Source organism: Sulfitobacter sp. SBS6 (genome assembly GCF_048285585.1).
GTDB lineage: Bacteria > Pseudomonadota > Alphaproteobacteria > Rhodobacterales > Rhodobacteraceae > Sulfitobacter > Sulfitobacter pontiacus.
The window spans coordinates 57,317-113,047 of sequence record NZ_JBLWBA010000005.1; the positions used below are offsets into that span (position 1 = coordinate 57,317).

Annotated in this window: 54 protein-coding genes, 1 tRNA gene and 1 other RNA gene (2 of these 56 only partly in view); 29 read left to right on the top strand and 27 right to left on the bottom strand. The window is 60.0% G+C overall.

The window, feature by feature from the left end; translation table 11 throughout:
* Both ACNQ62_RS03655 and ACNQ62_RS03660 read right to left on the bottom strand, forming a co-directional pair.
* On the bottom strand, window positions 1-588 hold the 5' portion of the coding sequence (locus tag ACNQ62_RS03655) for a PfkB family carbohydrate kinase (RefSeq protein WP_037944378.1). Its footprint begins 297 nt before the window's first position; 588 of the gene's 885 nt are visible here — the first part of the coding sequence; the start codon lies at window positions 586-588; the stop codon falls past the left edge of the window.
* 57 nt (window positions 589-645) lie between these two features.
* Window positions 646-1,461, bottom strand: coding sequence for a DUF4198 domain-containing protein (locus ACNQ62_RS03660; protein ID WP_418094236.1), 816 nt, complete (start codon window positions 1,459-1,461; stop codon window positions 646-648).
* Between ACNQ62_RS03660 and ACNQ62_RS03665 the strand changes: the two genes are divergently transcribed.
* Window positions 1,460-2,785: a HupE/UreJ family protein gene (locus ACNQ62_RS03665; RefSeq protein WP_418094237.1), complete on the top strand. Its 1,326-nt coding sequence runs from the start codon at window positions 1,460-1,462 to the stop codon at window positions 2,783-2,785. The two genes, ACNQ62_RS03660 and ACNQ62_RS03665, sit on opposite strands and share 2 nt — an antisense overlap.
* Window positions 2,786-2,801: 16 nt before the next feature.
* Here ACNQ62_RS03665 and ACNQ62_RS03670 read toward each other — a convergent pair whose 3' ends face one another.
* Complete coding sequence (locus ACNQ62_RS03670) at window positions 2,802-3,422, bottom strand: thiamine phosphate synthase (protein WP_009824730.1); 621 nt, start codon at window positions 3,420-3,422, stop codon at window positions 2,802-2,804.
* 156 nt (window positions 3,423-3,578) lie between these two features.
* Here ACNQ62_RS03670 and ACNQ62_RS03675 point away from each other — a divergent pair, with 156 nt between their 5' ends.
* The 4 genes from ACNQ62_RS03675 to ACNQ62_RS03690 all read left to right on the top strand — a co-directional run bounded on the left by ACNQ62_RS03675 (window position 3,579) and on the right by ACNQ62_RS03690 (window position 7,508).
* Window positions 3,579-4,331, top strand: a complete 753-nt coding sequence (locus tag ACNQ62_RS03675; RefSeq protein WP_005853757.1) for an RNA methyltransferase — start codon at window positions 3,579-3,581, stop codon at window positions 4,329-4,331.
* 55 nt (window positions 4,332-4,386) lie between these two features.
* Window positions 4,387-5,538: a heme A synthase gene (gene ctaA / locus ACNQ62_RS03680; RefSeq protein ID WP_037944373.1), complete on the top strand. Its 1,152-nt coding sequence runs from the start codon at window positions 4,387-4,389 to the stop codon at window positions 5,536-5,538.
* Complete coding sequence (locus ACNQ62_RS03685; protein WP_418094238.1) at window positions 5,538-7,013, top strand: carboxypeptidase M32; 1,476 nt, start codon at window positions 5,538-5,540, stop codon at window positions 7,011-7,013. The genes ctaA and ACNQ62_RS03685 overlap by 1 nt, the downstream gene beginning before the upstream one ends.
* 144 nt (window positions 7,014-7,157) lie before the next feature.
* Window positions 7,158-7,508 carry a hypothetical protein gene (locus ACNQ62_RS03690; protein ID WP_005853754.1) on the top strand — a complete coding sequence of 117 codons (351 nt, stop codon included), beginning with the start codon at window positions 7,158-7,160 and terminating at the stop codon, window positions 7,506-7,508.
* Between the two features lie 140 nt (window positions 7,509-7,648).
* Here ACNQ62_RS03690 and gyrA read toward each other — a convergent pair whose 3' ends face one another.
* Entirely contained in the window at window positions 7,649-10,405 is a 2,757-nt protein-coding gene (gene gyrA, locus ACNQ62_RS03695) for a DNA gyrase subunit A (RefSeq protein WP_037944370.1), read from the bottom strand.
* A 238-nt stretch (window positions 10,406-10,643) separates the two neighbouring features.
* Here gyrA and ACNQ62_RS03700 point away from each other — a divergent pair, with 238 nt between their 5' ends.
* Window positions 10,644-11,705: a DUF2855 family protein gene (locus tag ACNQ62_RS03700; RefSeq protein WP_418094239.1), complete on the top strand. Its 1,062-nt coding sequence runs from the start codon at window positions 10,644-10,646 to the stop codon at window positions 11,703-11,705.
* An 18-nt stretch (window positions 11,706-11,723) separates the two neighbouring features.
* Here the strand turns inward: ACNQ62_RS03700 and ACNQ62_RS03705 are convergent, their stop codons facing one another.
* The gene (locus tag ACNQ62_RS03705; RefSeq protein WP_418094240.1) at window positions 11,724-12,671 is read right to left on the bottom strand and encodes a radical SAM protein; all 948 of its coding nucleotides are present in this window, start codon (window positions 12,669-12,671) and stop codon (window positions 11,724-11,726) included.
* Window positions 12,672-12,848: 177 nt separating this feature from the next.
* On the opposite strand from ACNQ62_RS03705, the gene zwf reads away from it, so the two are divergent.
* From zwf to pgi, 3 genes are read left to right on the top strand one after another with little or no spacing between them, the layout of a single operon-like run.
* The gene (gene zwf, locus ACNQ62_RS03710) at window positions 12,849-14,318 is read left to right on the top strand and encodes a glucose-6-phosphate dehydrogenase (RefSeq protein WP_009824722.1); all 1,470 of its coding nucleotides are present in this window, start codon (window positions 12,849-12,851) and stop codon (window positions 14,316-14,318) included.
* Entirely contained in the window at window positions 14,315-14,986 is a 672-nt protein-coding gene (gene pgl, locus ACNQ62_RS03715) for a 6-phosphogluconolactonase (RefSeq protein ID WP_005853745.1), read from the top strand. Before zwf ends, pgl begins: the two co-directional genes overlap by 4 nt.
* Complete coding sequence (pgi, locus tag ACNQ62_RS03720) at window positions 14,983-16,572, top strand: glucose-6-phosphate isomerase (protein ID WP_418094241.1); 1,590 nt, start codon at window positions 14,983-14,985, stop codon at window positions 16,570-16,572. The genes pgl and pgi overlap by 4 nt, the downstream gene beginning before the upstream one ends.
* Window positions 16,573-16,658: 86 nt before the next feature.
* Here the strand turns inward: pgi and ACNQ62_RS03725 are convergent, their stop codons facing one another.
* Both ACNQ62_RS03725 and ACNQ62_RS03730 read right to left on the bottom strand, forming a co-directional pair.
* On the bottom strand, window positions 16,659-17,111 hold the full coding sequence (locus tag ACNQ62_RS03725) for a GNAT family N-acetyltransferase (RefSeq protein ID WP_418094242.1): 453 nt from the start codon (window positions 17,109-17,111) through the stop codon (window positions 16,659-16,661).
* Between the two features lie 36 nt (window positions 17,112-17,147).
* Entirely contained in the window at window positions 17,148-17,627 is a 480-nt protein-coding gene (locus ACNQ62_RS03730) for an acyl-CoA thioesterase (protein WP_289081061.1), read from the bottom strand.
* Between the two features lie 88 nt (window positions 17,628-17,715).
* Between ACNQ62_RS03730 and ACNQ62_RS03735 the strand changes: the two genes are divergently transcribed.
* The gene (locus tag ACNQ62_RS03735) at window positions 17,716-19,341 is read left to right on the top strand and encodes a long-chain fatty acid--CoA ligase (RefSeq protein ID WP_037944362.1); all 1,626 of its coding nucleotides are present in this window, start codon (window positions 17,716-17,718) and stop codon (window positions 19,339-19,341) included.
* A 584-nt stretch (window positions 19,342-19,925) separates the two neighbouring features.
* Here the strand turns inward: ACNQ62_RS03735 and queF are convergent.
* From queF to ACNQ62_RS03765, 6 genes are all read right to left on the bottom strand, one after another.
* Window positions 19,926-20,387: a preQ(1) synthase gene (queF, locus tag ACNQ62_RS03740; protein ID WP_005853736.1), complete on the bottom strand. Its 462-nt coding sequence runs from the start codon at window positions 20,385-20,387 to the stop codon at window positions 19,926-19,928.
* 18 nt (window positions 20,388-20,405) lie between these two features.
* Complete coding sequence (queE, locus tag ACNQ62_RS03745; RefSeq protein WP_418094243.1) at window positions 20,406-21,116, bottom strand: 7-carboxy-7-deazaguanine synthase QueE; 711 nt, start codon at window positions 21,114-21,116, stop codon at window positions 20,406-20,408.
* A complete protein-coding gene (gene queD, locus ACNQ62_RS03750; protein ID WP_009824714.1) occupies window positions 21,113-21,466 on the bottom strand; it encodes a 6-carboxytetrahydropterin synthase QueD in 354 nt (117 codons plus the stop codon). Before queD ends, queE begins: the two co-directional genes overlap by 4 nt.
* Window positions 21,466-22,167, bottom strand: coding sequence for a 7-cyano-7-deazaguanine synthase QueC (gene queC / locus ACNQ62_RS03755; RefSeq protein WP_341205293.1), 702 nt, complete (start codon window positions 22,165-22,167; stop codon window positions 21,466-21,468). Before queC ends, queD begins: the two co-directional genes overlap by 1 nt.
* Before the next feature lie 233 nt (window positions 22,168-22,400).
* Window positions 22,401-22,997 (bottom strand): SDR family oxidoreductase, encoded by a 597-nt coding sequence (locus ACNQ62_RS03760; RefSeq protein WP_348656196.1) that lies wholly within the window; start codon window positions 22,995-22,997, stop codon window positions 22,401-22,403.
* A gap of 71 nt (window positions 22,998-23,068) precedes the next feature.
* Window positions 23,069-23,743: a type 1 glutamine amidotransferase domain-containing protein gene (locus ACNQ62_RS03765; RefSeq protein WP_037944355.1), complete on the bottom strand. Its 675-nt coding sequence runs from the start codon at window positions 23,741-23,743 to the stop codon at window positions 23,069-23,071.
* A 230-nt stretch (window positions 23,744-23,973) separates the two neighbouring features.
* Here ACNQ62_RS03765 and ACNQ62_RS03770 point away from each other — a divergent pair, with 230 nt between their 5' ends.
* From ACNQ62_RS03770 to ACNQ62_RS03785, 4 genes are all read left to right on the top strand, one after another.
* Window positions 23,974-25,209 (top strand): glutathionylspermidine synthase family protein, encoded by a 1,236-nt coding sequence (locus ACNQ62_RS03770; protein WP_418094244.1) that lies wholly within the window; start codon window positions 23,974-23,976, stop codon window positions 25,207-25,209.
* A gap of 43 nt (window positions 25,210-25,252) precedes the next feature.
* Window positions 25,253-25,834, top strand: a complete 582-nt coding sequence (locus ACNQ62_RS03775) for a DUF1190 domain-containing protein (protein WP_005853722.1) — start codon at window positions 25,253-25,255, stop codon at window positions 25,832-25,834.
* Between the two features lie 111 nt (window positions 25,835-25,945).
* Complete coding sequence (locus ACNQ62_RS03780; protein ID WP_418094245.1) at window positions 25,946-27,322, top strand: NAD-dependent succinate-semialdehyde dehydrogenase; 1,377 nt, start codon at window positions 25,946-25,948, stop codon at window positions 27,320-27,322.
* 187 nt (window positions 27,323-27,509) lie between these two features.
* Window positions 27,510-29,654, top strand: coding sequence for an ATP-binding protein (locus ACNQ62_RS03785; protein WP_418094246.1), 2,145 nt, complete (start codon window positions 27,510-27,512; stop codon window positions 29,652-29,654).
* A gap of 107 nt (window positions 29,655-29,761) precedes the next feature.
* On the opposite strand, the gene ACNQ62_RS03790 is transcribed toward ACNQ62_RS03785, so the two are convergent.
* Window positions 29,762-29,838, bottom strand: a tRNA-Ile gene (locus ACNQ62_RS03790).
* Window positions 29,839-29,974: 136 nt separating this feature from the next.
* Here ACNQ62_RS03790 and purM point away from each other — a divergent pair.
* The 3 genes from purM (at window position 29,975) to rnd (ending at window position 32,845) form a co-directional block, all read left to right on the top strand.
* The gene (gene purM, locus ACNQ62_RS03795; protein ID WP_418094247.1) at window positions 29,975-31,021 is read left to right on the top strand and encodes a phosphoribosylformylglycinamidine cyclo-ligase; all 1,047 of its coding nucleotides are present in this window, start codon (window positions 29,975-29,977) and stop codon (window positions 31,019-31,021) included.
* Window positions 31,018-31,614 carry a phosphoribosylglycinamide formyltransferase gene (gene purN, locus ACNQ62_RS03800; protein WP_418094248.1) on the top strand — a complete coding sequence of 199 codons (597 nt, stop codon included), beginning with the start codon at window positions 31,018-31,020 and terminating at the stop codon, window positions 31,612-31,614. Before purM ends, purN begins: the two co-directional genes overlap by 4 nt.
* Window positions 31,615-31,687: 73 nt before the next feature.
* Window positions 31,688-32,845 (top strand): ribonuclease D, encoded by a 1,158-nt coding sequence (gene rnd / locus ACNQ62_RS03805; protein ID WP_418094249.1) that lies wholly within the window; start codon window positions 31,688-31,690, stop codon window positions 32,843-32,845.
* Between the two features lie 37 nt (window positions 32,846-32,882).
* On the opposite strand, the gene ACNQ62_RS03810 is transcribed toward rnd, so the two are convergent.
* Window positions 32,883-33,404, bottom strand: coding sequence for a hypothetical protein (locus ACNQ62_RS03810; protein WP_168592033.1), 522 nt, complete (start codon window positions 33,402-33,404; stop codon window positions 32,883-32,885).
* Window positions 33,405-33,524: 120 nt separating this feature from the next.
* On the opposite strand from ACNQ62_RS03810, the gene ACNQ62_RS03815 reads away from it, so the two are divergent.
* Window positions 33,525-33,935 carry a SufE family protein gene (locus tag ACNQ62_RS03815; RefSeq protein WP_037954435.1) on the top strand — a complete coding sequence of 137 codons (411 nt, stop codon included), beginning with the start codon at window positions 33,525-33,527 and terminating at the stop codon, window positions 33,933-33,935.
* A gap of 61 nt (window positions 33,936-33,996) precedes the next feature.
* Here the strand turns inward: ACNQ62_RS03815 and ACNQ62_RS03820 are convergent, their stop codons facing one another.
* Both ACNQ62_RS03820 and ACNQ62_RS03825 read right to left on the bottom strand, forming a co-directional pair.
* A complete protein-coding gene (locus ACNQ62_RS03820) occupies window positions 33,997-34,650 on the bottom strand; it encodes a DUF1638 domain-containing protein (RefSeq protein WP_418094250.1) in 654 nt (217 codons plus the stop codon).
* A gap of 50 nt (window positions 34,651-34,700) precedes the next feature.
* Window positions 34,701-35,399 (bottom strand): corrinoid protein, encoded by a 699-nt coding sequence (locus ACNQ62_RS03825; protein ID WP_005853706.1) that lies wholly within the window; start codon window positions 35,397-35,399, stop codon window positions 34,701-34,703.
* A 202-nt stretch (window positions 35,400-35,601) separates the two neighbouring features.
* Here ACNQ62_RS03825 and ACNQ62_RS03830 point away from each other — a divergent pair, with 202 nt between their 5' ends.
* The gene (locus tag ACNQ62_RS03830; protein ID WP_418094251.1) at window positions 35,602-36,687 is read left to right on the top strand and encodes a PA0069 family radical SAM protein; all 1,086 of its coding nucleotides are present in this window, start codon (window positions 35,602-35,604) and stop codon (window positions 36,685-36,687) included.
* On the opposite strand, the gene bmt is transcribed toward ACNQ62_RS03830, so the two are convergent.
* Window positions 36,684-37,697, bottom strand: coding sequence for a betaine--homocysteine S-methyltransferase (gene bmt, locus ACNQ62_RS03835; RefSeq protein WP_418094252.1), 1,014 nt, complete (start codon window positions 37,695-37,697; stop codon window positions 36,684-36,686). The genes ACNQ62_RS03830 and bmt overlap by 4 nt on opposite strands.
* A gap of 224 nt (window positions 37,698-37,921) precedes the next feature.
* Here bmt and purC point away from each other — a divergent pair, with 224 nt between their 5' ends.
* The 5 genes from purC to ACNQ62_RS03860 are packed head-to-tail and all read left to right on the top strand — an operon-like array spanning window position 37,922 to window position 42,769.
* On the top strand, window positions 37,922-38,683 hold the full coding sequence (gene purC / locus ACNQ62_RS03840) for a phosphoribosylaminoimidazolesuccinocarboxamide synthase (protein ID WP_005853701.1): 762 nt from the start codon (window positions 37,922-37,924) through the stop codon (window positions 38,681-38,683).
* Between the two features lie 51 nt (window positions 38,684-38,734).
* Window positions 38,735-38,965, top strand: coding sequence for a phosphoribosylformylglycinamidine synthase subunit PurS (purS, locus tag ACNQ62_RS03845; RefSeq protein ID WP_064216464.1), 231 nt, complete (start codon window positions 38,735-38,737; stop codon window positions 38,963-38,965).
* A complete protein-coding gene (gene purQ / locus ACNQ62_RS03850; protein ID WP_005853697.1) occupies window positions 38,965-39,633 on the top strand; it encodes a phosphoribosylformylglycinamidine synthase subunit PurQ in 669 nt (222 codons plus the stop codon). Before purS ends, purQ begins: the two co-directional genes overlap by 1 nt.
* A gap of 36 nt (window positions 39,634-39,669) precedes the next feature.
* Window positions 39,670-41,430 (top strand): sensor histidine kinase, encoded by a 1,761-nt coding sequence (locus ACNQ62_RS03855; protein WP_418094253.1) that lies wholly within the window; start codon window positions 39,670-39,672, stop codon window positions 41,428-41,430.
* 4 nt (window positions 41,431-41,434) lie between these two features.
* Window positions 41,435-42,769, top strand: coding sequence for a sigma-54-dependent transcriptional regulator (locus tag ACNQ62_RS03860; protein ID WP_009824697.1), 1,335 nt, complete (start codon window positions 41,435-41,437; stop codon window positions 42,767-42,769).
* Between the two features lie 22 nt (window positions 42,770-42,791).
* Here ACNQ62_RS03860 and ACNQ62_RS03865 read toward each other — a convergent pair whose 3' ends face one another.
* Window positions 42,792-43,076: a hypothetical protein gene (locus tag ACNQ62_RS03865; RefSeq protein WP_009824696.1), complete on the bottom strand. Its 285-nt coding sequence runs from the start codon at window positions 43,074-43,076 to the stop codon at window positions 42,792-42,794.
* 566 nt (window positions 43,077-43,642) lie between these two features.
* Between ACNQ62_RS03865 and ACNQ62_RS03870 the strand changes: the two genes are divergently transcribed.
* Complete coding sequence (locus ACNQ62_RS03870) at window positions 43,643-46,570, top strand: Rne/Rng family ribonuclease (protein ID WP_418094254.1); 2,928 nt, start codon at window positions 43,643-43,645, stop codon at window positions 46,568-46,570.
* A gap of 98 nt (window positions 46,571-46,668) precedes the next feature.
* On the opposite strand, the gene ACNQ62_RS03875 is transcribed toward ACNQ62_RS03870, so the two are convergent.
* A complete protein-coding gene (locus ACNQ62_RS03875) occupies window positions 46,669-46,896 on the bottom strand; it encodes a sulfurtransferase TusA family protein (RefSeq protein ID WP_037945031.1) in 228 nt (75 codons plus the stop codon).
* A gap of 104 nt (window positions 46,897-47,000) precedes the next feature.
* Between ACNQ62_RS03875 and ACNQ62_RS03880 the strand changes: the two genes are divergently transcribed.
* The 4 genes from ACNQ62_RS03880 (at window position 47,001) to ACNQ62_RS03895 (ending at window position 51,348) form a co-directional block, all read left to right on the top strand.
* On the top strand, window positions 47,001-47,753 hold the full coding sequence (locus ACNQ62_RS03880; protein ID WP_037945030.1) for a cytochrome c biogenesis CcdA family protein: 753 nt from the start codon (window positions 47,001-47,003) through the stop codon (window positions 47,751-47,753).
* A 56-nt stretch (window positions 47,754-47,809) separates the two neighbouring features.
* On the top strand, window positions 47,810-49,036 hold the full coding sequence (locus ACNQ62_RS03885) for a hypothetical protein (protein ID WP_037964423.1): 1,227 nt from the start codon (window positions 47,810-47,812) through the stop codon (window positions 49,034-49,036).
* Window positions 49,033-50,385 carry a cytochrome P450 gene (locus ACNQ62_RS03890; protein WP_418094255.1) on the top strand — a complete coding sequence of 451 codons (1,353 nt, stop codon included), beginning with the start codon at window positions 49,033-49,035 and terminating at the stop codon, window positions 50,383-50,385. The genes ACNQ62_RS03885 and ACNQ62_RS03890 overlap by 4 nt, the downstream gene beginning before the upstream one ends.
* A 69-nt stretch (window positions 50,386-50,454) precedes the next feature.
* The gene (locus ACNQ62_RS03895; RefSeq protein WP_009824690.1) at window positions 50,455-51,348 is read left to right on the top strand and encodes a fructose bisphosphate aldolase; all 894 of its coding nucleotides are present in this window, start codon (window positions 50,455-50,457) and stop codon (window positions 51,346-51,348) included.
* Window positions 51,349-51,395: 47 nt separating this feature from the next.
* On the opposite strand, the gene ACNQ62_RS03900 is transcribed toward ACNQ62_RS03895, so the two are convergent.
* The 7 genes from ACNQ62_RS03900 to ssrA all read right to left on the bottom strand — a co-directional run.
* Complete coding sequence (locus tag ACNQ62_RS03900; RefSeq protein ID WP_009824689.1) at window positions 51,396-51,629, bottom strand: hypothetical protein; 234 nt, start codon at window positions 51,627-51,629, stop codon at window positions 51,396-51,398.
* A 9-nt stretch (window positions 51,630-51,638) separates the two neighbouring features.
* Window positions 51,639-51,872 carry a ribbon-helix-helix domain-containing protein gene (locus ACNQ62_RS03905; RefSeq protein ID WP_009824688.1) on the bottom strand — a complete coding sequence of 78 codons (234 nt, stop codon included), beginning with the start codon at window positions 51,870-51,872 and terminating at the stop codon, window positions 51,639-51,641.
* On the bottom strand, window positions 51,869-52,045 hold the full coding sequence (locus ACNQ62_RS03910; RefSeq protein ID WP_005853675.1) for a DUF4169 family protein: 177 nt from the start codon (window positions 52,043-52,045) through the stop codon (window positions 51,869-51,871). The genes ACNQ62_RS03905 and ACNQ62_RS03910 overlap by 4 nt, the downstream gene beginning before the upstream one ends.
* A complete protein-coding gene (gene fumC / locus ACNQ62_RS03915; RefSeq protein WP_005853673.1) occupies window positions 52,042-53,436 on the bottom strand; it encodes a class II fumarate hydratase in 1,395 nt (464 codons plus the stop codon). Before fumC ends, ACNQ62_RS03910 begins: the two co-directional genes overlap by 4 nt.
* Window positions 53,437-53,549: 113 nt before the next feature.
* On the bottom strand, window positions 53,550-54,020 hold the full coding sequence (locus ACNQ62_RS03920) for an SspB family protein (RefSeq protein WP_005853671.1): 471 nt from the start codon (window positions 54,018-54,020) through the stop codon (window positions 53,550-53,552).
* 72 nt (window positions 54,021-54,092) lie between these two features.
* On the bottom strand, window positions 54,093-55,349 hold the full coding sequence (chrA, locus tag ACNQ62_RS03925) for a chromate efflux transporter (protein ID WP_418094256.1): 1,257 nt from the start codon (window positions 55,347-55,349) through the stop codon (window positions 54,093-54,095).
* A gap of 186 nt (window positions 55,350-55,535) precedes the next feature.
* Window positions 55,536-55,731, bottom strand: a transfer-messenger RNA (tmRNA) gene (ssrA, locus tag ACNQ62_RS03930) (it continues 151 nt past the right edge of the window).

A 55,731-nucleotide genomic window follows, 5' to 3' on the forward strand; every position in this document is an offset into this window, starting at 1 on the left:
CGCTTCTTCGAGGTTGACGTAAAGCGTGCCGCGTTCCGCCTGCAAAAACGGTGTGAGCCGTTGCGCCTTGCCCGGCGACGCAGGAGCGACGCGCAGATCGGCATGCTCAAGCAGCGGGCTACGGGCCATTTGCGACAGCAGGTCCAGCGTCAGGTTGCCATCCAGCGCCACGGCCCCGCGGTAGGGGGTGGGCAGCGATCCGTCTTCGAACGGGCGCAAGATCTTGTCGCCCGCTGCCTCCAGCGAATGCGCATCGGCAATGGCGGCGATCAGGCCGTTGGTGCCCTCGACCGCCATATAGCGGTCCGTGGGCAGATCATCCGAGCGGTACACATGATCCGTATGCAGCCCGCGCAGCTTGCACGCGGCGATCAGCTCGTCCCCTTCGGGGTCGCGGCCGACGGCGCTGATGAGAGCGGGGGACAGCCCAAAGCGGGCCAGCGCCATCGCGATATTCAGCGCAACGCCACCGGGCAGACGCGAGATGCGACCGGGCATATCAGAGCCTTGCCGCATGACCGTATCGCCACGGCCGATAATGTCCCAAAGCACGGAACCGATGCAGAGAATGTCAGGTGTATGTGTCATGCCGCCGGTATGGCCCAACCGATATGGCGGGCGCAAGGCGCGGCGGCGCGAAAAGGCCTATTCCGGCACGGCAAATGTCAGCGATGCCCAAAGGCTCTCCCATTGGGGGCTGGTGGGGGTGGTTTCCACGTCCGGGGCAGGGCGCAGCACCACGGCATCCACCAGATAGGTCATCCCCGCGGTAACCGGAAATTGGACGTGCCCCGCGTCATCCGTCCGGTATTTGGTCACGGTGACGTTCTTGTCTGCGTCGCGTTCATAGACTTCAACCTGCACATCGCGGCGCGGCTCTTGCTGGTAGGTCAACGCGACCTCCATCTGCTGATCCGCCGCAAGCGTGTAGGGGTTGGTGAGCGCGACAAGTTCGGTTTCAAGCCCCAAGGCTTTGTCTTCACCTTGTCCGTCGCCGACAGCGATCAGCGCCTTGGAATAGCGGCTATAGCGTTCGCGCACCTTGTCTTGGGGGTAGCCCTTCGAGCGGTGCTCGGCCAATGCCTGCATGAAATCCTTATGCACGGTAAATCCGACGAATGTTTGCCAGTCTTTATAGGTCAGCATTGTCGCCTTGGACTGATGCGCGACGATTGCCAGCCCGTCCTGATCCGGCGCGGTCATCTTCAGCGCCGGGATATCGCCCATGCGCGCTGAGACCGGTGTGGTTTCCCCGTCAAAAGTCACGTCAAACCGTTCGGTGCTGTTCGGGAAATAGGCGAGGCGTGTGCCCTCAAACAACTCACCGTTGCGGATGTCGGTTGTTATTTCGGTGCCGGTCTGTACTTGATACGCGGGCGCGTCCAACCAGAATTCATGCGCAGTTACAGCCGAAGTTGGTAATAAGAATGATAGTACGAGTACGAAACGGGACAGAAACATGATAACAACCTTTTATAAACTGATACTCAAGCTGGCCTATGCGCTGGTTTTGTCAAGTGGGATGGCAGGGCTCGCGCAGGCGCATGAAGTCGTGCCGACCATCGCCGACGTGCAAAGCAGCGACGGTCAGGTCACGCTTGATCTGCGCGTGAACCTAGAGGCGCTGATGTCCGGCATTGATCTGGACGCGGTGGCCGATACGAATGATGCCGAAAATGCCAGCGATTACGACAGCTTGCGTGCCTTGCCCGCAGATGAGGTCGCGGCCCGTGCGCCGGAATTGCTGGCCCAGTGGAACACGCTACCGCTGCTGCGCGCCGATGGGGAGCCTGTCGCGCTGGAGGCAGTGGCGCTGACGCTTCCCGAAGACGTGAACCCAGAGCTGCCCCGTATCGCCGAATGGTCGCTGCAAGGCACGGTGCCGCAAGACACGCGCGGGCTGGTGGTGTCATGGCCCGATGGGTCGGGCGCGCTGGTCCTGCGCCAACAAGGCGTCGAAAATCCCTATACTGGTTATCTGGACGGTGGCGCGGAAAGCCCCGAAATTTTGCTTGCGGGCGGCGGACAGCAATCCGCGGGGGAGGCGTTTGCCAGCTATATTCCCGTCGGGTTTGACCACATCCTGCCCAAGGGGCTGGATCATATCCTGTTCGTGCTGGGCCTATTTTTCCTGTCGACACATCTGCGCCCGCTGATCTGGCAGGTTACGGCGTTTACGGCAGCGCATACGGTGACATTGGCGCTTGGCGCGCTTGGCTGGGTGACTGTCCCCGGTAGCATTGTCGAGCCGTTGATCGCCGCCTCTATCGTCTATGTCGCGGTCGAGAATATCTTTCTTGCAGGGCTCAGCCCGTGGAGACCGCTGGTGATCTTTGGCTTCGGTCTGTTGCACGGGCTTGGTTTTGCGTCGGTGCTGGGGGAATTCGGCTTGCCGCAAGACCAGTTCATTCCTGCGCTCATCGGGTTCAACATCGGGGTAGAGATCGGGCAGCTCACCGTGATTGCCGTCATGTTCCTGTGTGTCTGGCAAGCGCTGCGGGTGATGCGCGGGCAGGGTGACCCGCGTGCGGCCAAGGGGCTTTATGTGGCGCTGACGGTGATTGCGCTGGCGCTGTGCATCGTGCCGATGCCCGCCGTGGCCGCGCTGCTGGAGGCACCGGTGCCGGTGTTCCTGATCCCGCTGGCGCTGGTCTTTACCGGGTGTTTCCTGTCAGTGCAGTTCCGTCAGGTCGCGGCACCCTACCGTCGCTTTGTCGCCATACCGGCGTCGGTCGCAATTGCGGTCATCGGGGCCTATTGGTTCGTAGAGCGGGTGTTCCTGTAACACCCGCCCTGCGCGGTTACTTCATCGCGGCAATCAGATCGGCGAGCGCCTGCTGGGGTGTTTCGCTGGTCCAGATTTCATCCCCGATGCCGAAAAAGTCGGTAACGGGGGTGAGCGCGCGGATCAGATCTGTGTTGAGCCCGCCTTCGGCGACGACCGGCACTTCGATCACTTCGGACCACCATTGGAACAGGTCTTGTTCTGCGTGGGTGCCATCGTCCAGCAGGGACGCGTTCACCGGACCAAAGCTGATGTAATCCGCACCCGCTTCGCCTGCGGCCATGCCGTCGTGACGCGAGCCGTTGCAAAAGCTGCCGACAATGGCGTCATCGCCCAAGGTCTTGCGTGCATGACGCACGGAGCGTGCCGCATCCGACAGATGCACGCCATCAAGCCCCAACCGTTCCGCCAGCAAAGTGTGATCCGCAATCACCAGCGCAATGTCACGCGCGTCGGTGACGCCCCGCAGCGCATCCGCCGCGCGCATCACGCGATCTTCGTCGCGGGTGCTGAGCGCCAGACGCACGCAGGCCACATCATGCGCATCCAGCACACGCGCCAGCTGGTCGGGAAAGCTGGAGAGTTCAAGCTCGGGCGGGGTAATCAGGTAAAGCTGCGGCTGTTCGGGCGTATCCATGGCTTGCTGTCCTTTGCGTTATTGCGCGTCAATTAGCGGATCACGCGGGGAAAGAAAAACTTTTATGCCTTCGGCGAGGATTTTTTCCCATTTGGAAGGCGGATGCAGCGCCCCGTCGTTCTTGCGAGGTGCGCGCCGCACGCGTATGAGGTGCCCATGAATGATACAGTAGAACACCCGCAGATCCCGGCCTTTGTGCTTGTGCGCCCGCAGATGGGCGAAAACATCGGTGCCGCCGCTCGCGCCATGTGGAACTTTGGCCTTGATCGCATGCGCATTGTCGCGCCGCGTGACGGCTGGCCGAACCCTTCGGCCGTTGCCATGGCATCTGGTGCGGGGCGGTTGCTGGATGAGGCGGTGATCTATGATGATCTGGCCGGTGCTGTGGGCGACGCTGCCTTCGTTTTTGCCACCACGGCGCGCGATCGTGATCTGACCAAGCCAGTTTATAGTCCTGAAGCGGCTATGGCCAAAGCCGCGCAGATGATCCGCGAGGGCCGCCGTGTGTCGGTGCTGTTCGGGCCAGAACGGGCAGGGCTTGAGAATGATGATATCAGCCGCGCGAATGCGATTGTCTCGGTCCCGGTAAACCCTGCCTTTGCCTCGCTTAACCTTGCGCAATGTGTGTTGCTGATGGGCTATGAGTGGATGCGCGCGCAAGGAGATGTTGTGGCCGAGCAGGTCGAGATGGCGGGCACCGACTGGGCGGACAACAGCGAGATTGAACATCTCGCACGGCATTTCGAGGACCGTCTGGACACCGCCGGCTTTTTCTATCCCGAGCACAAGGCCGCCAGCATGAAGATCAACCTGCGCAACATGTGGTCGCGCCTGCCGCTGACCCGTGCCGACGTGCAGACCTTGCACGGCACCCTGCGACAGATGGTACGTTGGAAAGAGCGCGGCTAGACCTTTGTGCGCTTGTGTCCTACTTCTGCACAAACCCTAGCAGACGAGAGGCACCATGGCCGAAAAACGAAAGCTGTTCGAGGACGTAGGCGAGGCGCAGGCCACGCGCCCCGTGGCACAGGCTGGCGGCATTGACCGCGGGCGGGGTGGGGCACGCCGTGGCATCCGTATCTGGCTGTTCATCCTATTCGCATTGGTCTTTGTGATGATCGCCGTGGGCGGTCTGACCCGATTGACCGACAGTGGCCTGAGCATCACCGAATGGAAGCCCTTTACCGGAGCCATGCCGCCGATGAACGAGGCGGACTGGCAGTCGGAATTCGCCAAATACCAAGAGATTGACGAGTTTCAGGTCCAGAACTCCTGGATGGAACTGTCTGATTTCAAAGCAATCTACTGGTGGGAATGGGGTCATCGGCAGTTGGGCCGGGTGATTGGTCTGGTCTGGGCTGTCGGGTTCTTGTGGTTTCTCTTGCGTCGCCAGATCCCCGTTGGTTGGTCCGGGCGTTTGCTTGTGTTGGGCGGTCTTGGCGGTCTGCAGGGTGCGATCGGCTGGTGGATGGTGTCGTCGGGCGTCACCACCGGAGAGGCGGTTCTGGATGTCGCCAGCTACCGTTTGGCCACGCATCTGGGGCTTGCCTTTGTCATCCTTGGGTTCATCACCTGGTATGCGTTGCTCTTGGGCCGAAGCGAGCGTGACCTGATGCAGGCGCGACGCGCCAAGGAGGCGAAGCTTTTCGGCATGTCCACGGGCCTGTTGCATTTTGCCTTCCTGCAGATCCTGTTGGGCGCGCTGGTCGCGGGGATCGATGCGGGGCGGTTCTTTGTCGATTGGCCGCTGATGCAGGGGCAGTTCTTTCCGCCTGACGCCTTCAGCATCACGCCGGTCTGGCGCAACTTCTTTGAAAACCCCGGGCTGGTGCAGTTCATGCACCGCATGGCGGGCTATCTGCTGTTTGCCTTCGCTATCGTGGTCTGGCTGCGGGGCCGTAAGTCGGCGCATCCCAATACGCGCAAAGCGTTTAACCTGATGATGATCGCGATGCTGGGGCAGATTGCCTTGGGCATTGTGACCGTGATCAACGCCGCACCGGTACATATCGCGATCTTCCATCAGGTGCTTGCCGTGGTGCTGTGGGTGCTGATCCTGCGCGCCCGCTTCCTGAGCGCCTATCCCATTCCGACATCTGTACGAGGTAAATCCTGATGAGTGCTTTTGATGAGCTGATGGCGTTCCAGCGCGAAACCGAGGCGCTGGCACAGGTCGCGGGCCGGTTGGGTTGGGATCAGGAGACCGTCATGCCACGCGGGGCCGCCCCGCAGCGTGGTGAGGAGATGGCGGCAATGGAAGGCGTGCTTCATGCGCGCCGTGTTGATCCGCGCATTCCCGAGTGGCTGGACAGGATCGACGAGGCGGCGCTGAACCCCGTCGGACAAGCCCAGCTGCGTGACATCCGTCGTAGTCACGCGCGCAGCTCTAAAGTGCCGGCAGCCCTTGCCGCGCGCATCGCGCGGGTCACCTCGGAAGCGCAGGGCATCTGGGCCGAGGCGCGCGCCGCCGATGATGTCGCGGCCTTTGCGCCAACCTTGGCCGAGGTGATCGCGTTGAAGCGCGAAGAGGGGCAGGCGCTGGCTGCTGGCGGCGATGTCTATGACGCGATGCTGGATGACTATGAACCCGGTGCGCGCGCTGCCGAGCTGGAGGCGATGTTCGGCGCATTGCGCCCCGAGCTGACGCGCCTGCGCGAAGCCGTGCGCGCCGCCGAAGCACCGCCGGTGCTAGAGGGCCGCTTTGACGCGGAGACCCAGATGAAGCTGACACGTCAGCTCGCCACCACCTTCGGCTATGATATGTCCATGGGGCGTGTCGACAAGGCCGTGCATCCGTTCTCAAGCGGGTCCGGGCTTGATGTGCGGATCACCACACGCACCAACGAGCTGGACCCGTTCAACTGTTTCTATTCCACCATCCACGAGGTCGGGCATGCCTGCTACGAGCAGGGCATCGACAAGGACTACCTTTTGACGCCGCTTGGGGCGGGGGTGTCTATGGGGGTCCACGAAAGTCAAAGCCGGATCTATGAAAACCAGCTTGGGCGCAGCCGTGCCTTTACCGGCTGGTTGTATAGTCAGATGCGCGATGCCTTCGGTGATTTTGGCGTAGCGGATGAAGAAACCTTCTACCGCATCGTCAACCGTGTCTCTGACGGCTACATCCGGACCGAGGCCGACGAGCTGCAATACAATTTGCACGTGCTTTTGCGGTTTGATCTGGAACGCGCTTTGATGGCGGGTGATCTGCAGGTCGGTGATCTGGAAGCCGCGTGGAACGACAGGTTCGAGGCTGATTTCGGCTATGCGGTTGACCGGCCCTCGAATGGCGTGCTGCAAGATGTACATTGGTCGGTCGGGTTGTTCGGCTATTTCCCGACATATTCCTTGGGCAATGTCTATGCCGGATGCCTGAATACGGCGCTGCGCCGCGATGTACCGGAACTGGATGCGCAATTGGCGCAGGGCGATACCTCTGCGGCGACGGGCTGGCTGCGTGAGAATGTCCAACGCCACGGCGGGCTTTACGCCCCGCGGAATCTGATCACGCGCGCCACCGGGGAGCAGCCGAGCGAGGCACCCTTGCTTTCCTATTTGACGGAGAAATTCAGCACTCTATATGCATTATAGTCTGGCCGCGCCCGAAAACGCTCGGTTGTGCGGTTATTGACTTGATCAAACTGAACGCGAACCTAAGATCAAGTTTGCTATTGCACCGTGAATATGCGATATGATGACCAAGATTTATGACCTTCGCAAACTGGAGAAATTATTATGACACGCTTTACAGCATTTGCCGCCGCGCTTTTGATGACTGCCGGCGCAGCTTCCGCCCAAGTTACAACCCAAGCCGCTGTTGGTGGTGATTCCGGCGTTGCCGGCTACCCAACCACAGTTGTTGGCGAAAACGGCGTTACCTACGCTTGCCAAGCACCTACCGAAATCGATGGCATCATTGCACGTCGTTGCATCGATCCAAGCGCCGCTGGTGGCGTTGGCTTTGAGGGTCTGAGCCCCGCCGCAGCCGGTGGTATCGCAGCGGTTATCGTTGCAGTTGCAGTTATCGCAAGCAACGATGACGACGCAAACGGCACAAACGGTTCCAACGGTTCCAACGGGTCGTAAGCAATACAGATCTGACGATCTGAGAGTTTCGAAAACGCCCCCTCGGGGGCGTTTTTTTATGGGTTTCCAATCCGTAGCGCGCAAAGAAAAAAGCCGCCCACTCAGTACGAGGGGCGGCTTTCAGCATTCTGTCAGGTGACTTACGCCTCAGGCGTTGCGATCTCGTCGTCGCCGGTTTCATCACCTTGGTCTGCAATCCAGGCAACGCTTACCACAACTTCGCCGCGTCCGGTGTCAAAGACTTTGACGCCACCGGCACTGCGCGACCGGAAGGAAATACCCTCTACCGGGACGCGAATCGATTGCCCTTTAGAGGTCGCGAGCATGATCTGATCATCCATCTCGACAGGGAAGGAGGCGACGATATCGCCACCGCGCATCGCTTTGTCCATCGCGGTCACGCCTAGGCCACCACGCCCGCGCACAGGATAGTCGTGGCTGGAGGATAGTTTGCCCGCGCCTTTTTCGGTGATTGTCAGCAGCAGGTTCTCGGCCGCGGACATTTCGGCGTAGCGCTCTTGCGAGAAATTCGGATCGGCGGGGGCTTCGTCTTCGTCGCCTTCCGCATCATCGGCCAGACCGGCCATCGCGCGGCGCATCTTGAGGTAGGCCGTCCGTTCTTCCGAGCTGGCGTCGAAGTGACGGATGATCGACATGGAGACGACCTTGTCATCGCCGTTCAGCTTGATTCCACGCACCCCGACAGAGGCGCGGCTGTTGAAGACGCGCACATCCGTCGCAGGGAAGCGGATCGCGCGGCCTGAATTGGTCACCAGCATGACATCATCGTCATTCGACGCGATGCGTGCGTTGATCAGCGTGGTGTCGGCGTGGTCATCTTCGAACTTCATGGCGATCTTGCCGTTGCGCATGACGTTTGTGAAATCCGACAGCTTGTTCCGGCGCACGGTGCCCGCGGATGTCGCAAAGACCACCTGCAGATCGTCCCATTCTTTTTCGTCGCGGTCCACGGGCATAATCGCCGCGATGGAGACGCCGGTCGGGATGGGCAGGATATTGACGATCGCCTTGCCCTTTGACGTGCGCCCGCCTTGGGGCAAACGCCAGGTCTTGAGCTTGTAGACCATACCGTCGGTCGTAAAGAACAGCAGTTGCGTATGGGTATTGGCAACGAAGAGGGTGGTGACGACGTCCTCTTCCTTCGTCTGCATGCCCGAAACACCTTTGCCGCCGCGGCGTTGGCTGCGGAAATCGACCAGTGGGGTGCGTTTGATATAGCCGCCGGAGGTTACGGTCACGACCATATCCTCGCGCGCGATCAGATCTTCGTCGTCCATGTCGCCGGACCAGTCGACGATCTCTGTGCGGCGCGGCACGGCAAACTGGTCTTTCACTTCGGCCAGCTCGTCCGAGATGATGCCCATGATCCGTTCGCGGCTGCCCAGAATTTCAAGGTATTCCTTGATCTTCTTGGCCAGTTCTTCCAGCTCGTCGGTGACCTCTTTCACCCCGATCTGCGTCAGACGCTGCAAACGCAGTTCCAGAATGGCGCGGGCCTGTGCTTCGGACAGGTTATAGGTGCCGTCGTCATTGGCGGTATGTGTCGGATCGTCGATCAATGCGATATATTGCAGGATCTGTTCCGCGGGCCAGCGGCGGGTCATCAGCTTTTCGCGCGCTTCCGCGGCATCGGCGGAGGACCGGATGGTCGCGACGACCTCGTCAATATTGGTAACGGCCACGGCCAGACCACACAGGATGTGGCTGCGTTCACGCGCCTTGCGCAGCAGATAGGCGGTGCGGCGGGCGACGACATCTTCGCGGAAATCGATGAAGGATGTCAGGAACTTGCGCAGGGTCAGCTGTTCGGGCCGGCCGCCGTTGAGCGCCAGCATGTTACAGCCGAAATAGGTCTGCATCGGGGTGAAACGGTAAAGCTGGTTCATCACCACTTCGGCGGTGGCGTCGCGCTTCAGCTCGATCACAACCCGCACGCCGTTGCGGTCAGATTCGTCCTGAACATGGGCGATGCCGTCGATCTTCTTCTCGCGCACCTGCTCGGCGATCTTTTCGATCATGGTGGATTTATTCACCTGATAGCAGATCTCGTCGATGACGATGGCGAAACGGTCTTTGCGAATCTCTTCGACACGGGTCTTGGCCCGCATGATCACACTGCCGCGCCCCTCAAGATAGGCTTTGCGCGCGCCCGAACGACCCAACATGATCCCGCCGGTGGGGAAGTCGGGGCCGGGGATATATTCGATCAGCTCTTCCGAGGTCAGATCGGGGTTCTCGATCAGGGCCTGACAGGCGTCGATCACTTCGCCCAAGTTATGCGGCGGGATGTTCGTCGCCATACCAACGGCGATACCGCCCGCGCCATTGACCAGCATATTCGGGAACCGTGCCGGCAAAACTGTAGGTTCGCGTTCTTTGCCATCGTAGTTGTCGATGAAATCAACGGTTTCCTTGTCCAGATCGCCGGTCATGAAGGACGCGACCTTATCAAGGCGCGATTCCGTATAACGCATTGCCGCAGCGCTATCGCCGTCCATCGAGCCAAAGTTACCCTGACCGTCAATCAGCGGCAGCGACATAGAGAAGTCCTGCGCCATGCGGACCAGAGCGTCATAGATCGCGCTGTCCCCATGCGGGTGATAGGAGCCCATCACGTCGCCCACGGACTTTGCTGACTTGCGGTAGGCTTTTTCGTGGGTGATGCCTTTTTCATACATCGAATAGATGATGCGGCGGTGAACCGGTTTCAGCCCGTCTCGCAGGTCGGGAATGGCGCGCGAAACGATGACCGACATGGCGTAATCCAGATAGGATGTCCGCATCTCGTGTTCGATATTGACCGAAGGGCCATCATACACGGGGCGCGTAGCCGGGATTTCGTCATCGTTTTCAGGGGTTTCTGGCGTGTCGTTCACGTAATCTGCCTAGCTCTTGCTGGTTCTATATCTTGCGGTTTTGTATAGCAGACGGGGCATATCGGGTGCAATGCCTGCGGCCTTGGCAGGCGGGGATTCACTTGCTCATCAGGCTAAGTTGTTGAAATGTAATGATACTAAATCCGGCGTCATTTTTGTGGCGTAACGTCAATGTCAATTGGTGGTTCAAGCCCGCGCGTTTGGGGTAGGCTAAAGCAAAACGAGGGGAGGCATCTACGTGCAACAGATATTGGTCAATCAAAACGCAATCACCGAAACCCGCATGCTCGAGGCGGAGGGAGAGCCGCTGGCGCCGGGACAGGCGCGTCTTGCGATCGAAAGCTTCGCGGTGACATCGAACAATGTGACCTATGCGGCGGCGGGTTTCGATATCGGCTATTGGCAGTTTTTCCCGACATCCGAGAACGGATGGGGGATCGTGCCCGTGTGGGGGACTGCAAAAGTCGTCGAAAGCCGCACAGATGTGCTTGAGCTCGGCACGCGGTTGTATGGATTTTATCCAATGGCCTCCGAGCTGGTGATCACGCCTGAAAAAGGCGCGGCCGGTCTGGTGGATGCGGCGGCACATCGGGCGAAACTGCCCTTGATCTATAATCAGTACACGCCCGTCAAAACCGCCCCCGCATCAGAGGATCACCTGCGCGCCTTGCTGCAACCGCTGCTGGCGACGTCGTATCTGATTTACGACTGGCTGCTGGATAATGAGTTCTTCGGTGCCAAGCAGATTATTGTGGGCAGCGCCTCGTCCAAGACCGGATTGGGCCTGTGCAGCTATCTCGCCGAGGCAGAGGCGCGCGGGGTCAAGATCGTGGGCCTCACGTCTGCTGGCAATCGCGCGTTTGTCGAAGGTTTGGGGCATTGCGATACGGTGCTGACCTATGACCAGATTGACGCGCTGGCCCATGTCCCATCGGTCTATGTCGATATGTCCGGCAATAGTACGGTCAAAGCCAAACTTCACAGTACGTTGAAAAATCAGCTGAAACATTCCTCGGCTGTCGGGCTGAGCCATTGGGATCAGTTCACCCCGACAGCCCCGTTGGATGGCCCCAAGCCGCAATTCTTCTTTGCGCCCTCACAGGTCGCCAAGCGGCGCGAGGAATGGGGCCCCGGCAAGATCGAGGCGCAGATCACCGCCGCGTGGAAACGCATCGCGGCCAGCGCATCCGATTGGATGGAGGTGCAGGTACATGACGGCGTGGCCGATGCGGAAGAGGTCTATGCCACCCTTGCACGGGGGGAGGCCGACCCCAAGGTCGGCGCGATCATCCGCCCCTAGTGCTGTGCGGGCGCGGGGTCAGGCCGAACAGCTTGCCCCGCCCAAGACGCAGAATTTGGCGCAATGAGGGTGGTTCAGGGCTACGTCTTTCTCCGCTTCTTCCAGCGAATGGCCCAGCTCGAACTCTTCGGTGTAGGGCAGCAGGGTGCAGGCCAGCACGGCAGGGGTCGCCGCACCTTTGCGCTTTACCACCATACGCGAGCTTGAACACATCACCGCGTCGGGGGATTTATCCAGAATTCCCCAGCAGGCGGTGGTGATTTCGGGCACTTCGACGGTTTCATCCATCTCAGGGAAAAGCACTGTCATCCCAGGGTCTTGCGGGTCGATGTCAAAGCTGTGTTCAGCGTAGAAAGCCCCGTATCCGGCGCGGCTGTCTTCGTCTGTCGCGCCAAAGACCGACCGCCCTGCAACGGCCATGCGGATGTTATTATCGCGCAGCCATTTCATGCCGGTCACTGTCTTTTCCAGCGCGCCCGCGCCGCGCTCTGCGTCATGCAGATCGGTGCGGTAGTGATCCACGGAAATGCGCAATGTCAGCTTGCCGGGATAGGCTTCGTTCAGGCGCACCAGCCCCGCTTGCACCGATTTACGCATCATCGGGCGCATGGCGTTGGTCAGGATCAGCACGTCATATCCGGCGGACAGCGAGGCTTCGGTGATCTCGATCATTTGCGGGTTCATGAATGGCTCGCCGCCGGTAAAGGCAATCTCTGTCACCGGCCAGTTGCGCTGCGTGATTTGCCCCAGATAATCGCGCACCTCGTCGGCGGTGATATAGACCAGCGCATCATTCGTGGGGCTGGATGCGATATAGCAGTTCACACATTCAATGTTGCACAGGGTGCCGGTGTTGAACCACAGGGTCTGCGGGTTTGTCAGGCTGACAGTCGCGCGGGGGTCGCCCTTGGCCGTCAGGGCAGGGTCCTGAAATTTACCGATATTTGCGTCGACAACGTCTTTCATAGGAAACCGGGCCTCACCTGTATAAATTACTTTTCTTTGTCTATGCGAATGGTATGCGCAATAAAACCCCGTGTCATTTGGTGCACAGACTTGTGAAAAACGGAAATCTCAGTATGTTTGCGCTAACATCACATCTCGGCACCCAAACGTCGTAGCCTCGCGACAAGGAGCATCCACATGGTATCACGCGTCATTCCGGTCGATCCTTTTGATCTGGTGATTTTCGGCGGCACAGGCGATCTGGCGCGCCGCAAGATCCTGCCGGGCTTGTTCCGGCGCTTTTGTGCAGGGCAGATGCCAGAAAACGCCCGTGTCATCGGTGCCGCGCGCACAGAAATGGACCGCGCGGGCTACCAGCAGATGATCCGCGAGGCGATTGCCGAATTCAACGGCGACTTCGAGCACGAGAAGGCGCAGCTGGACGGGTTCATCGACCGGCTGGAATATGTCGCGATTGACGCCAAAGGCGAGGACGGCTGGGCCGAGCTGCAAAAGCTCATGGCCGGGACCGAACGGGTAGAGGCCTATTATTTCTCCGTCTCGCCCGCGTTGTTCGGTGATCTGGCGGAACGTCTGCAACAATGGGGCATGGCGGACGCGCAAAGCCGGATCGTCGTCGAAAAGCCCTTTGGCCGCGACCTGAAAACCGCGCAGGCGCTCAACGCCACGCTCGCCAAGTATTTCGACGAAAGCCAGATCTACCGGATCGACCACTATCTGGGTAAAGAGACGGTGCAAAACCTGATGGCTGTGCGGTTTGGCAACATGCTGTTCGAGCCGCTGTGGAACAGCCAATATGTCGATCACATCCAGATCACCGTGGCTGAAACCGTCGGCGTCGGGGGCAGGGGCGAATATTACGACAAATCGGGTGCCATGCGCGATATGGTGCAAAACCACCTGATGCAGCTTTTGTGCCTGATCGCGATGGAGCCGCCCGCGCGGTTTGACCCCGACGCGGTACGCGATGAAAAGCTCAAGGTGATCCGCGCGCTGGACCCTGTGCTGCCGCATCACATCGCCCGCGGTCAATATCAGGCAGAACCGTGCAACGAGGCCGAACAACCCGGTTACCGTACCGCTGTGGGGGATCCACGCTCGCGCACCGAAAGCTTCGTCGCGCTGAAAACCCACATCAGTAACTGGCGGTGGGCTGGCACGCCTTTTTATCTGCGCACCGGCAAACGCATGGCGGCGCGGTCCTCCGAGATCACGGTCGTCTTCAAGGAGACACCCCATTCGATTTTTGCAGAAGACGCAGGCCGCCACCGCAACGTTCTGTCGATCCGTTTGCAGCCGAACGAAGGCATCACCCTTGGCGTGACGATCAAGGAACCGGGCCCGGGCGGCATGCGTTTGGTGGACGTGCCCTTGGATATGACATTCGCCGACGCTTTGGGGCCTGAAGGCGCTGAACAGGTAGACGCCTATGAACGTCTGATCATGGACGTGATCCGTGGCAACCAGACCCTGTTCATGCGCGGCGACGAGGTAGAGGCCGCTTGGGCCTGGACCGACCCGATCATCCAGGGCTGGGAAGCGCGCAATGACGTGCCCAAACCCTACGACAGCGGGTCCGACGGCCCGACAGATGCCAACGAACTGATGCGCCGTGACCAGCGCCAATGGCGGGAGTATTCTGCATGAGGTTGATCGAATATGCCGACCGCGAAGTCCTTGCGATGGACCTCGCCAATCTGATCGCGGGGGAGCTGAAGAACGCCCTGTTATCCCATGACACGGTCAGCTTTGCGGTGCCGGGCGGAACAACCCCGGGGCCGATATTTGACAGCCTGAGCGCGGCCAATCTTGATTGGGCGCGGGTGCAGGTCATGCTGGGTGACGAACGCTGGGTCGCCCCCGACCACGAGATGTCGAACGCGCGGCTCTTGCGCAATCGCCTGCTGGTGGGCCGCGCGGCCGAGGCTGCGTTCACCCCTTTCTACATCGACGGACTGACCTCGGCCGAGGCCGCAGAAACACTGTCCCCCCAGATCGAAACCCGATTGCCGCTGTCGGTGCTGTTGCTGGGCATGGGCGCGGATATGCACACGGCTTCGCTCTTTCCCGGGTCAAACGGGCTGGAGGCGGCGATGGCCGCGGACGCGCCGGCGCTCTGTCCGATCGATGTCGACGGGCAGGACATCGGGCGCATCACCCTGTCGCGCAGGGTGCTGGAAGGTGCAATGTCAAAACATCTTGTGATCTTTGGCGATGAAAAACGTGCAGCGGTGGAACAGGCGCAAAGCCTGCCGGCCCTCCAGGCCCCCATCGGCGCAGTATTGAACGAGGCAACAGTACATTGGGCACCATGACGCAATTTGATGATTTGATCCGTATGCAGGCGGCGGTGCAAGACCGCTCTATCCTGTCGTTGTTCGACACAGCCGATCGCGCCCAGACGTTCAGCGCGCAGACCGGCGACATGTTGTTCGATTTCTCCAAAACCAATCTTGACCGCGATACGATGGATGCGCTGCTGGCGCTGATCGATGCCGCCGATGTGCCCGCGCGCCGCGATGCGATGTTCGCCGGCGAAAAGATCAACGAGACCGAAGACCGCGCCGTATTGCACACCGCGCTGCGCAACCTTGATGGGGGCGCGGTGATGGTGGATGGAGCGGATGTGATGCCCGGCGTCCATGATACGCTCGACCGGATGCGCGGTTTCACGGATCAGATCCGCAGCAGCGACATCACGGATGTGGTGAATATCGGTATCGGCGGGTCCGATCTTGGGCCCGCGATGGCGGTGCAGGCGCTCTCGCCCTATCATGACGGGCCGCGCTGCCACTTCGTGTCGAATGTCGACGGGGCGCATATCTCGGACACGCTCCGCGGGCTCGATGCGAAAACCACGCTGGTAATCGTCGCTTCCAAGACCTTCACCACGATCGAGACGATGACCAACGCCCGAACCGCGCGCGCGTGGATGACAGAGAATGGCGGCGATCCGGCAAAGCAGTTTGCAGCCCTGAGCACAGCGCAGGACAAGACCAGCGATTTCGGCATCGACGCAGATCAGGTCTTTGGCTTCGAAGACTGGGTCGGCGGGCGCTATTCCGTCTGGGGGCCCATTGGCCTGTCGCTGATGATCGCCATTGGCCCACGAGCCTTTGATGCGTTCTTGCGCGGGGGGCAGGCGATGGACCGTCACTTCTGCGCGGCCGCCCCCCATGAGAACATGCCGATGCTACTGGCCCTGGTCGGCATCTGGCACAATCAGATCTGTGGCTATGCCACCCGCGCCGTGCTGCCCTATGACCAGCGGTTGGGGCAACTGCCCGATTACCTCCAGCAGCTTGAGATGGAATCCAACGGCAAGTCGACCCTGATGGATGGCACTGCCGCGCCCTATCACACGGGCCCCGTCGTCTGGGGGGCTGCGGGCACCAATGGCCAGCACGCGTTCTACCAGTTGATCCACCAGGGCACCCGCGTCATTCCGTGCGAATTCCTGATCGCGGCCAATGGGCACGAGCCGGACCTGACGCACCACCACAAGCTGCTGATCGCCAATTGCCTTGCGCAATCCGAAGCTTTGATGCGCGGGCGATCCTTGCAAGAAGCGTCAGAGATGATGGCGGGAAAAGGTCTGACCGGTGCCGAGCTGGACCGTCAGGCGCGCCACCGCGTCTTCCCCGGAAACCGCCCCTCGACCACGCTCAGCTACTCTCTGCTCGACCCGTTCACTTTGGGGCAGATCATCGCGCTGTATGAACATCGCGTCTTTGTGGAAGGCGTCATCCTGGGCATCAATTCCTACGACCAATGGGGTGTGGAACTGGGCAAAGAGCTCGCCACCTCTTTGCAGCCCATCGTCGAGGGCGCGGCACCTGCCACCGATAAAGACGGCTCAACCGCCGCTCTTGTCGCCTTTATTGCAAAACACGCCGATTAGGATCACGGCTTCATTTTGCCAAATAAACTCCGGGGAGTGTGAGGGGCAGGGCCCCTCATCCCCAACCTCGCGCACAGCGCTGCAGCCTACCCGTTCAGCGCGATGTCATAGGTCACCCAGCCCGTGCGGGTCGCCAGCTTGTCGTAGGCCCCACGCCCGCGATAGTTATCCTCTGCTGTGATCCAGCGCAGCGTGCCCCAGCCGTTGTTTTTCGCCACCGTCTCAACCGCTTTGATCAGCGCCTGTGCGGCTCCGGACCCGCGGGCCTGCGGGCTGACGAACAGATCATCCAGAAAACAGTTTGTCGCCGCGCGCAGCTGGCTGACAAAGGGGCGGTAATGGGTGAACCCGACAAGCGCGCCGCTGGCATCCTGTGCCACGATGCAATTGCTGCCGTGATCGGGGTCCATCAGCCAGCCAAAGACGGTTTCACGCATCTGCGGCGTCTGATCGACCTTGTAGAAGGCGGCGTAGCCGGCAAAAAGCGCTTCCCAATCGCTGCGATCCGCGGCGTCCATCGGGCGGGTGGTGATTGTCATAACTTATGTTCCTTTCGATGCATGCGCACGCGGCGGTTACCCCTCGGGGCGGGCGTTTTCAGTCTGCTCAAAATATTGTTTCAAGCGGTCGGGCAGGGGATACCGACCGGAGCCGTCCCGTTCCAGAAGTACTAAAATACACTCGAACGTCGCCCGCAGTTCGCGGCCTACCCAAACCTCTTGCGCCAACGCGTAAGAGGTGTTGCGAAAGCTGGTGCAGCGGCAGGTCACGATGTAATTCTCGCGCTCCAGCATCTCTTGCAGATAGCGGATCGACCCTGACCGGATCACCACGCGCGGGCCGGGGCTGTCGATCAGCCCGCCTTCCACCAATGACTGCGTATAGCGGATGCGCAGCCGTTCGAACCATTCAAAATAGACGGTGTTATTGACGTGGTTATTGGTGTCCAGATCAGAGAAGCGGACCTGATCTGCCATGGCCAGCGGTTGCGGTGTCGGCATACCGGCGGCGCGTTGCTGATCGGGGGAAAGGGGCGTGTGATAAATAACTGTCATGAACCCTGCGTAAGCAGCAATGAGGGCGCTTGCAAGACTGGGGTGATTTGTCCATTTTGCACCCAACGACTAATTGGGAGGATGCGCCATGCTTGGCCAAATGATGAATAAACCGCTGCTGATTTCGAGCTTGATCGAACACGCACAACGCTTTCACGGCGAGACAGAGATTGTCTCTGTCAAGACCACCGGCGGGTTGGAGCAGACCTCTTGGGGGCAAGTCGCGCGCAATGCCCGTGCGCTGGCCTCTGCGCTGACAAATCTGGGGCTGGACCCGCAGGCGCGCTGCGGCACCATCGCCTGGAACAACCGCCGTCACCTTGAAATCTACTTTGGTGCATCGGGCGGCGGTTTCGTCTGCCACACCATTAACCCGCGTCTCTTCCCCGAACAGCTTGTCTATATCCTGAACCACGCCGAAGATAAGGTGCTGTTCATCGACAAGACGTTTGTGCCGCTGATCGCAGGCATTCAGGACAAGCTTGAACACCTAGAGCATGTCGTTCTGATGGAAGGCACCGATGAAGAAGCCGCCGCGCAACTGCCCGGGATCAAGTTCTATGACGACCTGATCGCCAGCGGCGACCCCGAGTTCATCTGGCCGGATCTGGACGAGAACACCGCCTCCAGCCTGTGCTACACCTCGGGCACCACGGGTAACCCCAAGGGCGTTCTGTATTCACACCGTTCGACCGTGTTGCACAGCTTTGGGATCAACCTGGCCGACAGCATTGCGATCACGGCCAAGGATGTGGTGCTGCCCGTGGTGCCGATGTTCCACGTCAACGCCTGGGGCGCGCCCTATGCCTGCGCTATGGTTGGCGCGGCGATGGTAATGCCCGGTCCCGGTCTGGATGGCCCATCGCTGGTGAAACTGATCGACACCAACCATGTGTCGCTGGCGCTTGGCGTTCCAACCATCTGGCTGGGGCTGCTGAACGAGGCGGATAAGATCGGCAGCAAGCTGGAAAGCCTGCAGCGTACGGTCGTTGGCGGCTCTGCCTGCCCGCCGTCGATGATGACCGCCTTCCGCGAGAAATACGGCGTTGAGACGATCCACGCCTGGGGCATGACAGAGATGTCGCCCGTCGGCAGCATCAACCAGCTGCTGGCCAAACACACCAAGCTTCCTGCCGACGCGCAAAACAAGCTGCGCGAAAATCAGGGTCGTCCGGTCTTTGGTGTGGATCTTGAAATCCTTGATGACGACGGCAATCCCGTGGCGCATGACGGCGTGACGCAGGGCGATCTGGTCACCAAGGGTTACTGGATTCTTGACAGCTATTTCCGCAAGACCCGCAGCGAGACGCTGAACAAGGACGGTTGGTTCGACACGGGCGATGTGGCGACAATGGACCCCGACGGCTATGTCACGATCCGCGATCGGTCAAAAGATATCATCAAGTCGGGCGGCGAATGGATCAGCTCGGTCGAGCTTGAAAACATCGCGATCGGTCACCCGCAAATCGCAGATGCGGCCGTCATCGGTGCCCGTCACGAAAAATGGGACGAACGTCCGATCCTGATTGCTGTAAAAGCCGAAGGCCAGGACCCGAGCGAGGCAGAGATTCTGTCGATCTTCGAAGATAAGATCGCCAAATGGCAGATCCCTGATCGCGTCGTCTTTACCGACGCATTGCCGCGCAACGCGACCGGCAAGGTGTTGAAACGTGATCTGCGCGAAAGCTTCGGCGAAGTGCTGATCAACGGCTGATGAATGCTTCACCGGGGCAGGCTACTGCCCCGGTGACTGAGCTTTCTTCTGTCCCACAGTATAGAATATATGCGGGGCAGGAGCGTTATATGTGGTCTTCAGAAGGGCGCATTATGAAGCGGAGACATTGACCTTAAACGTAGGTCTGTCGCCGACAGTGGCACCTCGTACAGACTTTTTGCGGCATGGTTGTACTGTCACGCCAGCGATGAATACCAAATTTGCACGGCACGCGTGAAAGCGCCCGAAAAAGCCTTAAGATCATGTAGCACCTATATTTAAGCGCCAAAGAAATTTCTGGCGTAGAGCGCAGCCTACGGTGCCAGTGGTTACCAAGTCATTAACGCAACTTTAAGGTGTGGTGATTTGCTGGGGGAACCCCCCGCAGATTCCTGGTTATCATTCGGTTTTTCTTGCGGTGCTAAGTCTTGATCTTAAGGGTGTTGTGATTATTAGTTATAAATTAAGCTCTTACATCATGATTTTCGAAGAGGTGTTGTGAAATTTCACACGCTTTAAATCTGTAAATTGATCTAATTGCTTGAATCTATTGCATCTAAGGTTGAGTTAGGGCTTCTCTCGCTTCACCCGCGCCCGCGATAGGGCGGCACGCCTTGATCGGGAATCCAGACGCTTTTGGGGGTCTCGCCCGTTTGCCAGAACACGTCGATGGGGATGCCTCCGCGCGGATACCAGTATCCGCCGATGCGCAGCCAGCGGGGCGACAGCAGCTCTACCAGACGGCGGCCGATCGAGACGGTGCAATCCTCGTGAAAGGCACCGTGGTTGCGAAATGCGCCCAGATAAAGCTTGAGCGATTTGGACTCCACCAGATACTGATCCGGCACATAGTCAATCACCAGATGCGCAAAGTCGGGCTGGCCGGTCATCGGGCAAAGCGAGGTGAACTCGGGCGCGGTGAAGCGCACGCAATAATCGACATCGGCCTGAGGGTTCGCGACTTTCTCGAGCATCGCTTCTTCGGGCGAGGCGGGAAGCTCTGTCTTGCCGCCAAGCTGCTGCAAATCGCTGTAAATCGTTTCCATAAATCCTCCGGTGGCGGGTCAGACCCCGCGTTTGTTGCCCCATAGCAATACATGTAGTTGCGGCAGCAAGCGCGGTGTGAACCAGCGATCTGCCATGGTTTTATCCACCAGCCACAACAGCTTATCCGCCAGCACCTGCGGATCGACAGCGACGCTGGGGTCGACCTCGCCGTTGCCCGGTTGCAGATAAAGCGGCAATTTGGGGTAGCGGGTGGCGGCGTCGCGGGCCCAATTGTAATCCGCGTCGTCGAATATCACGATCTTCATCACCGTCTGGACTGCCGTTTCGCCAGCCGCAACGCAACGGTCGAAAGCGGCCCAATCCACCGTCTCGCCGCTGGACGGTGGTTTCGGGCTCAGCACAAGACAATCCAGCTGACCGAACCACGGTTTCGCGATGGAGCCTTGCGTTTCGCAGGCAAAACGGTAGCCGGCGGCATGACCCAATTGGATCAAGGGCGCGAAGTCCTGAATGGCGGGGTTGCCGCCTGACAGGGATACGGTCAGCGGCGTGTTGTCTGACAGGCGCTGCACCTCTTGCCAGACCGCGTCGGTCGACATGATGGCCCAGTCATGGCGGAATGCGGGATCGACCGCGTGCATGCTGTCACACCACGCGCAACGATAGTCACAGCCGCCCGTGCGCACAAAGACGGTGGGTTCCCCGATCAACGCGCCTTCGCCCTGTATCGTGGGGCCGAATACCTCGGCGATGCGTAGCTGGCTCATGGCCGGTACTCTGCCCAGGTTTTGGGCGTCTCGCTGACCTTGACGGCGGTGGTTTCGGGCCAATGCTGCGCGCACCATTCATAGAGATGACGCGCCATATTCTCGCCGGTGGAGACAAAATCCAGCACGTCGTTGAGGTGACGGTGATCGAAGGTCTCGTCTATATAGGTCTTGAGCGGCTTCAGCTCTCCGTAGTCGCGAACAAAACCGTCAGCGTTCAGCTCTTTGGCTCGAAGCTCCACCACCACGACATAGTTATGCCCGTGCAGGCGGGCGCATTGGTGGCCATCGGGCAGATGCGACAGCTGATGTGAGGCGGAGAAATGGAACTCTTTCGTAATGGTATACATTAGGTGAGGATCTTACGCTTGACCGCTTCGGCCCAGAAATCGGGATCGTCATATTGGGTCGGGTCGGCAACCCCCGCCAGATCGAAAGCCTCGCGCCGTTCCACGCAGGTACCACAGCGCCCGCAGTGATGCGCGCCGCCCTTGTAGCAAGACCAAGTTTCGGCGAAGGGGGTGTTATGGCGCTGGCCCTCGGTCACGATATCGGCTTTTGAGCGGTGCACAAACGGCGTGTAAAGCGACACATCGGCGTAGCCGTCCAGCGCCATATATTGCATGAACTCAAACGCTTGGGTGAAATCGGGGCGGCAGTCGGGGTAGATAAAGTGATCGCCCCCATGCACCGCGGTTGCGACGGCCTGATCCCCCCGTGCGGCGGCAATGCCATAGGCGACTGTCAGCATGATCGCATTCCGGTTGGGGACAACGGTGACCCGCATCGTTTCTTCGGCGTAATGCCCGTCGGGTACATCCACATCATCAGTCAGCGCGGACCCGGTCAGCGCCGCACCGATCCCGCGCATATCGATGATGTCATGGGGAACATCCAGACGTTTGGCGCAGAGCGCGGCATAGTCCAGTTCCTTGCGGTGGCGCTGGCCGTAGTCGAACGACACGAGCCCCGTCAGCTTGCGATTGGCCGCCACCATGTGAGCGAGCGACACAGAATCCAATCCGCCGGAGCAGATGACAATCGTTTTCATTTCTTAACCCTTGTTTTGATACCCGGGTAGGCTGCGACCGGGAAGGCGCCTGATAGACGAGACGATCAGGGATGCCAAGGGGGCCAATGCGGCGGATTTGGCGCGAAATGTCGCTTTCGCAGCGTCACACATAGAAAAACCGCCAGACCGATGGGGTCTGGCGGCACAGCGCATTCTTCCCGCGAACGGGTGGGAGGTGCCCGCGCGCAGTCAGATCAGGCGCAAACCCGTGATCAGGCGGATTGCATCAGCAAAGCCCGGTTCTTCCATTCGGGGTCGGTGACGGCATCGACCAAAGCGGCGGCAACATCGCCACGGGCGGCCTTGGCTTTGACGTCAACGCTGTCGCCAAAGATCATATTCCGATTGCCCGCATCATCCGTCAGCGCGACGGGGCGCAGGATGGCGTATTCGAGGCCGGAGTTTTGCAGATGCACGTCGGCTTCGTGTTTGGCTTGCAGATAATGCGCAAGCTCGCTGTCTGGGTCAGGGTTGTCTGCGCCGACACTGCTGAGCATCACAAAGCGCGAGATGCCGGCCTTGGCGGCGATATCAACCAGATCTTTGGCACCATCGCGGTCGACCTTGTCGGTCATCTCCGGCCCTGTGGACCCGCCGGAGCCCGCGGCAAAGATCACCGCATCGCAGCCTTCGCAGGCGTCAGCGGTCAGATTGGTCAGGTCCCCCTTGCGCAGCACCACGTCGGAGGCCAGCGCACTGGTGTCAGAGGAATCGCGGACAAGGGCGATCGGCGTGTGACCCTGTTCGCGAAGTTGTTCAGTGACGCGGATACCGGTTTTGCCGGTCGCGCCGGCGACGAGAATATTCATGGTTGTAATCCTTGTTATACGTGTCGCGGAAAAACTGCCCGCCGCGCGGCCTTCGCGCAGCGGGCGGCACTTTACAGCAGCGACAATAGCTTGTGGGCGGCTTCTTCCGAAGACGCGGGGTTCTGGCCGGTGACAAGCTTGCCATCGGTCACCACGAAGGATGCCCAGTCGTCACCCTTCTTATAGGTCCCACCATTGGTTTTGAGCATGTCTTCGACCAGAAAGGGGACCACATCGGTCAGGCCCACGGCCTCTTCCTCGGTATTGGTGAAACCGGTGACGGTTTTGCCCGATACCAGCGGTTTGTCGTCGGTGCCTTTGGTGTGCTTGAACACCGCTGGCGCGTGGCAGACGGCCCCGACGGGGCGGTCGCTGGCGGCAAAGCTTTCGATCAGGTTGATGCTGGCCTTGTCTTCAGCCAGATCCCACAGCGGGCCGTGGCCCCCGGGGTAGAAGATCGCGTCGAAACCGTCAGCCGAAACGCTCGACAGCACCTCGGTATTGGCCAGCTCTTTCTGTGCGGCGTCGTCGCCCTTGAACCGTTTGGTCGCGTCGGTTTGCGCATCATCTGCATCGCTGGACGGATCAAGCGGGGGCTGTCCGCCTTTGGGTGATGCCAAAGTGATCTCTGCACCAGCGTCCTTGAACACATAATAGGGGGCCGCGAACTCTTCGAGCCAGAAACCGGTTTTGTTACCAGTGTCGCCCAGCTTGTCGTGGGAGGTGAGTACCATGAGAATTTTCATGTTTTTGGGCCTTTCAATTCATTTCCTATACCGGTCAGGGCGTCATTGGGGGCGCCGCAATCACGACCGCGTAGACCGTTCAACGAATGGGCGCGCCCGTTGTTCCGCGATATGTCTGACGTTTTTGTGACTGATGCGGGTGCGGAAGGGGCAATGGTGGATATGCTCTGGCACCATAGGGGCAAAGCGATTAAACCCGCGGTAGTTTTTCGCGGGAAAGGTCCGGCCGGATGCATAGAGTAGAACTAGCCGAACGGCCCCACTGGCGCGACCACGCCAAAGAGGTCGGTTTTTCCTTCGCGGACATGCACGGGGAACCCTATTGGGACGAAACCTCTGTCTATGCGTTCTCGCTTGATCAGATTGAAAATGACATCGAAGACCCCGCGACCGCGCTGCATGCTATGTGCCGCGAGGCGGTGGATCACATCCTTGCCAGCGAAGAGCTGTTGGACAAGCTTGCCATTCCCGAAGCGCACCGCGACCTCATCGCGAACAGCTGGAAGCAAGGCGACCCCGAGATCTATGGCCGCTTCGATCTGGCATATGACGGGCAGGGTCCTGCCAAGTTGCTGGAGTATAATGCCGATACGCCGACCTCGCTTTATGAATCGGCGGCCTTCCAGTGGCAGTGGTTGGAAGATCAGCTAGAGGCAGGCAACCTGCCCGAGGGGGCGGATCAGTTCAACGGCATCCACGAGGCGCTTGTCGCCCGTTTCGCCGATGTGTTTGAACCCGATAGCGATCTGCATTTCACCGCCGTGGCGGGCAATCCCGAAGATTACGGCACGGTAGAGGCAATGGGCTGGGCCGCGCGCGAGGCGGGGTTGGGCGCGCATTATTGCGACCTTGATAAAATCGCGCTGAGCGATGACGGGCAGTTTCTGGATGATGAGGACCGCCGCATCGCCGTCTTGTTCAAACTCTACCCGTGGGAAGACCTGCTGCGCGACGATTACGCGGACCACATCGAAGGCTCTGGCTGTCTGTTCCTTGAACCCGCGTGGAAAGCGCTGCTGTCCAACAAGGGCCTGCTGCCCGTGCTGTGGGAGATGTTCGAGGATCACCCGAACCTGCTCCCTGCGTTCTTTGAGCAGGATGTGGGCGAGGCGATGGCGGGGCGCGGCTCTGTCACGGGGCGTGCGGCGGATGCCTTTGACCGTGCGCGGGCAGGGCTTGCACGGGCCCATGTGCGCAAACCGATCCTGTCGCGCGAAGGGGCCTCGGTCGAGATCATGAAATCCGGCCAGATCATCGAAAGTGCCAGCAACACGGCGTATGCCGAACACCCGCGTATCCTTCAGGCCTATGCGCCCTTGCCGCAGTTCGACGGGATGCGCCCCGTGGTCGGCGCGTGGATCATCGGGCAGACCTGTGCGGGCATCGGCCTGCGCGAGGACAGGTCTAGGATCACGCAGGATCTGTCACGTTTCAAACCCCATTACATTGCGCCATATTCCGGTTAGCATCGTCGCCTAATCGCCGAACCACAGCAGAAAGCAGATCATCATGACAAAACGGTCAAAACGCGTCGCCATCGCGATCATCGGGGCCACCGCCTTTACGCTGGCCGGTTGCCGCGACGAAAAGATTGATGCCGCTGCCTTTCCCGATGTGCAAAGCTGCAAGAACGAGGCGTCTTTTGGGGGCACATTCACCGCCGCCGATTGTGAAACCGCCTTTGCCGAGGCAGAGACACTGCATGTGGAATCCGCACCGCGCTACAACAGTCTGGATGTCTGCGAAGAACAACACGGCGAAGGGGCCTGCGGGTCAGAGGCGCAGCAAACACAGGGCGGATCGGGCGGTATCTTTATGCCGTTGCTCGCGGGCTATCTGATCGGGAACATGCTGGGCGGGCGGTCGGGTATGGCCGCAAGCCAGCCGATGTACAAGACGGCGGATGGCAAGTTCACCAATGCGGCGCGCACCAGCACCTATTCCAGCAACAAGGGTGCCGCCAAGCTCAGCACCTCGCAATTCACCCGCCCCGCGACGACCGTGGGCAAAACCCCGATGACCCGTGCGACGGCGAAATCCCGCGGCGGTTTCGGGAAGGTGGGCAGCGGGCGCACGGGCTTTGGCGGCTAAGGGCGCGGGTGTCGCACACGCAGACGTGACCGCTGCAGCCGCAACCGCAGGAACTTGATACGACGGCCATGTGTTTGCCCTTCGACGCGAATAAGCGAAGAAGGAGCAGACATGTCCAAGATCACGACAATCAATCCCGCCACCGAAGAAGAGATCCAGTCCTACGATCTGATGAGCGAGGCAGAGGCTATTCAGCGGATCGAAGCCTGTCATGACGCGCATCTTGAGTGGCGCAAGCTGTCGCACAAGGAACGCGCGCCCTATCTGACCAAGATCGCCGCCAAGCTGCGCGAGAACGCGGATGAATTAGCCGCTCTTATGACGCGCGAGACAGGTAAGCTGCTGAAAGATGGCAAGACCGAGGTAGAGATTTGCGCGGCCATCTTTGAGTATACCGCCAAGAATGGCCCCGACGTGCTTGCGGATGAAGAGCGCACCCACGGTGCCGACGGCAAACGCGGGGTCGTGAGCTATCAGCCTATCGGCGTCATCTATTCGATCCAGCCGTGGAACTTCCCACTGTATCAACCCACCCGTGTGCTTGCGGCGAACCTGATGACCGGCAACGGTTGTGTTCTGAAACACGCGAGCATCTGCACTGGATCGGGCCTGCGCCTGCGCGAACTTTGTATCGAGGCAGGGCTACGGGAAGACCTGTTCCAAGTGATCCTCATCGACCACGACACCAGCGACAAGCTGATCGAACACCCCAAGGTGCGTGGCGTGACAATGACGGGCAGCGATGGCGCGGGCCGTCACATCGGGTCGGTCGCCGCGAAGTCGCTGAAAAAGACCGTGCTCGAGCTCGGGTCCAACGACGCCTATCTGGTGCTTGAGGATGCTGATATCGAAACAGCGGTCAAATTCTCGGTTATGGGTCGGCTCTATAACAACGGGGAAACCTGTGTTTCGGCAAAACGCTTTATTGTCGCCGATAAGGTCCATGACGCCTTTGTCGATGCCTTCGTCACCGAGATGAAAAAGATCAATATGGGTGATCCGACCGACGAAAACGTTCAGCTGGGTCCATTGTCCAGCCAGGACCAGTTCGAGACCGTGCGCGATCAGGTAAAAGAAAGCGTTGATAAAGGGGCCAAGGTGCTGTGCGGTGGCGAGGTGCCTGACCGTACGGGGGCCTATTATCCCGCGACCGTTCTGTCCGACCTTAAATCCGGTATGCCGGCGTTTGACGATGAAATCTTCGGGCCCGTTGCGTCGATCATCCGTGCGAAGGATGACGAAGACGCGATGCGTCTGGCGAATGACAGCCGCTACGGTCTGGGCGGCGGAATATTCTCGAAGGACGAGGACCGCGCGTTGAAGCTCGCGAGAGAGCATTTCGACACAGGCATGATCCGCATCAACTCCTTCGGGGCTGCCGATCCGAATATGCCCTTTGGCGGGGTGAAAGATTCCGGCTATGGGCGTGAGCATGGCGGATTCGGCATGAAGGAATTCGCCAACGCCAAGGCGATTTTCCTGCCCTAAGCCTGCGAGGCAACGGTAAACGTGGTGCGCGCGTCGGAGATATGTCCGGCGCGCGCAACTTATTTGGGCACGAAGGTTAAGGTTTACGCAAAGTTAACGAATGCGGCGCGCGCGCCACAGCTCACGGGTAACATTTGGTCGGCAAATTCTCGCCCTGCCGCCGCATAGATTGATCTCTTAGACTTGGATGCTTCAGGTAATCCGCAGCTACGCTGCGCTTCAGGCGGATCAGTGCTTGCCCTTAAGTAGAACAAAGCGCACCCACATCGGCGGTATATGGTCACTGGTCGCATTCCTCGTCGCGACGGTCATCATTACCTACGCCGCCGGCCGTCTGGATCGTCTGCTCTCCGAAGCTTTCGTATACGAAGCCCGCGCCCAGACATACTTGGACCTGCTTGAGGTGCGCGAACAGTTTGAAGAAATCATTCACGAACGGTCCCTCGCGCTGCGCGAACTTGCGACGTTCATCGGCGAGAACCCCTTTGCCAAACAGGAAGAGTTTACACAGCGGGTTCAAAATATACGTGAAGTCGACGACACGGTCATCAATATCGCTGCCGCGCCTGACCTCGTCGTGACCCTGATCCACCCGCTCGCGCCGAACATGGGCGCGCTTGGGTTAGATTACCGCACAAACGAAGACCAGTTTCCCGGCATTGAACGGATGCTGAACCTGGGCAAAGAACTGATGACCGGCCCCGTCGATCTGGTGCAAGGCGGTAAGGGACTGATCCTGCGCGCCCCGGTCTATTGGCCCGATCCCGACTTTGCCACCGAAGGCGATGTTGACGGCAGCAAACGCCAGCTGTGGGGGATCGTATCGCTTGTGCTGGACTATGATCAATTCCTGATCAATTCCGGCATACGTGAGGCCGAAGAACGCTATGACATCCTCATTCATGCGGCCTCTCCGCAGGTGGGGGTAGGGCCGCAGATGTTCACCTACGGCGATCAGGGCCTGCTGGAGGCGGATACTGTTACGTTGGAATTCGATTTCTCCTTCGAGGAATGGATGTTGGAAGCGCGCACCAAGGGCGGATGGCCCAAACACGCGCCCGATCAATGGTCAAAACGCGCGCTGATCGCGTCGGCCGGTCTGATGCTCTTGGGCACGCTGCTCTATGTGCTGCAGGTGTCAGAGCGGCGCAAACGTGCCGAAGTTCTGCTAAGCAGCGGGATCGAAGCGCTGAACGACGGGTTTGTCATGTTCGACGCGCAGGATCGTTTGCTTCTGAGCAACTCGAAATACAAAGAGATGTACGAGCTTCCCCCCGAGGTTCTCAAACCCGGAACACCTTTTGCCGAGCTGCTGAGAATTGGTGTCAAAAGCAAGCAGTTTCCCATGGGGCGCTATAACGAGGAAGAGTGGATCGAGCGTCGCTTGGCCATCCATCGCGAAAACAGGACCTCCGAGACAGAACAACATCTGTCGGGCGGGCGCGTGATCAAAGCCTCTGACCGGCCTTTGGCAGACGGCAGCTATGTCGGCCTGCGCGTGGATGTGACCGAGCTGAGCCACGCCAAGGATGCCGCCGAAGCTGCCAGCAAGGCCAAGACGGATTTCATGGGCGTCCTCAGCCACGAGCTGCGCACGCCGCTGACGGTGATCATGGGCGTGGCGCAGCTTTCCCGCAATGCGCGTATGCTGTCGTCATCCAAGGCGCTGCTCAAGGGCTATGAGGACGGAGAGATCAGCCACGCAGAGGCAAAGCGTCTGCTGGATGAGATGTACGACCAGCTGTCCGGCCTGATGAACCGGTTGGTGCAATCCGGCGAGCATCTGTTGCATCTCATCAACGAGATCCTCGACGTGGCCAAGATCGAATCCGGCAGCCTGGTGATCGAACCCAGTCCTTGTGCGGTGCAGGATATTGTCGACCCGGTAATCGAACAGCTTCGCACACTTTCAAGCAAGAAGGGGCTGGCCTTTGATGTGGTACAAGAGGCGGATATGGTCTTTGCCGATAAGGTGCGCGCGCGGCAGATCCTGTTCAACCTCATCGGCAACGCGATCAAATTCACCGACACCGGTTTCGTCCGTCTGGTGGTGAAACCCGTGGGCGATGTCGTCAGCTTCGAAGTGCATGACAGCGGTGCCGGCATCCCCGAAGCCGAACTCCAAAGCATTTTCGAGGTCTTCTATCAGGTCGATTCCACCGCCACGCGTCGGGCAGGCGGCACGGGCATGGGGCTCGCGATTTCGCGCAGTCTGGCGGAAATGCAGGGCGGCAGCCTCAGCGTGTCCAGCGTCGTCGGGCAGGGCAGCTGCTTTATCCTGACACTCCCCACCCGCGCCGCGCAAAGCCTCGAGGTAAACGCTGCCGCCTGAGGCCACGCGAAACAGCGCGATTGTCCCGCGGATCGTAGCGTGCAACCCCGGAGTAACCCTGTATTTTCAAATGGAATGCGGCGGTTTCAGTTTGAATACTGAAAGTTTGGTAGGCCCGGCAGGACTTGAACCCGCAACCAAAGCGTTATGAGCGCTCTGCTCTAACCAATTGAGCTACAGGCCCGCCTGCGCGGTTTGGTAAGCGGGCGGGCCCGTCGCGTCAAGGGATAGAAACGCGCAGATGTGGCTTAGGTGCATTGCACGCCTGCGCAACCTGCTATAACCCACTTTCGCAAAGGGAACAGGCAGCGGGATGCGTCATGACCAACTCCAAGAACTCGATCACCTATGCAGACGCTGGTGTGGATATTGATGCAGGCAACGCGCTGGTAGAACGTATCAAACCGGCGGCCAAACGGACAAAGCGTCCGGGCGTGATGTCGGGGCTTGGCGGTTTCGGCGCGCTGTTCGACCTCAAGGGGGCGGGCTATACCGACCCGATCCTCGTCGCTGCGACGGACGGTGTGGGCACCAAGCTGCGGATCGCGATTGATACCGGCAACGTCGATGGCGTGGGGGTCGATTTGGTCGCCATGTGCGTCAACGATCTGGTCTGCCAAGGGGCGGAGCCGCTGTTTTTCCTCGATTATTTCGCCACCGGCAAGCTTGAGACCGAACAGGCCGCGCGGATCATCGAAGGCATTGCCAAAGGCTGCGAAGGCTCTGGCTGCGCGTTGATCGGGGGCGAGACGGCAGAGATGCCCGGCATGTATTCCGAAGGTGATTTTGACCTTGCGGGCTTCTCTGTGGGCGCGATGGAACGCGGTGCGGACCTGCCCCGCGATGTGGCGGCGGGGGATGTGCTGCTGGGGCTTGCCTCGGACGGGGTGCATTCGAACGGCTATTCTCTGGTGCGTAAACTGGTCGAAATCTCTGGCCTTGGCTGGGATGCGGACTGCCCCTGGGCCGACGGAACATTGGGCGAGGTGCTGCTGACGCCGACGCGGCTTTATGTGAAACCCGCGTTGCAGGCCGTGCGGGCAGGGGGCGTGCATGCGCTGGCCCATATCACCGGCGGCGGTCTGACGGAAAACCTGCCCCGTGTGCTGCCCGATGATCTGGGCGCGCAGATTGATCTGGACAGCTGGGAGCTGCCCGGCGTGTTCAAATGGATGGCCGATGTGGGCGCGATCTCGGAAGCCGAGATGCTCAAGACCTTTAACTGCGGCGTAGGTATGATCATTGTGGTCAAGGCGGATGAGGCCGAGGCGCTGACCAAACTGCTCCGGCAGGCGGGCGAAACGGTCTATCCGATGGGCAATGTCACCGAGACCACGGGCGTTGCCTATACCGGCAGCCTGCTGTGACCAAACGGGTTGCGATTTTCCTTTCGGGTGGCGGGTCGAACATGCGGGCGCTGGTCGAAGACATGACCGGCGACCATCCCGCGCGGCCCTGTGTGGTGGTGTCGAATGTGGCGGACGCGGGCGGGATTGCCTGGGCCAAAGAACGCGGCATCCCGACCGAAGTCGTGGATCACAAGCCCTTTGCAGGGGATCGCGCTGCCTTTGAAAACGAACTGACCGCGCGGCTGATGCCCCATGCGCCCGACATCATCTGTCTGGCCGGCTTCATGCGCAAACTGACCGGTGGCTTTACCGATGCTTGGGCGGGGCGGATGATCAATATCCACCCGTCTTTGCTGCCGCGCTATAAGGGGCTGCACACCCATGCCCGCGCGCTTGAGGCGGGCGATACCCAGCATGGCTGCACCGTGCACGAGGTTACAGCGGCGCTGGATGACGGGCCGATTTTGGGGCAGGCGACCATTCCCGTCATGGCCGGCGACACGCCAGAGGATCTGGCAGCGCGGGTTCTGGTGCAGGAACATCGTCTTTACCCTGCGGTGCTGCGGCGGTTTGCCGGCGGCAACCGTGATCTTTTAATGCTGGAAAGCTGACCGCGCGGCCTATTGCGCTGAAACCATGCGCTTTTCCATTGCCTGAATGGCTTCCTCTGTCCAAAGTAGCGCTATGAAAACAATCACCACCACCGCCGAGCTTGAAGCCTACTGCACAGAGGCCGCCAAGCATGATTACGTAACCGTCGATACCGAGTTTCTGCGCGAACGGACCTATTATTCCAAGCTCTGTCTGATCCAGTTGGCGATGCCCGGAACCGACGATAGCAATGCCGTTCTGGTGGACCCGCTGAGCGAGGGGCTGTCGCTTGAACCGCTGTACACGCTGTTCCGTGATACGTCGGTGGTCAAAGTCTTCCACGCCGCGCGGCAGGATCTAGAGATTTTCTATGTCGATGCGGGCGTCTTTCCCGAACCCTTGTTCGACACACAGGTCGCGGCGATGGTGTGTGGCTTTGGCGAACAAGTGGGATATGAAACTCTGGTGCGCAAGATCGCCCATCAACCTCTTGATAAGACGTCCCGTTTTACCGACTGGTCGCGCCGCCCACTGAGTGATGCGCAGGCGAAATACGCGCTGGCCGATGTCACGCACCTGCGCCAGATTTACGAATTCCTTGCGCGTAAGCTTGAACAGACGGGCCGCGCCCGCTGGGTTCAGGAGGAGCTTGAGATCCTGACCAGCCCTGACACCTATGTCACCCCGCCGCGCGAGGCATGGCGTCGGGTCAAGACGCGCACGAATTCGCCAAAGTTTCTGGCGCTTGTGCGCGAACTGGCCGCCTTCCGCGAGGAATACGCCCAGACCCGCAACATCCCGCGCAGCCGCGTCTATAAGGATGACGCGATGGTAGAACTGGCCAGCAACAAACCGAAAAACCACGAGGAACTGGGCCGCGCCCGTCTGCTTCTGCGCGAGGCCCGCAAGGGCGAGATCGCGGATGGTATCCTCAAGGCGGTGGCCGCTGGCGTGAATTGCCCGCCCGGAGAAATGCCGCAGCCTGATCGCAGCCGCGACAAGCTTCAGGTCAATCCGGCGCTGTCCGATCTGCTGCGTGTCTTGCTAAAGGCCAAGTCCGAAAGCGCAGGCGTTGCGGCCAAGCTGATCGCCCCCGCAGCGGATCTTGACGGGATCGCCGCAGGGCTGCGTGATGTGGCCGCCCTGAAAGGGTGGCGACGCGAGGTATTCGGGGAAGATGCGCTGCGACTGTGCAACGGCGAGATCGCCTTGACCGCGGTCGGGTCTGATCTGAAAGTGGTTGAGCTTTAACGCTCAACCCTTTGGTTTTTATTGATTTTTGTTGGGGTTAGCGGCGCGATGTCATCGCGTTGCGAAGCCCTTCGACGCGGATGGTCGTCACCCCAGCCAGCGTCTGGTTGGTCAGCTTGCGGCCGGCCGTAACCTCGCGGGTGGGGGGCGTGCCGATGGCGGTCGCCTCGCTTGGTTCTACCCCTTCAAGACGGTAGGTCAGAACGCCGTCCACTGGCAGCTCGTCTTCGTTCGCGGGGGTCAGCTGCACCTCGTAAATGCCCTGACGATCCGCGCGACCGGTGGCGCGCACGACGGCACCGCCCGGTACTTCTTCGATCGTCAGATCAATGATCTGGTCGAAGGGGCGACCGGCATATACCACCTCTTTATTCCGCGAGGAGGAGAACAATCCGGTCCGCTGCGGGATCAAAGGGTTGGTCGAGGCTTCCTGACGGGTGATCGGTTCAGACCGCGCGGTTCCGAACCAGTTGAACGGGTTCACACGGCTGTCGCGCACGGTCGCGCAGCCTGTCAAAACAAGGGTCGATACCAGGATGGCTGAAAAGGTCTTGCGCATGGGGTCCGCCGTAGAAATTTCGGTAATATTTGACTAACCCATCCCAGACCCGTTGGGAAGGGGGTGGACCTTTGGCATCGTGCAACCTACCTGTTTGGCAAGCGAAAAGAGGGACGCACCGTGGCGACAGAGGCATTTGAAGAACTGGTCGAGGATTTCGAGTTTCTGGACGATTGGGAAGACCGCTATCGCCATGTGATCGATCTGGGCAAGGCGATGGAGCCGCTGACCGAAGAGCTGCGCGTGCCCGCAACCAAAGTAGATGGGTGCGCCAGTCAGGTCTGGTTGCATACGCAGTTCGAAGATGGCGTGCTCCATTTCGACGGGGCCAGCGATGCGATGATCGTTTCAGGCCTGATTGCGGTGCTTCAAAAACTGTATAACGGCGTGCCCGCGGCCGATGTCAGCGCCATCGATGCCCGCGCAGAGATGGGGCGCCTTGGGTTGAACGAACATCTGTCGGCGCAGCGGTCGAACGGGCTGACCGCGATGATCGAACGGATTCGCGGCGAGGCGGCACAGCAGGGTTGAACGCGTGCCTGCGGGCTGTGGCGACGGCTGTGCCAGTTGAGTTTATTTGGCAAAATGAAGATCAGAGCGCCTTGAGCGTGCGCGCCAGATCACCGTAGCCGGTAAAGCGCCGTTCAAAGGCAAGGCCGAGCCTATCGGCGCATGTTTTCGCCTTGGCGGTGAGCGCGGGATCATCTGTTTGCGCCTGATACACAAGCTTTTCGTAGTTCCCGAAGTACATATCGCGCAGGTCGGGGTGCCGGTCGAGCCCCATGGGTTTGATAATGAAAGCGTCGAACTGGCGGACCAGAAAATCGGTGAGATAGAAGGTGGTAATCTCGTCCTCCGAGATCTGGGAAAAGCGGTCGTTGCCTTCGAAAAAGCTATAGCAATGCGGTCCTGCGACCATCTGCACGCCAAGTTTCTTACACTCCGCCGCTAGCAATCCGCCGGTGCCGCAGTCGGCGTAGACAACGAATATATCGTCGTATCTGTCGCGGTGTTTTTCCACGGCTGCGCGGACTTCGTCGGTGATTTTTTCTGGGTAGAGATGCAGCTTGGCGGGCAGGCAGGTCAGGTCCAGATGCGACCAGCCGTTCGCCTCTTTCAGGTCGAGAATTTCCCGCGCCAGCGCCCCGCAGGCGATCAGCAGAATGCGGCCCGTCTGCGGGGCGAGCGGCAGGCCTTTTTCTGTCAGATCACGGTCCGAGGGCGGCTTCATCTCACGCTCCGTCATGCAAAAGGCCCCTCCGGTAGGGAAGGGCCTTTATGTTCTAGATCAACTGCTTACGCCTTGGCGGCGTTGTGTTTCCGCCCGACCCATTCCTTGGCGGTTTCCACCGCGACGGCGGCATCGCGGCAGTAGGCGTCGGCACCTATGGCCTTGCCGAATTCTTCGTTCAACGGGGCCCCGCCGACCAGCACGATATAGTCATCGCGGATGCCCTGTTCGACCATCGTGTCGATCACGACTTTCATATAGGGCATGGTCGTGGTCAAGAGCGCGGACATGCCAAGGATGTCCGGCCCTTCGGTTTCCATCGCTTCAAGATAGGCTTCAACCGAATTGTTGATGCCAAGATCGACAACCTCGAAGCCCGCGCCTTCCATCATCATCGACACAAGGTTCTTGCCGATGTCGTGGATGTCCCCCTTGACCGTGCCGATCACCATCTTGCCCACGCGCGGCGCGCCGGTTTCGGCCAGCAGCGGCTTTAGGATCGCCATGCCGCCTTTCATTGCGTTCGCAGCCAGAAGCACTTCGGGGACAAAGAGGATACCGTCGCGGAAGTCGGCCCCGACGATGGTCATGCCGCCGACAAGCGCCTTGGTCAGAATATCATAGGGTGCCCAATCGCGTTCGATCAGGATATTGACCCCTTCCTCGATCTCTTCGCGCAGACCGTCATAGAGATCATCAAACATCTGCTGAACAAGTTCTTCGTCGTCCAGATCGGCAAGGATAATTTCGTCTTCATCCGACATAGTCGTTCCTCATCGGTTAACTCACCCGCGCGGGCTTGTGCCTTTTTGTCACATACACGTCGAAAGCTTCGTGCATTTTGCGACAAACCCGGCACCGCGTGCGACGCTTTGGTTGTTGGGAAATTACGCTCAATCGTGCTGTAAAACAATGGCTTGGGCCAATATACTTGACCATGTTCCTAATTTGTTCCAAAAGATTTGAATGGATCAGGCACAGCGCAAATACAGACTGCCCGGACGGGGCACATCCAGCAACCGCCCGGGCCGGTTCGAGCCGCTGACCGTCAGCGCTGTGGCCGATGGATGGGCGGGCGATGATGACCCTTTGCCGGTCTTGCGCACCCAGGTAAGCGTTGAAATTCCACGCTCCGTGATCAGCTATAACCAGTCGCCAGACCTGCCGTTCGACCGGTCGATCAACCCGTATCGCGGGTGTGAACACGGCTGTGTCTATTGTTTCGCGCGGCCAAGCCATGCCTATCTGGGGTTGTCGCCTGGCCTGGATTTCGAGACGCGGCTGATCGCGCGGCCCGAGGCGCCCGAGGTGTTGAAACGAGAGTTGGCGGCGAAGAAATACCAGGTCGCCCCCATTGCGATTGGCACGAACACCGATCCCTATCAGCCGATCGAGAAAGAGCATCGGATCATGCGCGCGCTGCTAGAGGTGCTGTCAGACGCGAACCATCCTGTTGCCATTGTGACCAAGGGCAGTCTGATCGAGCGGGATATTGATATTCTGTCGGATATGGCGGCGCGCGGGCTGTGCCGCGTGGGCGTGTCGGTGACGACGCTGGATGCGACGCTTTCGCGGTTGATGGAGCCGCGGGTGCCTGCACCGAAACGCCGGTTGCAGGTGATCGAACGTTTGGCAGAGGCAGGCATTCCGGTGCGGGTGATGGCGTCCCCGATGGTGCCGGCGCTGACCGATCCCGAGCTTGAGGCGATTTTGGAAGCGGGGCGCAATGCAGGAGCCGTCGCGGCCAGCTGGATCATGCTGCGCTTGCCGCGCGAGGTATCGCCCTTGATGCAGGAATGGTTGGCGGCGCATTACCCTGACCGCGCGGGTCGCATCATGGCGCGGCTGCGCGAGATGCACGGAGGGAAGAAATATGACGCAAATTGGCACCGACGGATGCGCGGCGAAGGCCCCTATGCCGAGATGATTGCGCAGCGGTTTACCTTGGCGGTCAAACGGTTGGGGCTGGATACGCTATTGCCGCCGATGCGCTGCGATCTGTTCCGCCCGCCCAAACGGGCGAGCGCGCAGTTGGATTTGTTCGGGGATTAACCCCGGCGGCGGCCACGGCGTGGTGCGCGGGTGGGGCCTTCGCCATCGGTGCCATCGCTGGCCGAAGAGAACGGTCCAAGTGCCTCCACGATCTGTTCCAGCGTGGGGGCGTCACCCTTGGGCCGGCTGTCGAGAGCGGCGCGCATATGCACCAGATGTTCCGGCATGGTGCCACAGCAACCGCCGATGATCGACGCGCCGCAGTTGCGGGCCATTTCGGCGTAATCGGCCATCAGTTCGGGCGTGCCGTCATAGTGGATGTGGCCTTCGACGTATTTCGGGATGCCCGCGTTGCCTTTGGACACAATCGGCGTCGGCATGCCTTTGGAGGCGAACCCCAGCACCGTGCGCAACACATCCGACGCGCCGGTGCCGCAGTTGGCCCCATAGGCCAGCGGGCCATAATCGAGGTCATGCACCATGTCGACCATCGCCTCGGATGTCATGCCCATCATGGTGCGGCCTGCGGTGTCAAAGCTCATCGTGCCAACCCAGTCGAGCCCTGCCAGCTTGAAGCCTTCGGCGGCGGCGCGGTATTCCTCGGGGGCGCTGATCGTCTCCAGCCAGCCCACATCGGCACCGCCGGCTTTCAGCCCGTCCGCGGTTTCATGGAACATCTCCACCGCCAGCGCGTGGGTGAGGGGGCCGACCGGCTCCATGATCTCGCCCGTGGGGCCGACGGAGCCCGCAACGATGACCTTGCGACCGACCTTATCCGCGACCTCGCGCGCGAGCTCGGCGGACACGCGGCTAAGCTCATGGGCGCGTTTTTCGGCATTATGCAGTTTCAGGCGCGAGGCATTCGCGCCGAAGGAGTTGGTCAGGAAGATATCGCTGCCCGATTGCACCGCACCCTGATACAGCTTGATGATGTTTTGCGGCTGTTCGGTGTTCCACATCTCTGGCGCATCACCGGACATCAGGCCCATGTTGAACAGGTTCGTGCCAGTGGCACCATCGGCCAGCAGCGTGCCTTTTTCAGCCAGAAGATCGGTGAGGGGGTTGGACATCAAAACGCTCCGCTAAATGGGTGATTTTGCCGTTTCCCACAACGCCCCTGTTGACGCAACTTCATTATTCTCATGATCGTCATGAGCCGCTGCCATGGTTTCTGCGTGCATGACCGCCATGAGGGCAGGGCGCGCGCTTGCGTGGCAGGGGCGCTTGGACTATGTGACAGGCTAGAAATGGCTGATGGGTATTCCAACCGGCCTGTTGTCTGGAAGGGATGTGCATGGCCCGTCGCACGAAAATCTATGAAGGTACGGCGAAGATCCTGTATGAAGGACCGGAACCGGGGACCATTGTCCAGCACTTCAAAGACGACACAACCGCCTTTAACGCCGAGAAAAAAGCGGTGATCGAAGGCAAGGGCGTGCTGAACAACCGCCTGTCCGAATTCTTCATGACCGGCCTGAACAACATCGGCGTGCCCACGCATTTCATCAAACGTCTGAACATGCGCGAACAGCTGATCCGTCAGGCAGAGATTATCCCGCTCGAGATCGTTGTGCGCAACTATGCGGCGGGGGATCTGTCCACGCGGCTTGGCATTGACGAAGGCATGCAACTGCCGCGCCCGATTGTGGAATATCACTTCAAGAACAACGACCTTGGCGATCCGCTGGTCACCGAGGAACATATCGCCGCCTTTGGCTGGGCCGGTCAGCAGGACATGGAAGACATCCTGAGCCTGTCGCTTCGGGTCAATGATTTCATGTCCGGCGTGATGATGGCCGTGGGTATCCGGCTGGTGGACTTCAAGCTTGAGGTGGGCCGGATCTACGAGGGCGATTTCCAGCGTCTGATCGTCGCCGACGAGATTAGCCCCGACAGCTGCCGTCTGTGGGATATCGAAACCGGACAGAAGCTGGATAAGGATGTGTTCCGCCGCGATCTGGGGTCGTTGACAGATGCCTATACCGAAGTCGCCCGACGTTTGGGGGTCATGCCCAAGACGTCGACACCGATGATGAAACCGACGTTGATCAACTAGGCTGGCGTCGCAGATGAGTTTATTTTGCAAAATGAAGATAGGGGACGCGTCATGAAAGCACGGGTGCATGTGATGTTGAAAAACGGTGTTCTGGATCCGCAGGGCGAGGCCGTGCGCCACGCGCTTGGGGCCATGGGCTTTGAAGGCGTCAATGGCGTGCGTCAGGGCAAGGTGATCGAGCTGGACCTGAACGAGGGCGTAACCAAGGCCGACGTCGAGGCGATGTGTGAAAAGCTGCTCGCGAACACGGTGATCGAATCCTACACAGTGGAGATGAGCTGATGCACGCAGCGGTCATCGTTTTTCCCGGCTCTAACTGTGACCGCGATCTGGCGGTGGCATTCAAGGCGGTCGGTGCCAAAGTGTCGATGGTCTGGCACAAGGACACGAGCCTGCCCGAGGGCGTCGATATTGTGGGTGTGCCCGGCGGCTTTTCCTATGGCGACTATCTACGTTGCGGTGCCATTGCGGCGAATTCTCCGATCTGTCGCGAAGTGGCGGCCCATGCGGAACGTGGCGGTTATGTCATGGGGATCTGCAACGGCTTTCAGGTGCTGACCGAAACCGGTCTGCTGCCCGGTGCCCTGCTGCGCAATGCTGGGCTGAAATACATCTGTCGCACCGTGCCGCTGCGCGTGGCCACGGCGGACAGCGATTACACATCGGGCTACGAGGCAGGTGCGATGATCGACATCCCGATCGCCCACCACGATGGCAATTATTTTGCCGATGGCGATACAATTGCCAAACTGCATGGCGAGGATCGTGTTGCCTTTACCTATGGCGATAACCCCAACGGGTCGCAGTCGGACATCGCGGGCATCCTTTCGTCGAACCGTCGTGTGCTGGGGATGATGCCACACCCCGAACGCGCAGCGGATGCGGGGCATGGGGGCACGGACGGGGCGGCGCTCTTCCGCGCATTGGCGGGGTCTCTGGTCACAGCGTGACTTGAGTGCACCGGTTAGGACGCGTAGATTGCCGCCATGTTTCGGTCTGCGTCCTCTAGTGAAGCCCCTTTATCTGTCAGCTGGCGCGTCCGGCTGGCGGTTGCTTTGCTTTTGGTCATTGCGGTGGCCACGATTTCGGTCACCAACAAGCTGCTGACGGATCGCTTTACCGAAAGCACACGTAACCGGGCCGAGCTTCGGATCGCGCTCTACAGCGGCAACCTGCTGGCCGAGCTGCGCCAGAACGCGATTGTGCCACAGCTTTTGTCGCGCGATCCTGCCTTGATCGAGGCGCTGACCCGATCTGATTACTCCCTGTCGACCCAGCGATTGATCTCTTTTGTAGAGGAGATCGGCGCGGCGTCCTTGATGCTTTATGATATCGATGGGCGCACGGTGGCAGCGACCGACCGCAACCGGTTGGGGGCATCGCACCGGCAAGAGGCTTATTTTGTTGACGCACTGCGATCGAATTCGACCGTGTTCAGCGTTATTCCCCGTGATACCGGCGGCTATCGGTTCTTCTATTCGCGTCGTATTCAGGAAGGCGGCACCAACCTTGGGGTGATCGCGGCCGAGGTGGATCTGCAACGGTTTGAACGGGCCTGGGCCGGTATCTCGGATGCGGTGATTGTCACCGACAGCACGGGTGACATCATCATGGCGACCGAACCGCGCTGGCGTGGTCTGACGGAAAGCGAGGCTCTGTCGAACCAGACCCCGCAAAGCGCCATCGAGCGCGCGATCAAGGCCACCGCCGATTGGACCGCATTGCCTGCGGATGCTTATCTGCAGGGCGAGGCGGTGATGCGTCTGTCGTCACGGATACCGTTTCGGGGCTGGCGGATCACGAGCTATACCACCTATGCCTCGGTCCGCGAGAAGGTGAACGGGGTGCTGGCGCTTGAGGTGATGGGCTTTGCGATCCTGCTGGCGCTGACGTTTTATGCTCTCAGCCGTCGGACGGCGGGGCGCGCGGCGCTGTTTCAGCGTGAATCCGCCGAGCTGCGCGCGCTCAACGCCGCCCTTCAGCGCGAGGTGGCGGAACGCAAACGGGTGCAGCAGACTTTGGCCGTGGCCGAGCAGACGTTGGAACAATCCAGCAAGCTCGCTGCCTTGGGCGAAATGTCCGCCGCCGTCAGCCACGAGCTGAACCAGCCGTTGGCCGCGATGAAAACCTATCTGGCGGGCGCGCGTCTGTTGATGCAGCGCAACCGGCTGGAGGAAGCACTGGCGTCATTCGGGCGCATCGACGATCTGATCGAACGCATGGGGGCCATCACGCGGCAGCTGAAAAGCTATGCACGCAAGGGCCAGCAGCAGTTTTCGCCCTTTGATATGGGGGAGGCGCTTGCCTCTGCCTTGTCAATGATGGAGCCGCAGCTACGTCAGCGTCAGGTACAGATCAACCGTATCCTGCCCGCAGAGCCTGTTCAGGTGGTGGGGGACCGCATGCGGATCGAACAAGTATTGGTCAATCTCTTGCGCAACGCATTGGATGCCACCAAATCGGAACGAAAACCGACGGTAGAGATTATACTATCAGCGGGTGAGACGGCGACGCTTACCGTGCGCGATAATGGCCCCGGGATCGAAGATCTCGATAGCCTGTTCGAGCCGTTTTACACGACCAAGCAGCCCGGCGATGGTGTCGGGCTGGGGCTTGCGATCTCGTCGGGTATTGTATCCGATCTGGGGGGCAGGCTGACAGCCCGCAACGGCCAACATGGCGGTGCGGTTTTTGAAATGCAGCTGCCCATTATGGACAGCACAGAGAAGACACAGGCGGCAGAGTAAACCAATGGCTCAGGCAATGAAAATCGCGATCGTTGATGATGAACAAGACATGCGTCAGTCGATCAGCCAGTGGCTGGCGCTTTCGGGCTATGACACAGAGACGTTCGGCAGCGCCGAGGATGCGTTGAAAACGCTGGGGCCGGATTACCCCGGTATCGTGATCTCCGACATCAAGATGCCCGGCATGGGCGGGATGCAGTTCCTGAAAAAGTTGATGGGGACCGACAGCGCGCTGCCGGTGATCATGATCACCGGCCATGGCGATGTGCCCATGGCGGTCGAGGCGATGCGCGTCGGCGCGTTCGACTTCCTTGAAAAGCCCTTTAACCCCGACCGGATGAGCGAACTGGCCAAGAAGGCCACCAACGCGCGCCGTCTGGTCATGGACAACCGCGCCCTGCGTCGGGAGCTGTCTGACGGCAGCCAGCTGATGAAAAAGCTCATCGGCGGCTCGCCCGTGATGGAGCGGCTGCGCGAGGATATTCTGGATCTTGGTCAGGCCGACGGTCACGTGCTGATCGATGGTGAAACCGGTACGGGCAAGACACTGGTAGCGCATGCGTTACATGCTGTAGGATCGCGCGCGGGCAAGAAATTCGTGCTGGTCAGCTGCGGTGCGCTAGAGGAAGACGCATTGAGCAAGCGTTTGTTTGGGCCGATGATGCCTGAAGACGCCCAGCTTCCCGCGATCGAGGAGGCTCGCGGTGGTACCTTGGTGCTGGAAGGTGTGGAATCGCTCAGCGAGACGCTGCAAGCCCGTCTTCTTAGTGCGATCAACGACCAAGGCACGCCAGCGGAAACGCGGATCGTTGCGATTTCGAACCTGCAGGAGGCGGGGCGCACCTCCGAAGATGCGCTGCGTTCTGATCTTTTCTATCGTCTGGCCGCCCTGCGCATCACCGTGCCGCCGCTGCGCCAACGGGGCGAGGATATTCTGACGTTGTTCACACGTTTGTCCGAAGAATTCGCGGATGAATATGGCTGCGAGACTCCGCAGGTTTCCGCGCAAGAGGCCGCGCAACTGTTGCAAGCGCCTTGGCCCGGGAACGTGCGCCAATTGATCAATGTGGCAGAACGCGCTGTGTTGCAGTCGCGTCGCGGGTCCGGGTCCATTGCATCACTGCTGATGTCGGACCACGAAGAGATGCAGCCGGTGATGACCACCGACGGCAAGCCGTTGAAAGAATATGTAGAAGCCTTCGAACGTATGCTGATCGACAATACCATGCGCCGGCACAAAGGGTCTATCGCCAGTGTGATGGAGGAGTTGTGCCTGCCGCGCCGGACGCTGAACGAGAAGATGGCGAAATACGGTTTGCAGCGCTCGGATTACCTCTGAGCGCCGCATTTTGCAGACAGGCTCAGCCGAGCCGCGTCTCGATCAGCTCGCGTGCTGCACCGGTCTCATCGGTGTAGCAGGTCCACGACGGGCCGCCAGGGATATCAACGATATGCTGGCCGGTCTCGACGATAGGGATGGTCGTGTTGAGCGTACCGCCCGATTTGCCGGTGTGTTTTTCCACGGCACGGATGCAACTGCGCTTGGACGGGCCCTCGGGGTCGCTGCCGCCGGTCGTGCTCATGTCTTCGCAGGCGGCAAGCGCCAGAAACGGCAGGCACAGGGCTGCGCGCAGGGAAATATGCATTCGTATCATCCTTATCTGTCTTATTTTTGTGCATCCCGTCACAGGGCTGCGGCACGGGCATAAACCCGCTGGCAAAGCTTTTCCCATAGTACCGACGCTTGTCAAGCAAGGCGGCGGGGGCGTGATACCGCTATCGGCCCCCGTATCTGCAAAGCCGCTACACGCGATTTCCCATTGTCATTTGGTGCCTTCTGCCGTTAATTGTAGATAGGGCTGTTTGCCTCTTTGGATGGCAAACCAGACCCCAGACAGTTTCGATGCCTCGGTTCCTCGGCATGTGGTGACCAGGCAGACCGATTAGGCCCTTAAAAAAGGCTCAAGAACCGCTGACGATTGCGCCGTGCCTTTGGCCGGACAACCGCAGTAAATTAATGGATATGGGGGCGCGGTACGCACCTCCCATGTCGGAGAAGAACCGCGATGACGCGCGCAGACGCCAAGAGCAGACAGACAGGCGGCCTTTTGGGCCCTGTTTTAGCCGCGTCACCCATCGCCCTGACAAGACATACCCTGCCTCGCAGCGCCCCACCGGGGCTGCTGTTTGCGCAGCTGTGCAAAATGGATTTATGCCTAAGAAAATGCTTATCGATGCCACCCACGCTGAGGAAACTCGCGTTGTTGTGGTTGACGGAAACAAGGTCGAAGAATTTGACTTTGAATCAGAGAATAAACGCCAGCTAGCTGGCAATATCTACCTCGCGAAAGTCACGCGGGTCGAACCTTCGTTGCAGGCCGCGTTTGTGGATTATGGTGGCAACCGTCATGGTTTCCTCGCCTTTTCGGAAATTCACCCCGATTACTACCAGATCCCCGTCGCCGACCGTCTGGCGCTGATGGAGGAAGAGCGTGCCTATGCTGAAGCGCAGGCCGCCAAGGAAGACGAAGACGAAAAACCCAAACGCCGGACACGCTCGCGCAGCCGCAGCAAGTCCAAGGCCGAAGACACCGTGTCCGATGACGCGACGGTCAGCAAAGACGCCGATGCCACCGACAGCGACCAGATCAACGGCATGCAGACTGTCGATCTGGACGATGAAGAAGGCTCCTCTCCGATGGAGCGGGTTGCCGAAACGCCTGTCGAAGAGCCCGAAGGCGATGACAGCAAGGCAGAGGGTGACACGCCCAAGGCCGCCAAAGCAGATGCGACAGACGCCGCAAAACCTGATGCCGATGATCAGGACGACAGCGACGACGCGGATGACAGCGATGATAGCCCCAAGGCTAAAGATGCGTCCTCCAAGGATGACAGCATCGAATCCGTGGCGGACGACGATGATCACGATGATCTGCGCACCGCGCGCAAGCCACGGCCCAAGCGCTATAAAATCCAGGAAGTCGTCAAGGTGCGCCAGATCCTGCTGGTGCAGGTCGTTAAAGAGGAACGTGGCAACAAGGGTGCCGCGCTGACAACCTATCTGTCGCTGGCCGGCCGCTATTGTGTGCTCATGCCCAACACCGCGCGTGGGGGCGGCATCAGCCGCAAGATCACCAACGCCGCGGACCGCAAGAAGCTGAAAGAGATCGCAAACGAAATTCAGGTGCCAAAAGGTGCCGGTCTGATCGTGCGCACCGCCGGTGCACAACGCACCAAGGCCGAGATCAAGCGCGACTACGAATACCTGCAACGCCTGTGGGAACAGATCCGCGAGCTGACGCTGAAATCCATCGCGCCCGCCAAGATCTACGAAGAAGGCGACCTGATCAAACGCTCGATCCGCGACCTTTATAACCGCGAGATTGACGAGGTGTTTGTCGAAGGTGAACGCGGTTACCGCATCGCCAAGGACTTCATGAAAATGATCATGCCGTCCCACGCCAAGAACGTGAAGCTCTATAGCGAAACACTGCCCTTGTTCGCGCGCTATCAGGTCGAAAGCTACCTCTCGGGCATGTTCAACCCCACGGTACAGCTGCCTTCGGGCGGGTATATCGTGATCGGTGTGACCGAAGCGCTTGTCGCGATCGACGTGAACTCGGGCCGGGCCACCAAGGAAGGCTCCATCGAGCAGACCGCGACCAAGACCAATCTGGAAGCCGCCGCCGAAGTCGCCCGCCAGCTGCGTCTGCGCGATCTGGCCGGTCTGATCGTCATCGACTTTATCGACATGGACGAGCGTCGCAATAACGCCGCCGTTGAAAAGCTGATGAAGGAAAAGCTGAAAACCGACCGTGCGCGTATTCAGGTGGGCCGTATTTCCGGCTTTGGCCTGATGGAAATGTCGCGCCAGCGTTTGCGTCCCGGCATGATCGAGGCGACGACCCAGCCTTGCCACGCCTGCCACGGCACCGGCCTGATCCGGTCGGACGACAACCTTGCGCTGTCGATCCTGCGCCAGATCGAGGAAGAGGGCACCCGCAAACGGTCGCGAGAAGTGCTGATCACCGCACCCGTGGGCATCGCCAACTTCCTGATGAACCAGAAGCGCGAACATATCGCCCATATCGAAGGCCGCTATGGCATGGCCGTGCGCATCGAAGGCGACCCCGCTTTGGTCAGCCCCGATTTCTCGCTTGAAAAGTTCAAGACCGCGACACGCGTTGTCACGCCGATCGAACATGTGGTGTCGGTTGATACCTCCATCATGGACGAGGTCGACGATCTGGATGTCGATGCGGAAGCAGATGCGGACAACGCTGATAATGAACCCACCGGCAACGGCAATGGCGGGCAGAGCCAGCACAATGGCTCTGACGATGACAATGATGGCGAAGGGAAACCCAAGCGCCGTCGTCGTCGCCGGCGGCGTCGGGGTGGCAAATCCAACGGGGATGATGCCGCCAACGGTGAAAACAACGGCGATAGCAACACCAACGGTGACAACGACGATAGCGACGCGCCAGCGCAAACCGAGGCGGATACTGCTGGTGCCAAAAATGACGCGAAAACGGATGCGACTGCAGACGCCGCTTCTGACGACGCGAAACCGCAGGACAAACCCAAGCGCACCCGTAGCCGGACCCGCAAACCCAAGGCGGATGCCGCGGCAGAAGCGACCGTAGACGCGGATGCCAAAACCTCTGAGGACGCGAAACCTGCGGAGACGACCCCTGCCGACGCGGACGCCGCCGAAGACGCGCCCAAGCCAAAGCCCAAGCGGACCCGCACGCGCAAGCCCAAGGCCGCGCCTGTCGAGGCTGCGGAAGAGGCACCCAAGCCCGAGGAAACACCTGCGCCAAAAGAGCAGCCAACCCCCGAGCCCAAGCCCGAGCCAGAGGTGACACCAGACGCGCCGACGCCCGAGCCCGCAAAGGAGCCGACGCCGATCCCGACGCCTGAACCCACGCCCGCGCAGCCGTCCCAGCCCGCCGAGGTGGAGGAAACGCCGGCACCGACCGAGGTGCCCGATAGCACCCCGACGGAAATGCCGCCCGCGCAGGAAATCCAGCCGGAGCCACCGGTCACCGAAGTACCGCAGCCCGAGGCGACCCCGCAGGCGGAGCCTGAAAAACCCGCCAAGCCCAAGCGGCGCGGCTGGTGGTCCTTGGGCGGCTAAGCAGCGCCCCTGCGCCGACATATGAAACGAAAAAAGGCAGACCTTCGCGTCTGCCTTTTTTATCTGCGGTATCCGCGGCACGTGGGGCGGCGGGACCGTTACTTTTTGCGGATCACATAGGCCTGCGGCGTTTCGTCCATCGCGGCGCTTTCAAGGCTGTGACCGGCCTCGGCACAGAAATGCGGGATGTCGATGATCGCGGCGGGATCATCCGCATGCACGGTCAGAAGATCGCCAGACGCTAATGATTGCAGGCGTTTACGGGCTTTGAGCACGGGCAGGGGGCACAAAAGCCCCGTCGCGTCGAGAAAGTTTTTATCTGTCATGATCCTCAGATAAGCCACATGTTTCAACGCGTCCACAACCTTGTGACGGGGATCACGCGCAACAGCAGGTGACGCGCCCGACAAAGCAGATTATGGCTGATGTCATGTTTGGATTTGACCTGATCGACGCGGGACTACTGCCCGCCATACTCATCGCGCTGACCGCCGGGATCATCAGCTTCCTGAGCCCCTGCGTCCTGCCCATCGTCCCCCCGTACCTCGCCTATATGAGCGGGGTCACCCTGAACGATATGTCATCGGTCGCCGCCGCGCGCCGCAAGGCTGTCATCGCGGCGCTGTTCTTTGTGATGGGGCTCAGCACGGTGTTCCTGATTCTGGGGTTCACGGCCTCGGTCTTCGGGGCGTTCTTCCTACAAAATCAGGTGCTCTTCGCGCGGCTGTCGGGCATTGTGGTGATCATTTTTGGCCTGCATTTCCTGGGCGTCTTCCGCATTCCTTTTCTGGATCAAGAGGCGCGTCTGGATGCGGGCGACAAGGGCGGCACGTCCTTTGGGGCCTATATCCTTGGGCTGGCCTTCGCCTTTGGCTGGACACCCTGCATCGGGCCGCAGCTTGGCGCGATCCTGTCGCTCGCGGCGTCCGAAGCCTCGGTCACGCGCGGCACGCTTTTGCTGGGGGTCTATGCGGCGGGCTTGGGTATTCCCTTTTTGTTGGCGGCGATGTTCATTACCCGCGCCACCCACGTCATGAACCGGATCAAGCCCTATATGAAGCTGATCGAACGCGGCATGGGGATCTTGCTGGTGGTCGTCGGTCTGGCGCTGCTGACGGGGGCGTTTACGACCTTCTCTTTCTGGTTGCTGGAAACATTTCCTGCATTGGGATCCTTGGGTTAGGCGCCTTACTCTTGCCGGAAAACCTGTTTAAGCTGCGGCGAAATACAGGGTGAACGATGGCCGAGAACATAGAGCAGACAGTCAGGACGCGACGGGTTTTCTATATCCCGGGCTATGACCCCATTCATCCGCGCCGCTACCGCGAGCTTTACCGCAAGGAAGGCAGCGCACAGGCGCGGATCTCGGACTATCAGATCGCGCTGTCGCCCAAGAAGGGCGGCGGGAACTACGGCTGGAACGTCGCCGCGCATATCGATGGCGTTGATGTAGAGGCTCAGGTCGACGTACTCGTCTGGTCCGACATCGTCCGCATCTCCATGAGCAATTCGATCCTCGCAACCTATGGGCAGTTGGTGCAGACGGCTTGGGTCTATATCGCGTCGGGTGCGCTATGGCGGTTGATGAAGCTGCGCAAGGGGCCCGTGATTGCGGCGCTTTATCCGGTAGGGATGTTGCTGCTGCAACTCCTGATCGCTGCCCTCGCGGGCAAGCTGCTGTACGCGGGGGTGACCTTCTTTGGCGGGCCTGCGTGGTTCAAGGGGATCGTCGCCGCCGCTGGCGTGGGGCTGGGCTGGCAGGTGCTGCGCTGGTTCAAGAAACACGATGGCAAGCTTTTCGCCTATTACCTGATGCATGATTACGCCTTCGGGGCCGCGACGCGCGGGGCGAACCCGCCCGCGCTTGAAACGCGCATGACCGAATTCGGGGATGCCATCGCGCAGGCGCTGAGGTCTGATGTGGACGAGGTGCTGGTCGTGGGCCATTCCTCGGGCGCGCATCTGGGGGTGTCGATCCTTGCCGATCTGATCCGCGCGGGCCGTGTCCCTGCTGACGGGCCTGCGCTGGCTTTTATGACCTTGGGGCAGGTGGTGCCGATGGTGTCCTTCCTGCGCGATGCCCACCGTCTGCGCGCCGATTTGCGCTTTCTGTCCCAATGCGAGGGTCTGACATGGGTCGATGTGACGGCCCCTGGCGACGGCTGTGCCTTTGCGCTTTGCGATCCGGTAGCGGTGTCGGGCGTTGCCCCCGAGGATAAACGCTGGCCGCTGGTGTTTTCCGCGGCCTTCACGCAATCGCTGACCCCCGCCCGCTGGAAAGAGCTGCGCTGGCGGTTTTTCCGGCTGCATTTCCAATACCTTTGCGCCTTTGATGCGCCCAAGGACTATGATTATTTCCAGATCACCGCCGGCCCGCATAGTCTGGCCGAACGCTATGCCGGACGGCCTGCCTCCCGGTCGCGCATTGTCAAACCGGTGAATAAATTCACCTCTACCGCGCCATGACGCTACCCCCCAAACCCGAGAGCCGCCCCGCGAAAGTGTCGCTTTGGCGCTATGCGCGGCTCTTTCGCCAAGACATCCTGTCGGCGCAGCCCGCACGGCTGTATCGGGCCTGGATGGCAGAGTTCAAGACGCCGTTCTTCCGCAGTTATCTGATCAACCAGCCCGATCTGATCCAGACCGTGCTCAAGACGCGCCCGGACGATTATCCCAAGTCCGACCGGATCGGCGAAGGATTGCGCCCGCTGCTTGGCAACTCGGTCTTCCTGACCAACGGGGCGATATGGAAACGGCAGCGGCGCATCATTGACCCCGCGTTTGAAGGGGGCCGCTTGCGCGAAACCTTCCCCGCCATCTGGGACGCGGCAGAGGCAGCAGCGGCACGGCTTTCCCCTCATGATGGCGCGCCGCTAGAGGTCGAGGCGCAGACCAGCCACGCGGCGGCGGATGTGATCTTTCGCACGTTGTTTTCGATTCCCATCGAACACCATATGGCGCGCGAGGTCTTTGACGAATTCAAAACCTATCAGCGCAGCCAGCCGATCCTGAACATCGCGGCCTTTGTACCCTTGCCCCGCTGGCTGCCACGGCTGTTCCGCCGCGACACGAAACGCAGCGCAGCCAAGATCCGGCGACTGATCACCGCGCTGACGAGCGAGCGGATGGAGGCGATCAAGGCGGGCACCGCCCCCGACGATCTGGCGACCAAGATCATGACCACGTCCGACCCCGAAGACGGCTCTACCTTTACCACCGATGAAATGGTCGATCAGGTCGCGATCTTCTTTCTCGCAGGCCACGAGACGAGCGCATCGGCGCTGGCATGGGCGATGTATCTGGTGGCGACCCATCCCGACTGGCAGGACCGTCTGGCCGAAGAGGCACTGGCGATCGACCAGTGCGATTTTGCGGTCATGGGCAAGCTCAAACAAAGCCGCGATGTCTTCCGCGAGGCACTGCGCCTTTATCCCCCCGTGCCGATGATGGTGCGCGAAGCGAGCTGCCCCGCGACGTTCCGCGACCGAACCGTGGCGCGTGGGGCACAGGTGGTGATCAGCCCGTGGCATCTGCATCGTCACGAACGCCTGTGGGACAACCCCGACGGGTTTGATCCGGCGCGATGGCACAGCGAGAACGGCAAGAAATGCCAGCGCGAGGCCTATCTGCCGTTCAGCGCCGGTGCGCGGGGCTGCCCGGGGGCAGGCTTTGCCATGGTCGAAGGCCCGTTGATCCTGTCGCGTATCCTGCGCGATTACCGCATAGAGGTTGTCGGCGAAAAGCCACCTGTTCCGGTGGCGCATCTGACAGTTCGTTCAAAAGACGGCATTTTGCTGCGCTTTGTCCGGCGCTAACGATATATCATCGCGGGAATAGATGCGTTAAACGAACATTCGACGGAATCAATAAGGGCCAGGATCATCATGACCACGACAGACGCACAGCGCACACAAATGGAAACAGGGCAGGGGTTTGTGGCCGCATTGGACCAGTCGGGCGGATCGACCCCCAAGGCGCTGAGCCTTTATGGCGTTGAACCCTCTGATTACTCGGGCGATGCCGAGATGTTCCAAGCCATGCACGACATGCGCGCGCGGATCATCCTGGCCGATGATTTCACCTCTGACAAAGTTCTGGGCGCGATCCTGTTCGAACGCACGATGGACAACACGATTAACGGCAAACCTGTGGCCCAACTGCTTTGGGAGGATCGCGGCGTTGTGCCTTTCCTGAAGATCGACAAAGGTCTGGAAGACGAAGCAAACGGCGTGCAGCTGCTCAAACCCATGCCCGAGCTGGACGATCTGCTGAAACGCGCGAAAGCCGCCGGAATCTTTGGCACCAAGGAACGGTCGGTCATCCAATCCGCCAACGCCGAAGGGATCGCGTCGGTCGTGGCGCAGCAATTCGCCGTTGCCAAAACCGTCTGTGCCGCCGGTCTGGTCCCGATCATCGAGCCAGAGGTGAACATCCATTCCGAGAGCAAGGCGGAAGCCGAAGACATCCTAAAATCCGAGCTCGAGAAACACCTCGCCGCGCTTTCGGCGGAGGAACTGGTGATGCTCAAGGTGACCCTGCCAGAACGCGCGGGGCTTTATGACAGCCTTGCGGATCACCCCAATGTGCTGCGGGTCGTGGCGCTGTCGGGCGGGTATTCCACCGAAGACGCCTGCGCGCGTTTGACGCAAAACCCCAAGATGATCGCCAGCTTCTCGCGCGCGCTGACCGAAGGGTTGAACGTCAAGATGTCGGATGCCGAGTTCAACACGGCACTGGGGCAGAACATCAGCAAGATCTACGACGCCTCTGTCGCCTAAATTGGAATTTCCTAAATTCCACGGGGGTTTTCTTGGGAAGAAAACGCCTAAACAATAATGCGGATCGGTTCCTGATTGCAAAAGATCACGAGCTGGCCCGCATTCTCTACAGCGTGATAACCGCGGCGTAGCAGTTCTTGCTCGAACGCGTGGCGGCCCACATATCTTTCGACATCCCTGACATTCCGCCGCACGACACACCCGCTGCGGGCGGCCTTCGAACTGAATAGGGCGAGCATCCAGCCCTCGGGCGACAATGGAGAATACTGTTGTTTGACCATGGGGGAAACTTACCCCCGCGAAGGTAAACGTTCCTTTAATGCTCGCAGCACATACACGCGGATCGCAGAGGCCAGCCCCGCTTCAACGCCGCGCTCTGCATCGATCTGCGCCACCAGCGCATTGATCGGCATGTCCATCTCTTGCGCAAGGTCGCGCAATTCCTGCCAGAATTCATTCTCCAGCGAGATCGACGTACGGTGACCCCGAAGGGTCACCGAATGTTTCACCGGCCGGGCGCTCATGTGTCGCGCTTATGGGCTTCCAGATTGCGCGAGATTTGCGCCAGACGGGCTTTCAAAACCTCTTTCTGGTCCTTGCTCTGGCCGAACTGTACCGCGTTTTCATCGGCACGGGCCTTGCGCGAGGCGCGGTTGCGCTCTTTCTTGACCTTGTTGAGGTTGATGGGGGCGCTCATTCTTTGGGTCCGATCATTTGCTCCGGCCGCACCACGCGGTCGAATGTTTCGGCATCGACAAAGCCCAAGGCGATTGCTTCTTCCTTGAGCGTCGTGCCGTTCTTGTGGGCCGTCTTCGCGACTTTGGTCGCGTTGTCATAGCCAATCGTAGGGGCCAGCGCTGTGACCAGCATCAGGCTTTCTTTCATCAGCTTGTCGATACGTTCGACATTGGCCTGTGTGCCGACAACCATATTGTCCGTAAAGGCCGAGGCGCTGTCGCCCAAAAGCTGCATGGATTGCAAGACGTTATAGCTCATCATCGGGTTGTAGACGTTAAGCTCGAAATGCCCTTGCGACCCGGCAAAGCCGACGGCGGCGTCATTACCCATGACATGCGCACAGACCATTGTCAGCGCTTCGGCCTGCGTCGGGTTCACCTTGCCCGGCATGATCGACGACCCGGGCTCGTTCTCGGGCAGGATCAACTCGCCCAGACCCGAACGCGGGCCGGACCCGAGCAAGCGCATGTCATTGGCGATCTTGAACAGCGATCCCGCCACGGTTTTCAGTGCGCCCGAGAACATGACCATCGCGTCATGGGCGGCCAGCGATTCAAACTTGTTGGGCGCGGTGACAAAGGGCAGGCCGGTGATCTCGGCCATATGCGCGGCCACGGCTTCGGCCCAGCCTTTTTTGGTGTTCAGACCGGTGCCAACGGCAGTACCGCCTTGGGCCAGTTCATAGATATCGGGCAGGCAGGCGTTGACCCGTTCGATCCCCTTTTTCACCTGATGCGCATAGCCCGAGAATTCCTGCCCCAGGGTCAGCGGTGTCGCATCCTGGGTATGGGTCCGGCCGATCTTGATGATGTCCTTGAACTCTTCGGACTTCGCGACCAAGGCGTCGTGCAGTTTTTGCAGGCCGGGCAGCAGTACATCGCGGGCCTGCATGCCGATCGCTACATGCATCGCGGTCGGGAAGGTATCGTTGGACGACTGTCCCATGTTGCAGTGGTCGTTGGGGTGGACCGGATCTTTCGACCCCATCTCGCCGCCCAGCATCTCGATCGCGCGGTTCGAGATCACCTCGTTCGCGTTCATATTCGACTGGGTGCCGGAGCCGGTCTGCCAGACGACCAGCGGGAAATTGTCGTCGAACTTCCCCTCGATCACCTCGGTCGCGGCAGCAGTGATCGCATCGGCCAGTTTCTGGTCCAGATTGCCCTGGTTCAGGTTTTCCATCGCACAGGCTTTTTTCACGACGCCAAGGGCGCGGATGATCGGCACGGGCTGTTTTTCCCACCCGATGGGGAAGTTGATGATCGACCGTTGGGTCTGCGCGCCCCAGTATTTATCGGACGGCACTTCCAATGGGCCAAAGCTGTCGGTTTCTGTACGGGTATCGGCCATGAAAAGGCTCCTGATCTTGGGCTTATGTCTGATCAGGGTTTACCTCGCTGGCCGCAGCGGTGCAATGAGCCGATGGCGCTAACCTTGGCGACAAGGCAGCGCTGACCGGTCGATTACTTGCGGAAGCTGTCCAGCGATACGATTTCGGCGGCTTTGGGGGCTTCTTCCTCGACCTCAAGCTCGCTTTCGTCTTGTTGGGGCAGGTCTTCGTCCTCGTCCTGCTGGCCGGGTTCTTGCTGTTCGAACTTCAGGCCGAATTCCACCGACGGGTCCACAAAGGTGCGTATCGCGTCATAGGGGATATACATCGGTTCGGGCGCATCGCCAAAGTTCAACGTGACCGAGAATCCTTCCTCGGTGACCTCAAGCTTGTCGTACCAATGCTGCATGACAACGGTCATCTCGCCGGGGTAGCGGTCGGAAAGCCAATCGGCCAGTTCCGCATCCGGATGAGAGGTGTCGAACGTGATGAAAAAGTGATGGTTGCCGGGCAGTCCATTGGCTGCAACGTCAAGTAATACCTGACGAATTAACCCGCGCATGGCATCGTGCATCAGATTGCCATACTCAATGCTTCGGCTCATTACTTCTCTCCGGCCTTGGTTGATGGCGATAGCATACGGCATTTCGCACCAGTGAAAAGGGGGCGCAAAAATTTATAGCAACAGGCGCCAGCAAAGGGCCAATGCAGCGCTTATCGTCATCGTCAGGACAAAGCCGAACCGCAGCCCCAGCATCAACACTCCCGCCACCCCCGTCAGCACAGCGGCCACGGGATCAAAGCTGCTCCAATCAGGGAGCGGCACTGCCAGATGCGCCATAGGCAGCACGCGTTCAAACATCACATGCAGCGCGAACCAAACCGATAGATTGGCAATCACGCCGACGACGGCGGCGGTAATCGCGCGCAAGGCCCCCGCCAGCCGCGGCTGCGCCGAGATCGCCTCCAGATACGGGCCGGCAAGGAATATCCATAGAAAACAGGGTGTAAACGTCACCCAGAGCGCCAGAGCCCCGGCCGAGACCGCTCCCCATGGCCCCGATTGGGCAAAACCTGCCAGCAGGGCGACAAACTCCGTCACCAGAATGAGAGGGCCCGGAGTCGTCTCGGCCAGCCCCAGGGCGTCGATCATCTGTTCGGTGGTGATCCACCCGTGATCCTGCACCACGGTCTGCGCCATATAGGCCAGCACCGCATAGGCGCCGCCAAAGGTCACCACCGCGAGCTTCGAGAAAAAGAGCCCGATCTTGAGCAGGAATTCATTCCCCACACCCCAGACAAACAGCAGCGGCGACGCCCATAGCGCGACCCAAAGTCCGATGACGCCGACGGGGCGGGCAGGGCGGTGATGTAGCCCCTCACTCTCGACCACGCTGCGGTGCCCGGTGGCACCAAAAGCGCCCCAAAGGCCCGCACCCAGAATGATCAGCGGGAAGGGCAGGCCAAAGACGAACAGAGCTACAAAAGCCAGCGCAGCCAGCATCCATCCCGCGCGCCCGTGCAACGCCTTCCGTCCCAGATTGCGCAAGGCTTGAAAGACCACGACAATGACCGCCGCCTTGATCCCCATGAACGCGGCTTGAACCAAGGGAAGTTGGCCGAAATACGCATAGCCAAAGGCCAGCGCCAGAATGACCGCAGCCCCGGGGAGTACAAAAAAAAGCCCCGCCAACAGCCCGCCAAGGGTGCCGCGTAGCCGCCATCCGGCATAGGTCGCCAGCTGCATTGCCTCTGGTCCGGGCAACAACATGCACAAGGACAGCGCGCGCAAAAAACCGTCTTCCGAAAGCCAGCGATGACGCTCGACCAGCTCTTTATGCATCAGGGCGATCTGTGCCGCTGGCCCCCCAAAGGACAGCACCCCGATCCGCCCGAACACACGCGCCAGCAGGCCCCATTCCGGTACACTCATATCTCGCATATGCCTCTCAACATGCCCCGCGCCAGAGGTCGCAGTACCGGCCCCCGAGGTCAAGCGCGCCCGCGGCTTCCAAATGGCAATAATCCTCGCCGAAGGCAGCGCCCGATCAGCCAGTCGCACAACGGAAGAGGTGCACGCCAGGGCCACCAAGAACGTATATACAATGACGGAGAGCTAAGTGCAGGTTTCTGTTGCCAGGTACCTGCGAACCCCGCCTTAGGTCGCTAAACGTAAGGACTTAAGTTTCAATAGTTCCGGTCGCTTACGCGGCCATCGCCATTGGAGCACGATTGTCATTTGCAATTGTACATTTTACGCCGATAACGGTGGCAGTCAGCCGAGATAAAGCAACATCTTTAGACGTTCGTCGATC

Bases quoted from the DNA above. Each gene is read 5' to 3' on its own strand.
- ACNQ62_RS03895 (WP_009824690.1), top strand. From the start codon at position 50,455: ATGACCACGACAGACGCACAGCGCACACAAATGGAAACAGGGCAGGGG.
- rnd (WP_418094249.1), top strand. From the start codon at position 31,688: ATGAAAACAATCACCACCACCGCCGAGCTTGAAGCCTACTGCACAGAG.
- pgl (WP_005853745.1), top strand. From the start codon at position 14,315: ATGAGGTTGATCGAATATGCCGACCGCGAAGTCCTTGCGATGGACCTC.
- ACNQ62_RS03670 (WP_009824730.1), bottom strand. From the start codon at position 3,422: ATGGATACGCCCGAACAGCCGCAGCTTTACCTGATTACCCCGCCCGAG.
- bmt (WP_418094252.1), bottom strand. From the start codon at position 37,697: ATGTCCAACCCCCTCACCGATCTTCTGGCTGAAAAAGGCACGCTGCTG.
- ACNQ62_RS03860 (WP_009824697.1), top strand. From the start codon at position 41,435: ATGGCTCAGGCAATGAAAATCGCGATCGTTGATGATGAACAAGACATG.
- ACNQ62_RS03665 (WP_418094237.1), top strand. From the start codon at position 1,460: ATGATAACAACCTTTTATAAACTGATACTCAAGCTGGCCTATGCGCTG.
- ACNQ62_RS03690 (WP_005853754.1), top strand. From the start codon at position 7,158: ATGACACGCTTTACAGCATTTGCCGCCGCGCTTTTGATGACTGCCGGC.
- ACNQ62_RS03765 (WP_037944355.1), bottom strand. From the start codon at position 23,743: ATGAAAATTCTCATGGTACTCACCTCCCACGACAAGCTGGGCGACACT.
- zwf (WP_009824722.1), top strand. From the start codon at position 12,849: ATGGTATCACGCGTCATTCCGGTCGATCCTTTTGATCTGGTGATTTTC.
- ACNQ62_RS03760 (WP_348656196.1), bottom strand. From the start codon at position 22,997: ATGAATATTCTCGTCGCCGGCGCGACCGGCAAAACCGGTATCCGCGTC.
- ACNQ62_RS03675 (WP_005853757.1), top strand. From the start codon at position 3,579: ATGAATGATACAGTAGAACACCCGCAGATCCCGGCCTTTGTGCTTGTG.
- ACNQ62_RS03875 (WP_037945031.1), bottom strand. From the start codon at position 46,896: ATGACAGATAAAAACTTTCTCGACGCGACGGGGCTTTTGTGCCCCCTG.
- ACNQ62_RS03685 (WP_418094238.1), top strand. From the start codon at position 5,538: ATGAGTGCTTTTGATGAGCTGATGGCGTTCCAGCGCGAAACCGAGGCG.
- ACNQ62_RS03780 (WP_418094245.1), top strand. From the start codon at position 25,946: ATGTCCAAGATCACGACAATCAATCCCGCCACCGAAGAAGAGATCCAG.
- ACNQ62_RS03830 (WP_418094251.1), top strand. From the start codon at position 35,602: ATGGATCAGGCACAGCGCAAATACAGACTGCCCGGACGGGGCACATCC.
- ACNQ62_RS03825 (WP_005853706.1), bottom strand. From the start codon at position 35,399: ATGTCGGATGAAGACGAAATTATCCTTGCCGATCTGGACGACGAAGAA.
- purS (WP_064216464.1), top strand. From the start codon at position 38,735: ATGAAAGCACGGGTGCATGTGATGTTGAAAAACGGTGTTCTGGATCCG.
- ACNQ62_RS03890 (WP_418094255.1), top strand. From the start codon at position 49,033: ATGACGCTACCCCCCAAACCCGAGAGCCGCCCCGCGAAAGTGTCGCTT.
- chrA (WP_418094256.1), bottom strand. From the start codon at position 55,349: ATGAGTGTACCGGAATGGGGCCTGCTGGCGCGTGTGTTCGGGCGGATC.
- pgi (WP_418094241.1), top strand. From the start codon at position 14,983: ATGACGCAATTTGATGATTTGATCCGTATGCAGGCGGCGGTGCAAGAC.
- fumC (WP_005853673.1), bottom strand. From the start codon at position 53,436: ATGGCCGATACCCGTACAGAAACCGACAGCTTTGGCCCATTGGAAGTG.
- ACNQ62_RS03775 (WP_005853722.1), top strand. From the start codon at position 25,253: ATGACAAAACGGTCAAAACGCGTCGCCATCGCGATCATCGGGGCCACC.
- ACNQ62_RS03885 (WP_037964423.1), top strand. From the start codon at position 47,810: ATGGCCGAGAACATAGAGCAGACAGTCAGGACGCGACGGGTTTTCTAT.
- purM (WP_418094247.1), top strand. From the start codon at position 29,975: ATGACCAACTCCAAGAACTCGATCACCTATGCAGACGCTGGTGTGGAT.
- ACNQ62_RS03920 (WP_005853671.1), bottom strand. From the start codon at position 54,020: ATGAGCCGAAGCATTGAGTATGGCAATCTGATGCACGATGCCATGCGC.
- queD (WP_009824714.1), bottom strand. From the start codon at position 21,466: ATGTATACCATTACGAAAGAGTTCCATTTCTCCGCCTCACATCAGCTG.
- ACNQ62_RS03785 (WP_418094246.1), top strand. From the start codon at position 27,510: ATGCTTCAGGTAATCCGCAGCTACGCTGCGCTTCAGGCGGATCAGTGC.
- ACNQ62_RS03705 (WP_418094240.1), bottom strand. From the start codon at position 12,671: ATGAAAGACGTTGTCGACGCAAATATCGGTAAATTTCAGGACCCTGCC.
- purC (WP_005853701.1), top strand. From the start codon at position 37,922: ATGGCCCGTCGCACGAAAATCTATGAAGGTACGGCGAAGATCCTGTAT.
- purQ (WP_005853697.1), top strand. From the start codon at position 38,965: ATGCACGCAGCGGTCATCGTTTTTCCCGGCTCTAACTGTGACCGCGAT.
- ACNQ62_RS03865 (WP_009824696.1), bottom strand. From the start codon at position 43,076: ATGCATATTTCCCTGCGCGCAGCCCTGTGCCTGCCGTTTCTGGCGCTT.
- ACNQ62_RS03660 (WP_418094236.1), bottom strand. From the start codon at position 1,461: ATGTTTCTGTCCCGTTTCGTACTCGTACTATCATTCTTATTACCAACT.
- queE (WP_418094243.1), bottom strand. From the start codon at position 21,116: ATGAGCCAGCTACGCATCGCCGAGGTATTCGGCCCCACGATACAGGGC.
- ctaA (WP_037944373.1), top strand. From the start codon at position 4,387: ATGGCCGAAAAACGAAAGCTGTTCGAGGACGTAGGCGAGGCGCAGGCC.
- ACNQ62_RS03730 (WP_289081061.1), bottom strand. From the start codon at position 17,627: ATGACAGTTATTTATCACACGCCCCTTTCCCCCGATCAGCAACGCGCC.
- ACNQ62_RS03880 (WP_037945030.1), top strand. From the start codon at position 47,001: ATGTTTGGATTTGACCTGATCGACGCGGGACTACTGCCCGCCATACTC.
- queF (WP_005853736.1), bottom strand. From the start codon at position 20,387: ATGGAAACGATTTACAGCGATTTGCAGCAGCTTGGCGGCAAGACAGAG.
- queC (WP_341205293.1), bottom strand. From the start codon at position 22,167: ATGAAAACGATTGTCATCTGCTCCGGCGGATTGGATTCTGTGTCGCTC.
- ACNQ62_RS03820 (WP_418094250.1), bottom strand. From the start codon at position 34,650: ATGACGGAGCGTGAGATGAAGCCGCCCTCGGACCGTGATCTGACAGAA.
- ACNQ62_RS03810 (WP_168592033.1), bottom strand. From the start codon at position 33,404: ATGCGCAAGACCTTTTCAGCCATCCTGGTATCGACCCTTGTTTTGACA.
- ACNQ62_RS03910 (WP_005853675.1), bottom strand. From the start codon at position 52,045: ATGAGCGCCCCCATCAACCTCAACAAGGTCAAGAAAGAGCGCAACCGC.
- ACNQ62_RS03770 (WP_418094244.1), top strand. From the start codon at position 23,974: ATGCATAGAGTAGAACTAGCCGAACGGCCCCACTGGCGCGACCACGCC.
- ACNQ62_RS03905 (WP_009824688.1), bottom strand. From the start codon at position 51,872: ATGAGCGCCCGGCCGGTGAAACATTCGGTGACCCTTCGGGGTCACCGT.
- ACNQ62_RS03900 (WP_009824689.1), bottom strand. From the start codon at position 51,629: ATGGTCAAACAACAGTATTCTCCATTGTCGCCCGAGGGCTGGATGCTC.
- ACNQ62_RS03870 (WP_418094254.1), top strand. From the start codon at position 43,643: ATGCCTAAGAAAATGCTTATCGATGCCACCCACGCTGAGGAAACTCGC.
- ACNQ62_RS03855 (WP_418094253.1), top strand. From the start codon at position 39,670: ATGTTTCGGTCTGCGTCCTCTAGTGAAGCCCCTTTATCTGTCAGCTGG.
- ACNQ62_RS03725 (WP_418094242.1), bottom strand. From the start codon at position 17,111: ATGACAATCACCACCCGCCCGATGGACGCCGCGGATCGCAGCGATTGG.
- ACNQ62_RS03735 (WP_037944362.1), top strand. From the start codon at position 17,716: ATGCTTGGCCAAATGATGAATAAACCGCTGCTGATTTCGAGCTTGATC.